Origin of the sequence: Sulfitobacter guttiformis (assembly GCF_003610455.1) — a bacterium.
GTDB classification, from domain to species: Bacteria; Pseudomonadota; Alphaproteobacteria; order Rhodobacterales; family Rhodobacteraceae; genus Sulfitobacter; species Sulfitobacter guttiformis.
In genome coordinates this window covers 56910-114580 of the sequence record NZ_RAQK01000003.1, presented here as the reverse complement: position 1 = coordinate 114580, position 57671 = coordinate 56910, and the positions used below count along the sequence as shown (strand labels likewise).

Genomic DNA, 57671 nt, shown 5'->3' with positions numbered 1-57671 from the left:
TTGCCGACATTGAAAACCGTGAGCGTGAGGACATCAGCGATTATGAGCGCGCAATAGATTACGCCGATGCGATCGCGAGGTATTACGGCGGCAAGCAAAAGGCGATGGCGGAACGACTGGAGGTGAGTCAGCCGTGGCTTTCGCGCTATCTCGCGTTGGCATCATTGCCCGCGCAAATTGTCGGCGCCTTCCCGTCAATCCGCGATCTGAAGGAGCGGCATGCCCGCGATCTCAAGCCACTTCTTGCGCGGCCCGCGACAGCGGATCCGGTATTGGCTCAAGCGGCCCGTATTGAGGCGCAGCAGCAGTCAGCGCGAAATGGGCGTGGCCCGTTTGTGGACCCCATGGATGTGGTCAAGCAGTTGCGTCGTGCCGCCGAGGAACCAAAGGCAAAACCAGCCCGCAAAACTGATGAGGTGACATTTCGTCGTTCTGCCGGTGAGAAGGGGATCGTTACCCGCAAAAAGGGCCGTAAATTTCTGATCGAATTCGAGGACAGTATGTCGGAGGCAAGTCTGCGCGGCGCACTTGATGCCTTTCTAAAGGCCAGATTTTCCAAATGAGAATTGCCCGAGGGCAATAATCGTCTAAAATATTGAAAAGTATGGAAAATGCGCCTTAGTCGGGCGCATTTTTTGCAAGATACCCCAAAATCAATGCCGCGACCTCCTCAGGCGCTTCTTCATGGGCAAGATGGCCAAGACCAAGAAGCTCAGCATATTCGAGACCTGCAATTTTCTCCGATAGGTTTCTTGATGTTTCTGCAGGTACAGCACGATCGGCTGCGCCGGCTATCAGAAGCCCCTTTAGCCCGCTCTGAGGTAAACGCTTCAGCAACGGCCGAAGATCCCATTGTGCCATCATCTGTAGTGTCGCATTCACATGGTCGCGGTCACTCACCAAGGCGCCGTAATATCGAAGATCTTCGGGTGGCAGCGTCGAACCTGTGCCGTCAATCAAGCGCTGGATAGATCGTGGGTTGCTGTTGGAAGCAGTGAAGATGGCCGCTACTCCGGGCATAACCGCTAGAGCCTTTGCCATGAGAGGAAACATCAGGCCTGCCACACCTTTGAAGTGCGAGAGCGCAGCGTTGATACCAATGATCCGTGGGGTAGGGGCGGGCAGGCGTGGCGCGAGGTCAAAGGCAACTGCTGCGCCCGCAGAGTGACCTATAATGGCTTGTGGTTGCCAGCCTTGGGACATGCATAGCTTTGCGATATCTTCGGCCATATACTCGAGGCCACAGCGCGCTTGAGCGCCCAGTCGGGTGAATCCTTGACCTGGGAGATCCACCGCGACCACACGGTAGGCTTTGCTAAGCAAGGGGATCAAGTGGCGAAAGCTTTGGGTGGCGCCGCCTGCGCCATGCAGCAACAACAGCATGGGGCCTGCGCCGACTTCCTGAACGTGCCATTTATGTGGCTTAGAAAGTATGAAACGGGATGTACCGGCATGCGGCCAGTCTTTTTTGTGACGCTCCCAATCCATTGCTAATCCTCCAGTTGGCGGGTCACCGCATCGGACAGACTACGCGCGTCAGCGCGGGGCAGGGCGATGTAAGGCCCACCCAGAATTCCCGCAAGTGCGGCGAGGCTTTGCTCGGGCCTGCGTCCAGTGTCGATGACAATACAATCGACACCCGCAGCCCGTAGCGCCTGGGCAGCGGTACGGGCATCACTGGTTGCTTGCGCGCGATTTGGGGTGCCATCAAGCGCCATGTTGGCGCGCCCGTCTGTCAGGGTGATGACGGTCGGGCTAAGGCCCTTGCGCCGCGCCTGCATTGCCATGTTTTGTGCGGCCATCAGACCGGCAGCCAGCGGCGTCGCACCACCGCCGGGAAGCGCAGCAAGCTTGCGTTTTGTTTGTACGAGCGAGCGTGTGGGATCAAGCAGTACATCCGCGCCGGCTCCGCGAAACGCGATCAGCGCAACGTGGTCGCGGCGTGCATAAGCTTCGGCAAGTAAAAGCTCTATTGCGCCCTTTGCTTCACCAAGACGGGCCATCGCAGCCGATCCAGAGGCATCAACCGAAAAAATGAGGAGCCGATCAGAGTGCTCAACATACCGTTTGCGCCGCAAATCGCTGGGGCGGATGATCGGGCCGGCGCGGTCAGGAGTGTTCTGCCTGCGCAAGGTTTGCCATGGAATAGCAGCACGCAGGGTCGCGATCAAATCAACACGGCCCTGTGCCGCCCCACCGTCGCGCGCGGGCAGGGGCCGACCACGGCGGTTGCCTATTTTCTTTTTCCCCGCACCGCTTCCTGTGGCACCTCGGGTAGTGCCACCAGTGTTCAGCTTTGCGAGCAGATCAGGTGGAAGGGACGCAAGCACAGCGTCTAGAAGTATATCTTGCGGCAGGCTGGTTTGCGGCTCTGGCTGGGTATTGGGGTCATCGTTTGGTGGGGTATCATCAGGTATTTCCTGAGGGTCGTCCTCTGCAGGGAGTTGCGTGGCACGATGGGCAAAGACCAAGGCTACTGCGGCGGCGATATCTTCTTCTTCAGTCTCTGTTCGACCATGTAGAGACGCATGCGCCTTTGTGGTGCGTAGGGCAAACCCAACAGCGCGGAGGCTTGTGATACCCAGGCGGACGGCCAATAGGACAAGCGTCTCAACGGTGTCGGGGGGCGTTTTAACCGCAACCTGTCTCCGGGCATGAGGCCAGACAGGCGTCCCGATGATTTCACTAATTGCGCAATGTCCCAGATCTACATGAAAGGCGAGGCGATCCGAGAGGGCAGGGGGTAGCTGTTCTTCGTCAATCCCCTCATCCAGCGCAATCAGGTACTGCCCATTTTGTGCATCAAGTGTCGCAGCAAGACGCGCGGCGATATAAGGTTCTGTCCGCTCGGCCATAGCCAATACAAAAACGCCCTGACGTACCAAAAGGCCCTTTGTTAGGGTCAAAGTTCCTGAATTCAGTGTCGCTGACACATCAATTCCGCCATCCAGCGCATCCGCACTCAGGGCTGGGTGCAGGCGGGTATGGTCAGGCAATATGTTCGTTACCGCATCGCGCACCGCCCCGCTACGCGCCCGCAGGACGAGACCGCCAAGAGACGGATCAATCGCCAGCAGGGCAAGTGCGGTATGGGCGCGCGTAAGGGGCGTCATCAGGCGCCTAATGTTTCTTCGACGATACGTGCAACACGGGTACCTGATCCCGCGTCATCCAACGGATCGCGTCGCATGCGGTGGCGCAATGCCAGTGCGGCAACATCGCGAATATGCACCCGTGTCAGGGCCGTATCATCACGAAACGCAGCATAGGCGCGGGCGGCCTTGAGGAGGGTTAATTCCCCGCGCAACCCGTCGGAGCCGAGGGCGATGCAAAGTTCAGCCACATCGCGCAGACTTTGCTCGGGCGTGGTCAGTTTCTTGAGTGCGACACGGGCGGCAGTTATCTGACTGCGCAGCATCCCGTCCTCCGCCTGCCAGCGCACCATAAAGGCCGCATGATCATTGTCATAGGCATCACGGCGTTTGATGACCTCGATCCGCTGTTCGATATCTGTGGGGGAGGCAACGTCGACTGAAAGTCCGAAGCGGTCTAGCAGTTGGGGCCGCAACTCTCCTTCTTCGGGGTTGCCGGACCCCACAAGAACAAAGCGGGCAGCATGGCGGATAGATAGCCCTTCGCGCTCGACTACGTTCTGGCCCGATTGGGCCACATCAAGAAGGAGATCTACGATGTGATCTTCTAGAAGGTTCACCTCGTCGATATAAAGATATCCGCGATTGGCTTTTGCCAAAAGGCCGGGCTGAAATGCCTTTTCCCCGTTTGTTAGAGCCTTTTCGATGTCCAGGGCGCCGGTCACGCGGTCTTCTGATGCGCCAAGGGGCAGGTCAACAACAGGCGTCGGGATCTCATGCAAAGTTTCAGTCTCTAATCCAGCCCAATCGGGGCATTCCGACAACCGCGCAGCGTTCACCGGACAGCCCTGCACCGCGGTTATGGGAGGGAGCAAGGCAGCAAGGGCGCGCACGGCGGTTGATTTTCCCGTGCCACGATCACCGAACACCAGCACCCCTCCGATAGTGGGGTCAATCGCAGTCAGGATCATGGCGCGTTTCATGTCTTCCTGACCCACGATGGCGGAAAAAGGGAAGGGTTGTTTCATATTGGTTCTTTCGGGTCACTAATCGTCATGAGGGGAGAGGCACCGCCCCATGTGCCACGGTCGGACACAAGGGCAAATCGGGCGTAGAGCTCTTCGGAAAACCAGTCATCGGCGCGAACAGCTTTTATCGCTTCGGCGTGCGGGCCGGTGCGGGCGAAATTATTCATTGCGGTAGCATCGGGCCAGATCGAAAATGTGACCTGTTGCAGCCACGGCTTTTCCCCGATCCCGAGTTTGAACAGGACGGATGGGTCAGCGCCAATCACTGCAGAGATGTTCGGTACGCGCCCCCAAAAACTGCGTAGCAAGCCGGTTTTCACCTTGGCCCGCGTGAGTGCGGCAATGGGTCCGGTACTGCTCGTGTTTTGGGCAATGAAGGGTTGCACCCCCGCCCATTCACCGCGTGTCGATGTTGGTGACATAAATACTGTCCAGTCCTCGAGCGATTTCACAGCATAGCGGGCAAATATACCCCTCGCGGTTTCTCGCAGTGCCGTCGCCTCATCAGGCCAGGTCGCAAGAATCGCATAGACACCAAAGTTGGGCCTCGGTGTGAAACCCTCACCCGTGCCCGAGCCGCATAGCTTCCAAAAGCCGATACCCGAAGTGCGTGCCATCGCTCGTCGGGCAAGGCCCATCATGGCAAAGGCCCACACGCGGCTGCCCAAACTCCCGAAGCGATAAAAGCTGAGGCTCACCACCTGTTGCAAATGTAAAAATCTCCAATGTGTCTATTTTAGTTTACACATTTGGTGTAAACATGGAAGAGTGTTCCGTGAAGCCGCAAATCCCAAGAGACAGTATAAAAAGCCCCCCATGACAGACAAACATGCCACTTCTGACAAGCGCGCTCTTGTAATCGGGGCGGGCCTTGGCGGCCTTGCTGCGGCAATGCGCCTTGGGGCAAAGGGCTATGCCGTCACGGTGCTCGACCGGTTGGACCGCTCGGGCGGGCGCGGCTCGTCGATTACGCAGGACGGCCACCGGTTTGATTTGGGACCGACAATTGTAACCGTGCCGCAGATATTCGAATCACTCTGGGCTGATTGCGGCCGTGATTTCAGAGCTGACGTTGATTTGCGCCCTCTTGATCCGTTCTATGAAGTTCGCTGGCCTGATGGCACAAAGTTTGCGGCTTGCGGTGATGACGACCGGATGTTTGCTGAAGTGTCAAAAATTTCGCCGCATGATCTTAAGGGGTACAAGCGGTTCCTCAAGGACAGTCATGCCCGCTATGTTGTCGGGTTCGAGGGAATGGTTGCAAAACCGATGCACCGCATTTGGGAGACAATAAAGGTGCTGCCGAAGTTTGCCATTCTGCGTGCCGACCGCTCGATTTATGCCCATGCGGCGGCGCGGGTTAAAGACGAAAGACTGCGCATGGCGCTGTCCTTCCACCCGCTGTTTATTGGCGGTGATCCTATGCATGTGACATCTATCTATGCGCTGGTCGGGCATTTGGAAAAAACATACGGGGTGCATTATGCTATGGGCGGAGTGCAGGCGATTGCCGATGCCATGGCCGATGTGATTCGCGCACAGGGGGGCGTGATTCTTCACGGTGCCGAGGCGGATGAGATTATTGTCCAGAACGGCAAGGCTCGTGCGGTAACTCTTACAAACGGGGATAGGCTAGAGGCGCCCTTGATTGTGAGTAATGCGGATGCGGGCCACACCTATGCCCACCTGCTGCGGAATCATAAAAAGCGTCGCTGGACAGCGCCCAAACTACGGCGCAAGCGGTGGTCCATGGGTCTTTATGTCTGGTATTTCGGGACCAAAGGGACGGCACAGGATTGGCCGGATCTGGGCCATCATACGATCGTCAACGGTCCGCGCTTCAAAGGGCTGCTGAACGATATCTTCATGAAGGGTAAATTGTCCGATGACATGAGCCTGTATATCCACCGCCCCTCTGTCACCGATCCAACTGCCGCGCCACAGGGGGATGATACTTTTTATGTTTTGTCGCCGGTGCCGCATCTTGGCTGGAAAAATGCTGTGAACTGGAAAACAGAGGAGCCGGTCTATCGCGAAAAGGTTGCGGCCGAATTGGAAAAACAGATGCCGGGCTTCCGTGAAAAAATCACGACCGAACTGGTGTTCACCCCAGAGGACTTTCGCGACCGTTATCTGTCGCCTCACGGTGCCGGTTTCTCCCTTGAGCCGCGCATCCTGCAAAGCGCTTGGTTCCGCCCCCATAACGTCAGCGAAGAGGCTGAAGGCCTGTTCCTTGTCGGTGCAGGCACGCACCCGGGTGCCGGGTTACCCGGTGTTGTCTCCAGTGCCGAGGTCCTCGCAAAGCTGGTCCCTGATATGCCCGTAATTACGCAGAAGCAAAGACTGGCAGCCGAATGATTGCTCCCGCAGACCTTGAGCACTGCCGCGATGTGATCCGCACAGGATCACTGTCGTTTCATGCAGCCTCCAAATTGCTGCCTGCCTCCGTTCGTGATCCCGCGCTTGCGCTCTATGCTTTTTGCCGCCTCGCCGACGACGAGGTTGATGAGGGTTTCGAGAAGGGCCGCGCTGTGATCGAATTGCAAGAGCGTCTTGACCTTGCCTATGCGGGGACGCCGAAAAACGCCCCCGAGGACCGCGCCTTTGCAGCGATTATTGCGGAATTCGACATGCCCCGCGCTCTGCCCGAAGCCTTGTTAGAAGGGTTGGCGTGGGACGCGGTTGAACGGCGGTATCATACACTCTCTGACGTGCGGATGTATTCCTCCCGCGTCGCCTCGGCTGTGGGGGCGATGATGTGCGTGCTGATGCGCGTGCGTGAACCGCATGCCTTGGCACGCGCTTGTGATCTGGGTGTGGCGATGCAACTTACAAATATTGCCCGCGATGTGGGTGAGGATGCCCGCGCTGGCCGCATCTATCTCCCGCTTGACTGGTTGGAGGAGGAAGGAATTGCCCTTGATGCTTTCTTTGCCGCGCCGGAGGCATCGCCCGAAATTCGCCGCATGGTTCGCCGTCTGCTGTCCGAAGCGCGCAGGCTTTATATCCGCTCGGAGGCGGGCATTGGCGCGCTTCCGGTAAGTGCGCGCACCGGAATTTTTGCAGCGCGGTACATTTACGAGGGTATTGGTGGTGCCCTGCGCCGCAACAACCATGATTCGATCAGTTTCCGCGCGCGCACCACCAAAGCGCAAAAAATAAAATTGATTGGTAAGGCGGGCTTGCGGGCTGCTGCCTCCATCGCCCTTCCGCGCTCTCCGGTAATTTTCGCCAAGCCATTGCCAGAGGTTGCTTTTTTGGTTGATGCAACAGCCAGTCGAAACCCTGTCATGCCCACTCGGATGGAAGGATTGATGGAAGTCATGGCAGTGCTGCGCGCGCGCGAGCTTGCAAATGGTCGCACTCAAGGGGTGGCGGCGGAGTAAACAACCGCTATCTAGAGCAGATGGATATATCTCTCTTTGCAATCTTCCTTCTGGCCTGCTGTGCTGCCGGTGCCACCGGCGCGGTATTTAAGCCGGGTGCGTGGTATAAATCCCTCGAAAAACCTTGGTTTACACCGCCAGATTGGGTGTTTCCTGTGGCTTGGACCAGTATTTATCTGTTGATCTCCTTTGCCGGTGCGCGCCTCGCTGTGATCGAGGGCAATGCCTACGCGATGGCTTTCTGGGCCGCGCAGGCCGCACTTTCCACCCTATGGACACCCTTGTTTTTTGGATTGCGCCGGATAAAGGGTGCGTTGCTGGCCATGGGTCCGCTCTGGATCAGTGTAGCGGGCTGCACCTATACTGCGTTCGCATTGGATTTTTGGGCGGGCCTTGCTTTTGTGCCCTATCTGATCTGGGTTACCGTTGCCGCCGCGCTCAACGTCGAGATGTGGCGCCTCAACCCTGATGTATCGCCTCTGAGCACGGACTGAAGCAGGGCTTTCAGCGTTTACCATTTCTCCTGCTGAGCTGAATTGTGGAAGAACCGCGCGCGCGGCTGCTTAAAAATTCCAGACTTTGCGCCGTGGCACCCGCACCGCCAACATCGGCTTGAGTAGTGGCTGTTTGTAGCGGTCCAGATCCAACGCTTCGTGGACGCCCTGAACTTTTTCGCCATTCACGACCGTTTCTACGACCGAACGGGAATAAAAAGGCGCGTCCAGCATCGCCTTGATTTGGTGTGGTTTGGTCCCCGCATCTGCACGCGTTTCGCGGCGCAGCGCCCAGAGGGTGCGTTTGAACGGTGTGCGCGGTGGACCGTCAATCAGCTTTGCCTCTCCATTCCGGTTAAAGGCGATGGCAGCATCAAGGGCTGAACCATCGCGGCGGTCGGCATCATAGAAACAGGTGGCTCCGTCCCGTGTTGGATAACGGCCCCACGTCCAATATCTGAAATCCTGTTCAAGCGGCCGCGTGCCAAAATTCGCATCGAAATAGCCATGCCCGGTCCACTGCCAATTTTTCGCTTCCAGATCCACCTTGATCCGAGACGTTGGCGCGAAGGGCCGCCAGACGTGTGCGCCGTCAGGGGTCAGAGGTAGCTCGACTGTAGTGATGGCTTCGGGTGAAATCGTGATGCGGCCGCGTACACGGCTGACCAGAGGCAGCGATGATACCTCATTGATGTCGATGACCAGATCGGTCCCGTTCCAATGCATTGAGGAGGGTCCGACGCGCAGTGTATCGGGGCTGGCCTGCAATGCGGTTTCACCGCGGTCTGTCATGGTGAACCGTCCACCCGCACCATAGGTTGCCACGTTGATGCAGCAATGATCGGCTGGATTCCCGCGCCCGGACCAGTGATACCAAGGCGAGAATACCGAGCCGATGAAGCCGATTACCGACACGGCCATTGTCCCGCAGTCGCTTACGCCGTCGACGTACCACCAAGCGTAGCCGCCTGCGGGGACGTCGAGGTTAAACATAGGTCTGCGCTCATCGCTGCGGCCGCATGCGCGGCGGAGAGCGTGGCCATCGGCACCCCCGCGCCCGGATGCGCGCCGCCCCCCGTGAGGTACAGGCCCGCCATTTTCGTCCTTGCCGTCGGGCGTGCAAATGCTGCCATCATTCCCGCTGGGGATCGCCCGTAAAGAGATCCGTTCGACCCCGGAAACAGAGCGGCGAAGCTGTGTGGTCCCGTCAGTGTCGAGACCATTGGGGGCGGGCTGAACGTGAGGCCGAAGGCTGCCAATCTGTTGAAGATCAGGTTTTGGCATTGGTCGCTCTCCTGTGAGGATATCGTTGAATGATCGCGGACGGGAGGTGCGTTGAGAATAATCTCGAAACGCTCGGGGCCATCCGGTGTAGCGCTGCCAAAGCGATCCTGCGCGCAGACATATAGGGTAGGGTCGGATTGCAGAGCGTCGCGGGCGAGGGGCGTATACTCCTCGGCGCCATCGTCCGCAAAAAACACGTTATGAGCCGCAAGGGGAAAGGCATTTTCTACCGTTGCGGCAAAAGCTTGTACCTGTGCAGACAAGCTGCGGGGTTCAATAGCGAGGGGCGGCACGACAGTTTCCAGATCGGGGCCGAGCATCCCCATATTTAATGCGCGGGGGTCGCCGTTAAATAAAACCGCATTGACAGGGGTGCGCCCGCTCTCGGTGTGAACTGCGCAGGGGCGCCCCTCGTCGGTTTCGATCCACGACACGTGATCATTATATCGAAACTGCGCACCTTTTTTGCGCGCAAGTGCTTCGATGGCCACTGCAAGCCGGTGCATCCCGCCCTCGACATGCCAGACACCGCGCCGCTCTGCCTCCCAGATAAGCGACAAGATTGCGGGGCAGTCATCGGGCAGGCCGCCGACATAGGTGGCATAGCGAGAAAACAATTGTACCAGCTTTGGTTCGGAAAAATTATTGCGGAGCATTTTGGCAAGGGAATTATGCGGTGCCATCGCAGGGATGATTGCGGGTTTGCGCAGGACGGTGCGGGTCATCGCGCTCAGATCGGGGGTGGGAGACTGCATCATTGGCGCGTCGAATGTATCAAACAGGGCGGCTGCACGTTTTCCGAACTGTGTAAAATCGCGCGCTGCCTGCGTGCCAAAGATGTCGGCAACATTCTGCCGGCTGTGTACAGGATCGGCCATTAGATCAAGGGTGGTGCCGTCGCGCCAGAAATGCCGCGCCAACAGCGGCTCGGCGGTGAGGGTCACGTGGTCCTCCAGCCTGGCACCGACGTCAGCGAATAAATCGTCGAACACATGCTTAAGGGTGAGGACAGTGGGGCCGGCATCGACAGGTCCTGCATCCGAAGGCAAGGTGCGCATTTTGCCACCCGGTTTTGCGTGTCGCTCGAACACGGTGACTTTTGCGCCGGTATGGATCAGGCGCAGAGCTGCCGCTAATCCACCGATGCCCGCACCGATAACAGCGATATGGGGGGTATTTTCTGGAATGTTACTCTCCAAGGCAGTGATTGACATTTCTCGCGAATGTGTCCAGTTTAGTTTACAGTTGTGATGTCAGCAACAGTTTACATTTTTCCACGGATGGCCGGAGAAGAGCAATATGTCATTTGCCAAAAGAATAGACAGCGCGATTATGAAGGCGATCGCGGAAGGGCAGACAGCGCCCAGCCCCGCCAAGCTTGCGGAGGCATTGCATTATGCTGTTACGCCCGGTGGCGCGCGTATTAGGCCGACAATTTTGATGAGCATCGCAGCGGCTTGCGGGGACAAGCATCCTAGGTTGGCGGATGCAGCGGCAACAGCGTTGGAGCTGGTGCATTGCGCCTCTCTCGTGCATGACGATCTGCCTTGTTTTGATGATGCAGACACGCGGCGGGGCAAGCCGTCGGTACACAAGGTATTTGGTGAAGCGCTGGCTGTGCTGGTGGGTGACAGCCTGATCATTATGGCCTTCGAGGTGCTCGCGAAAGCTGCCGTTGATGCACCCGAGCGCGCAATTGCGTGTATGCGTGTGTTGGCGGCGCGCAGCGGAATGCCAAATGGCATTTGTGCAGGTCAGGGTTGGGAAAACGAAACTCAGATTGATCTGAGTGCCTATCACGCCGCCAAAACGGGCGCATTGTTTATGGCGGCCACCCAGATGGGCGCGATAGCCGGCGGCCAAGAGGGTGAGCAATGGGAAGAGTTGGGTGCGCGAATCGGTGAGGCCTTTCAGGTGGCTGACGATCTGCGGGACGCGTTGTACGATGAGGATACGCTGGGCAAGCCTGTGGGGCAGGATGATTTGCACGGACGGCCCAATGCTGTGACGCAGTTGGGAGTCGATGGTGCGATCCAGCGGATGCGCGATATTTTAGGGGGCGCAATTGCGTCGATCCCGAAATGCCCCGGTGAGGCGATGCTGGCCGCAATGGTCACCGCACAAGCCGAGGTTTTGACTCCGATCAAATGGCGCGCTGATCAGGCCGCGAAGATTGCGGGCGAGTGACTTTTTTTACCGACCCTGTATTGCGCGCTGATAAACCCGGCGCAGGGGGCTGGTTTAACCGATTGATGGCTGCTCGCGGGTTCCAGAAATGGGCCGCGAAATTCCCCCTGACCCGCCGCATTGTCCGCCGTGAGGGCGAGGCGATGTTCGATTTGCTGGCTGGGTTTTGTCACAGTCAGGTTCTCTCGGCGCTGGTACAACTGGAGATCCCTCAAAAGCTAATGCGCGGTCCGCTGGAGGCTACAGTGCTGGCACATCACGCAGATATGCCGTTGGAACGGATGCAGATATTGCTGCGTGCCGGTGTTGCGCTTGGTGTACTCAGATCCCGTAGGGCAGGGCGGTTCGGCCTAAGCCGCACAGGGGCCGCCCTTGTAGGGGTTCCGGGGCTGAGTCAGATGATTGCCCATCACGATGTGCTTTACCGTGATCTGTCCGATCCGGTTGCGTTTTTTCGGGGTGAGGTCCAGACCGAGCTGGCGGATTTCTGGCCCTATGTCTTTGGTGGCAACATGGATCCCGAAGTGGCCGCGACCTACTCCGATTTGATGGCGCAAAGCCAGGTTTTGGTGGCCGATGATACGCTCGCCGCGATAGACCTGTCAGGTGTTAGCGCACTTATGGACATCGGTGGGGGATCGGGCGCATTTCTGACGGCTGTCGGAGAAGTATACTCTGATCTTGATCTGATGCTTTTCGATTTACCCGAAGTGGCCCCGTCTGCCGCGCAGCGGTTTAGCGCGGCGGGAGTGACAGAACGAACGCGAATCACGGGTGGTTCGTTCCGCGAGGATCCTCTCCCGCAGGGGGCGGATGCGATTAGCCTTATTCGTGTTTTGTATGATCATAGCGATGATACGGTGAAGGCGTTGTTGGCGAAGTGCTATGCTGCGCTGCCATCGGGCGGCCGGATTATCATCTCCGAGCCGATGACGGGGGGGGTAAAACCCACTCGTGCTGGGGATGCCTATTTTGCACTCTATACGCTGGCGATGCGCACAGGGCGCACACGCTCAGCCTGCGAGATCAGATCCTTGTGCCACGCTGCCGGTTTCGTGAATGTTAAAGCGCCCGCTGCCCGGCGTCCGTTTGTTACGTCCTGCATCGAGGCGCGCAAACCTTAGACATCTTTAAAATTACAAAGTGTCTAATTTAGTTGACACTCTTGTGTGTCTAGTTAGTATTACAGATAGAGCAAGCGACCCAAGTGAGTCCCTCAATGTGAGGGTGCCGGGCCGATTGATACCGGGGAGGCTGAATTGCAAACCACTGCTGTCATCTTGAGCGAGCCAAAGGCGATCCGGCTTGATGTGTTGGACGTTACCACGCCCGACCAGGATGATATTGTGGTGCAGGTCAGCCATTCGGGCATCTCCACCGGAACCGAAAAGCTGTTTTGGAGCGGTGCTATGCCGCCGTTCCCCGGCATGGGTTATCCGTTGGTTCCCGGTTACGAGGCTGCTGGCGAAGTTGTCGAAGCTGGATCGAATACAAATTTCAAAGTAGGCGACCGCGTGTTTGTGCCGGGCGCCAACTGTTTCGACGGGGCGTTTGGATTGTTTGGTGGTGCTTCAAGCCTGCTGGTCAGTAATGCCGAACGCGCAACAAAGATTGATGCAGGTCTCGGGGCTGAGGGCGCATTGCTTGCCCTTGCGGCGACTGCGCGCCATGCGATGGCTGGTCCGCACAAAGCAGTGCCTGACCTGATTGTCGGACATGGTGTTTTGGGTCGTCTTCTGGCGCGCCTGACGGTTGCGGCCGGTGCACCTGCGCCGACCGTCTGGGAAACCAATCCCGCCCGTCATGCCGGCGCTGTTGGTTATGATGTCGTTCATCCCGACGATGATCCGCGCAAAGATTACATGTCCGTCTATGATGCCTCTGGCAGTGACGGCATTTTGGGGCAGCTGTTCGGGCGTATTGCCCGCGGCGGCGAGATTGTTCTGGCGGGGTTCTACCCTGCTCCAATCAGCTTTGCCTTCCCGCCTGCGTTCATGAAAGAGGCGCGGTTCCGCATCGCTGCTGAATGGACGCGCGACGATCTTACCGCCACGCGAGCGTTGGTCGAATCCGGCGCGCTGAGCCTTGGCGGACTTATCACACATACATCACCGGCAGGTGCTGCGGCGGACGCTTATGACACAGCGTTCAGCGATGCCTCCTGCCTGAAAATGATACTCGACTGGAAAGGTCACGCATGACACTTGATATCCCTAATCTCAAAGATGGCGGCACCATTTCCGATTTTGACCAGCGTTTGCGCGACGAGGCGAACGAAGACTTCGCCGATATCGTACAAGACGAGCCGACTTCCAAAACGCAGATCATTGCGATCTATGGCAAAGGCGGGATTGGTAAATCATTCACACTCGCGAATCTCAGCCACATGATGGCCGAGCAGGGCAAGCGCGTTTTGCTGATCGGGTGCGACCCGAAATCCGACACCACCTCACTGTTGTTCGGGGGCAAAGCTTGCCCGACTATTATCGAGACCTCGACCCGCAAAAAGCTGGCCGGTGAAGAAGTGAAAATTGGCGACGTTTGTTTCAAACGTGGCGGTGTTTTTGCGATGGAACTTGGCGGGCCAGAAGTTGGTCGCGGCTGTGGCGGGCGTGGGATCATCCACGGGTTTGAGTTGCTCGAGAAACTGGGGTTTCACGATTGGGACTTTGACTACGTCCTGCTTGATTTCCTCGGCGACGTTGTTTGTGGCGGCTTTGGTCTGCCTATCGCCCGCGACATGGCGCAAAAAGTTATCCTTGTCGCATCCAATGACTTACAGTCGCTTTATGTGGCAAACAATGTTTGCTCGGCGGTTGAGTACTTCCGCAAGCTGGGCGGCAACGTCGGCGTAGCGGGCTTGGTCATTAATAAGGATGACGGATCGGGCGAGGCAGCCGCATTTGCCAAAGCGGTCAAGATACCTGTGCTGGCATCGATCCCGCAGGACGATGATCTGCGCAAGAAATCCGCGAACTACCAGATCGTCGGTACCTTTGAGAGCCAGTGGGGCCCACTGTTTGCTGCCCTTGGGGACGAAGTTGCAGTAGCTCCGCCGGTTCGGCCAACGCCGTTGGATCAGGACGGTTTGCTGGACTTATTCGATGCTTCCCAGACAGGTGGGGATTTTGTGCTGGAACCTGCGACCGACATGGATATGCGCGGCAAAAATGCAGCGCCTGCAGAGAGCCTCGAGGTGATCTATGACACCGTATAAAGAGCGCATTTTCAGCCAGATCGAAAAGGTCTTATCTCAAGCGGAGCCCGCGCAAATCGAGAAATTGCTAAGTGATATCGCAAGCGGCCAGTTCTGCCAAACTGCACAAACACGTGCGGGGGACAATGATAACCACAGCAATGTAACAAATATAAATTGCATTCGTACCCCACAAAGGGCGCCCCGTGATGTGCCAAGCGGGAGGTATTTCTCGTGAGTGGTGAAACAAGATACGATGCCACCGACGTTGTCGATGTTGACACCGGAACCGAGTTGGAAGGTCGCGATGTGCCTCTGACACAGGATGGTCTGGGCTGTCATTCTGGTAACGAGATGGAAAAGGCGGCCCGTTTGGCCGGCAATTCGGAAATGCTCGATAAATTTGCGGCGGACTATCCGAAAGGTCCGCATGACCAACCGCAAAGCATGTGCCCTGCGTTCGGATCGTTGCGTGTCGGTCTGCGGATGAAGCGCGTGTCCACAATCTTGTCCGGCTCTGCCTGCTGTGTGTACGGTCTGACGTTTGTGAGCCACTTTTACGGAGCGCGCCGGTCGGTCGGGTATGTGCCGTTCAATTCGGAATCTCTGGTGACGGGTAAGCTGTTCGAAGATATCCGCGAAGCTGTGCATGATGTGGCCGATCCTGAGAAGAACGACGCGATTATCGTGACGAATCTTTGTGTGCCCACGGCCTCCGGTGTGCCGCTGCGTCTGTTGCCACGCGAGATCAATGGCGTACGGATCATTGGCATTGATGTGCCCGGATTTGGTATTCCAACCCACGCTGAGGCCAAGGACGTGCTGGCCGGTGCGATGCTGAAATACGCCCGCGAAGAGATCAAGGCGGGCCCCGTGCCGATGCCTGCGAGCGGTAAATCCGACCGCCCGACCGTGACGTTGTTGGGTGAGATGTTTCCCGCTGATCCGATGATGATTGGTCAGATGCTGGCCCCTTTGGGTCTGGCGGTTGGTCCCGTGGTTCCCTGCCGCGAATGGCGCGAGCTTTATGGTGCGCTTGATTGCGGTGCTGTTGCTGCGATCCACCCGTTCTACACCTCGGCCGTGCGTGAGTTTCAGGCTGCGGGCCGTCCGGTTCTGGGCTCTGCGCCTATCGGTCTTGATGGCACTGCTGATTGGCTCAAGGGCATTGGCGATATCTTTGGCCTGTCCGCTGAGAAAGTTGGCGAGGCGCAAAATATGTTCCTGCCTGCGATCAAAGCTGCACTTGCTGCGACCCCGATCAACGGAACGATCACGCTGTCGGGCTATGAAGGCTCCGAGCTGTTGGTCGCACGTCTGCTGATCGAGAGTGGCGCGAATGTTCCTTATGTTGGGACTGCTTGTGCCAAGTCTGAATGGTCTGCGGCTGATGCGGCATGGCTGGAAGCTAAAGGCGTGAAAGTGAAATTCCGCGCGTCATTGGAAGATGATTGCGGTGCGATGGAAGCGATCCAGCCTGATCTGGCCATTGGCACAACGCCTGTTGTGCAAAAAGGCAAAGAGATGGGGATCCCGTCCCTATACTTCACCAACCTGATTTCTGCGCGCCCCCTGATGGGTGTCGCCGGTGCGGGATCGTTGCAGGAAGTCGTGAACGCGGCCATGGGCAACAAGGAGCGCATGGGCAAGATGAAAGCATTCTTCGAGGGTGTGGGACATGGTGACACGGCCGGCGTTTGGGAAAAGTCCCCGAACCTGAAACCCGAATTCCGTGCGCTCAACGCCAAGAAGCTGGAGCGGGCCGCCAAGGCCGCAAAAGCGGCGGAGATGATCTGATGCTGGTTCAGGATCACGATAGAGCAGGCGGATATTGGGGCGCGGTCTATGCATTTTGTGCCGTCAAAGGCCTGCAATGTGTAATCGACGGTCCTGTGGGTTGTGAGAACCTACCCGTGACTTCCGTACTTCACTACACCGATGCACTACCTCCGCATGAGTTGCCGATTGTCGTCACAGGTCTGGGCGAAGGCGAAATGGGATCCGGTACCGAAGAAGCGATGAAGCGCGCCTGGGGGACATTGGATCCTGCGCTGCCAGCTGTTGTTGTGACGGGTTCCATTGCCGAGATGATCGGTGGCGGTGTGACGCCTGCGGGCACGAACATCCAACGCTTTTTGCCGCGAACCATCGACGAGGATCAATGGGAAGCTGCTGACCGTGCAATGACCTGGATTTTTACCGAGTTTGGCATGACCAAGGGCCGTATGCCCAAGGAAGTAAAGCGCGAGGAGGACTCTGCTCCGCGCGTCAATATCCTAGGACCGATGTACGGCACGTTCAACATGCCCTCCGATTTGGCCGAAATTCGCCGTCTGATCGAAGGCATTGGCGCCGAAATCAACATGGTCATGCCTTTGGGCGCGCACGTTGGCGAGATGCGTAACCTTGTGAATTCGGACGTCAATGTCACGATGTACCGCGAGTTTGGCCGCGGCCTTTGCGAAGTTCTGGGCAAGCCTTATTTGCAAGCGCCGGTAGGAATTGATTCAACAACAAAATTCCTGCGTAAGTTAGGCGAGATGCTGGAACTCGACCCTGAACCGTTTATCGAGCAGGAGAAGCATTCGACCATCAAGCCAGTCTGGGACTTGTGGCGCTCGGTCACGCAAGACTTCTTTGCAACGGCTTCTTTCGGGATTGTAGCGAACGAGACTTATGCGCGCGGCATTCGCGGATTCCTCGAAGATGATTTGGGACTCCCATGCGCATTCGCCGTTGCGCGGACACGCGGCAAAAAGACCAATAACGACGAGGTGCGCAACCTCATCCATACCAAGCGACCACTGATCGTAATGGGGAGTATCAACGAGAAGATGTACCTCGCCGAGATGAAGTCCGGTTTTGGTCCTGCGCCCACATTCATTCCTGCCAGCTTTCCAGGTGCTGCGATCCGCCGTGCTACGGGGACGCCCTTCATGGGTTACGCTGGTGCTACCTATTTGTTGCAAGAGGTCTGTAATGGCCTGTTTGATGCGCTGTTTCATATTTTGCCTTTGGGCACGGATATGGATGCCGCTCCGGCAACACTCACTCCTTTGCGCCGTGACTTCCCCTGGGATGCCGACGCACAGGCCCGCCTCGATGAAATCGTGGCACAACATCCGATCCTGACCCGCATCTCTGCGGCCAAAACACTGCGTGACGAAGCTGAAAAGCGCGCGCTGGACAGTGGCGCCGAGCGGGTGGTTCTGGAAACGGTGAATGGTCTTCAACCCAGTTCGGGAGGAACGAAATGACTGATTTTACCAACGATACAAGCATGCCGCGCAAGCGCCATATGACCGCAAGCCAGCGGGAATATTACGCATATTTCGCGATCATTTTTGTCGCCACGCTGCCGCTGGCGGTCCTGACATGGACCCTGACGGCCGTGCGTCAACTGGCCCTGCCATCGCGCGGGCCTGTGAAATCTGCGTGGAGCCAAGCGCAGATTATCACGCCAAGGATCTTCTCGGCCTAAGGCCGGATTATCCGCACCAGAGTTTTTGCTTCTGAGGGACCAGGGCATATAGAAATTCGTCATTCCTGCGAAGGTTTGGTGAATTGAAGCAGGGGGTTAGCTCCTGTTGTGACCCGGCCGCGGGGGATGCGCGGCGTCGGTACTATTTTTTTCTAGGAGAAAAAACATGGCTGATAAAAATGACCTGTCCTTCACAGGTTTGACAGACGAGCAAGCGCAGGAATTGCACTCGGTCTACATGAGCGGCTTCATGATCTTCACGATCGTGGCATCTGTTGCTCACTTGCTGACCTATTTCAAACTGCCTTGGTTCGCCTGGTAACCGGAAGGAATATTTAACATGGCACAGTTTTATAAAATCTGGCTGATCTTCGACCCACGTCGCGTTTTCGTGGCGCAGGGCGTGTTCCTGTTTTTGCTGGCTGCGATGATTCACCTCGTCCTGCTTAGCAATCCAGAGACCAACTGGTTCACCCGCGCCTTCGGTGCGGCAGAAGCCGGCGAATAAGCTCAGTTGCACGACAGCGCTGTGGGCGGCGCCGGTAAATCCTTCGCCGCCCACGGCAAACCCCGTTCAATTACAACGCGCAAGTCTGCCCCTTAACAGGGTAGGGGGCGCTAGAGGAGACGATCGATGGCACAGCTCAGCTTCGAGAAAAAATACCGTGTCCGAGGTGGGACACTGGTAGGCGGAGACTTGTTCGACTTCTGGGTGGGCCCTTTTTATGTCGGCTTTTTTGGCGTTACGACATTCTTTTTTGCGGCACTCGGAACAATTTTAATATTTTACGGTGCATCACTTGGCGATACGTGGAACCCTTGGCTGATCTCGATTGATCCGCCATCGCTGGACGTGGGCCTCGGGGTTGCACCGCTTGCAGAGGGCGGTTTGTGGCAGGTCATTACGATCTGTGCGACATTCGCGTTTATCTCATGGGCCATGCGCGAGGTAGAGATCTGCCGCAAGCTGGGCATGGGATATCACGTGCCCGTCGCGTTTGGGGTGGCGATCCTAGCCTATGTTACATTGGTGATCATTCGCCCGCTGTTGATGGGCGCATGGGGCCATGGTTTTCCCTACGGGATCTTCAGTCACCTCGATTGGGTGAATAACGTCGGCTACGCCTACGGCAACTTCCACTATAACCCTGCGCATATGGTCGCGATTACGTTCTTCTTTACAACGTGTCTGGCTCTTGCGCTGCACGGCTCGCTGGTTCTGTCCGCGGTCAACCCCGGTAAGGGTAAAACCATCGGCACGCCGGACCACGAAGATACCTATTTCCGCGATCTGATCGGCTATTCGATTGGGCCCTTGGGTATTCACCGTCTGGGTTTGCTGCTTGCGCTCAACGCCGGTTTGTGGAGCGCCATCTGTATCGTCATCTCCGGCACGATCTGGTTCGACCAGTGGAGCGCATGGTGGGACTGGTATGCATTGTTGCCCTGGTGGGCGGATCTTTAAGGAGGACTTGAGAAATGGCTGAATATCAAAACATCTTCACCCAGGTTCAGGTCCAAGGACCGGCCGAAATGGGAGTGGACCCTGCGGGAACACTCTCGAGGGAACGTACAAACGGGACCAGCTTCAGTAAGCTAGCTGGCCTTTTCGGGAACGCACAGCTTGGCCCGATCTATCTAGGGACCTTCGGTTTGATCTCGCTTGTTACGGGGTTTGCCTGGTTCTTTATGGTGGGCCTTTCATTCTGGGATCAGGTTGACTACAGCCCTGCGCTCTTCCTGCGCGAGCTGTTCTGGCTGGCGCTTGAGCCACCGGCCGAGGAATATGGTCTGAGCATTCCGCCAATGGCTGAAGGGGGATATTTCCTTCTGGCATCGTTCTTCCTGCTGATCAGTGTGATTTGCTGGTGGGTGCGGACGTATCTGCGTGCAGAAGAGCTTGGCATGGGCAAACATGTTGCATGGGCATTCGCCTCCGCGATCTGGTTGTTTCTTGTGCTGGGTCTGTTCCGTCCCATTCTGATGGGCTCGTGGTCCGAGATGGTTCCCTACGGTATCTTTCCGCACCTTGACTGGACCAATCTCTTCTCGCTGACTTATGGCAACCTTTTCTACAACCCGTTCCACGCGCTCAGCATTGTGTTTCTCTATGGATCTGCCCTGCTGTTTGCGATGCACGGTGCAACCATTCTTGCGGTGAGCCGTTACGGCGGCGAGCGCGAGATCGAGCAGATTGTTGACCGTGGCACTGCCTCTGAACGTGCGGCGCTCTTCTGGCGCTGGACCATGGGCTTTAACGCGACGATGGAAGGGATCCACCGCTGGGCCTGGTGGTTCGCAGTTCTCACAACCCTCACGGGTGGTATCGGGATCCTGCTGACCGGCACTGTTGTCGATAACTGGTTCATCTGGGCACAAGACCACGGCTACGCGCCGCTCAACTAAGGAGACATAAAGATGAGTGACAATCACGATTATCTTGGAACATCCAACAACGCTACCTTCCGCCTGCGCGCAGATGTACTGACGCTGATGCTGAAGGGCGCCGGATATGCCGCAGTCTTCTGTCTGGTAGTCGGCGCATTTCTGGCCGTGACGATTTGGATTGGAGGGCTTTTGCCGGCCGAATCCAAGGAAGCGCCGGATCCGACACCCCTGTCGTTTGTGCTGCCTGCGGAAATCACCGTACACGCCTGAGCAATTTGACGAGGGGCGCGCGACAGCCGCGCCCGCGTCACACAAAATCGGGTAGCTCTGTCCCTAGGGCTATCTGGTACTGTCAGGGGCCTCGACCCCCTGACGCCTCCTGTTGGCTACGGGAGACAGAGGGTGACCATGTTACCCTCTGTTCCCCGGCCAACGGGCATTAGGCCAATATGTTCGAGAGATATTTCAGTCGAGAAAGGGAGACCGCCATGCGCAGTCCCACGCCGCAGCTGGACCGAGTGTCCGCCCCCTCAGATATGAAAGCACTGACCGACGCGGAGTTACGCATTCTTGCGGACGAATTGCGGGAGGAAGTGATTGAAACAGTTGCCACAACGGGCGGTCATCTGGGATCATCACTGGGTGTTGTGGAGCTGACTGTGGCGCTGCACGCGGTTTTTGACACGCCGCGCGACAAGGTGATCTGGGACGTGGGCCATCAGTGCTATCCACATAAAATTCTCACCGGACGCCGCCATAAAATGCACACCTTGCGGCAGGAGGGGGGCCTGTCAGGCTTCACCAAACGCTCGGAGAGTGAATTTGATCCCTTTGGTGCAGCACATTCGTCGACTTCGATTTCTGCCGCACTGGGTTTTACCGTCGCGCGCGATATGGGCGAAGCTACTGGTGATGCGATTGCCGTGATCGGTGATGGTTCGATCTCTGCGGGCATGGCCTATGAGGCGATGAACAACGCTGGCGCCATGGGCCGCCGCATGTTTGTAATTCTGAACGACAACGAAATGAGCATTGCCCCGCCTGTTGGTGCGATGTCGCGATACATGTCGGGATTGACCGAGTTTGCCAATGGGACGCTTGCGGCACTTCCCGGCCCCCTGCGCGACCACGCGCGCCGTGCGCGGCAGTTGGTTACAGGTGCCGTAGAAGAGCAAAGCACTCTGTTTGAGAACCTTGGGTTTCAATACATCGGACCAATTGACGGCCATGACATGGGGCAACTGCTGGGCGTTTTGCGCGCTGCGCGCACGCGTGCGACCGGCCCGGTACTGATCCATTGTTGTACCGTGAAGGGCAAAGGATACGCACCTGCCGAGGCCGCAAGCGACAGCTATCACGGTGTGGGAAAGTTTGACCCCGTTACCGGCATTCAGGCCAAATCCAAACCCAACGCCCCGTCCTACACAGAGATTTTTGGGAAGGCCCTCACAGAGGAGGCACGGCGCGACCCAAAGATCGTGGCAATTACCGCGGCTATGCCAGGCGGTACTGGTCTGGATATTTTTGCCAAGACACATCCGAACAGAATGTTCGACGTGGGCATTGCAGAGCAGCACGGTGTGACCTTTGCTGCGGGTGTGGCAGCGGGTGGTTTGAAGCCATTTGTCGCGATCTATTCTAGCTTCCTTCAGCGGGGGTATGACCAAATCGTGCATGATGTCGCGTTGCAAAATCTTCCTGTCCGGTTTGCGATTGACCGTGCCGGTTTGGTGGGGGCAGACGGTGCCACGCATGCCGGTGCATTCGACATCGGCTACCTTGTTGCGTTGCCTAATATGGTCGTGATGGCTGCATCGGACGAGGCAGAGCTGGTGCATATGGTCGCTACTGCAGCCGCCTATGATGATGGGCCGATTGCGTTTCGCTATCCACGCGGTGAGGGTGAAGGGGTGACCCTGCCGGAGCGCGGTGTGCCGCTTGAAATCGGGAAAGGGGTGATCGTGCGTCAAGGATTTGATGTGGCGATCCTGTCGTTTGGCGCACATTTGGGCGAGAGCCAGCGCGCTGCCGATCTGATCGAAGCGCAAGGCCTGACCGTAACAGTTGCGGATGCGCGGTTTGCCAAACCTCTGGATAAGGCGCTGATCAATCAATTGGCGCGAAAGCACCGTGTATTGATCACGGTCGAGCAGGGATCGCGGGGCGGATTTGGCTCTATGGTCTTGGACCATCTGGCAAACGAGGGCTGGCTGGACAAGACATTGGCCGTGCGAACCGTCAATTTGCCGGACCGGTTTATTGATCAAGCTGCGCCCGATGCAATGTATGCAGATGCGGGCATGACAGCGGGTGATATTGCAGCAACTGCATTGCAGGCCGCACAGCTCCAGCGAGTCAAGGTGACAGATTTTAAGGACTAGCGATCGCGCTTTGAAAAAGCTCAGATCACCGGCCCTTTCGGGGCCGGTGTCCGGAAGGCGGGCTAAGATGAAAACTGCACTAATGTCGCGAGCGGTCTAGGACTGTTAACCGAAGATAAGTTTGCTGTGCTGATCCATATAAATCCTCAGCCACGGGGTGAACACTTCGGGTGTCGAGGCAAGCTCATTGCGCAGCTCGCTTATGGTAATCCACCGCGTATCCATGACTTCGTCCGGATTGAGCGCCAGCGGTAGATCCTGAGTGCTTTGCACCACAAACACCTCCACCAGCTCATGCTCGATCAAGCCGCCCCCGACGTCGGCGCGGTATTCGACCTGACCACGGTGTGTGACCCGGACATCTGCAATCCCGAGCTCTTCGGCAAGGCGGCGATGCGCGCAAGCTGAGTCCGGCTCATCCCATTCGGGATGGGTGCAGCAGGTGTTCGCCCACAAACCGGGGGTATGGTATTTGCCCATAGCACGACGCTGGATAAGCATTGTATCGCCAGACATGATGAACACTGACACCGCCTTGTGGCGAAGCCCGCGCAAATGCGCATCGAGCTTTTCGACAGGTTGCAACGTGCCGTCGACCCATGCGGGTATCATGATATCTGTCATCAGCTCTCCGTAGCGCATCGGGCTAGGCTTTTTTCATGTCCGCGTTTCCGACACGAGTCCAGTCAGGTGCGCAATATTTTTAATTCCGATTTTCAAATGTGCCAAGGGGCGTGCAGCAACCAGCTTTTTGTTCATATAGGCTTCGAAAGTAAGTTTCTGCACATCCACATCATGGCACAGCGAGACAAAGCGTTCGCGACGCATATCGGATTTGTAATAGGCGTTTTGCATCGCACCCAAAACGCGGAAGACTTGGCCATGCTCGCCCATGAACATCTTGCGGCTAAGTTTAAGGTCAGAAGGCATGTTGGTGCGCAAGCGGCGCGCGGTAGCGAGGGCTGCGGATGTTCCGCAAGCCATCGCATAATATATGCCTTCACCGGATGAGGGCGCAACCACGCCCGCGGCATCACCCGCCAGCAGCACGTCGCTGCCATTGTCCCAACGGTCCAGCGGTTTGAGTGGGATCGGCGCGCCTTCGCGGCGGATGGTTTTACAATCCGTTAGACCTGCATTAGCGCGCAGATCCGCTGTGGCTTTTTTAAGGTCCACACCGTCGATGCAGGTGCCCATCCCTACGCTGGCGGATTTACCGTGCGGGAAAACCCAGCCGTAGAAGTCAGGGCTGATTCTACCATCATAGATCACATCACACCGCTGCGGGTTGTAGTGTTCTGTAGTTACGGTCGGTGCCTCGATGATCTCGTGATAGGCGATCACATAAGGAATTTTAGCACCACCCGGCACTTCGGTCTTGGCAATGTTAGAGCGCGCACCGTCTGCACCAATCACCATGCGGCAGGTCATGGCACGGTTCTCTCCGGTTTCTTTATGGCGGTAGTGCACGTGCGTGCCCTCCGCATCGCGTGTGATTTTTGTATAGGTGCCCGTTATGCGCAATGCGCCTGCGGTGGCTGCCCGCACGCGGAGGTATTCGTCGAAATGTTCGCGGTCGACCATCCCAACGTACCCGTTTTCGATCGGGATATCGACATGGCGCTGCGTCGGGGAAATCATTCGTGCGGTGCGGATCTTTGCGACGATCTGGCTGTCTGGAATGTCGTAATCCTCAATCATGCGCGGTGGGACTGCGCCGCCGCATGGCTTGATGCGACCATCACGGTCGAGGAGGGCCACGCTGTAGCCGCGCTTGGCCAGATCGGTGGCGGCGGTAGCCCCGCAAGGACCGCCTCCCACAACCACAACATCGAACTTTTGCTCTGACGTAGTCATATCCAGCATTAATTATTCTCCGGGTACAAGCGCGGGCATGCCCTGCGCGGTGGTGCGATCAAGAATGCGCAAGGCCATGATGGCCGCTGCGACAAACAGGAACGCTTCGAATGTGAAAACAGCGCCAAAAGCGGCGCCATCTGGTAGTGTGATGCGTAGAATATCGACGGCGCCAGCGCCGAGAAGGCCACCGAACCCGGCGGCCACAGCTTGGGCTGCACCCCAGAGGCCCATGCGCGTCCCTTCGCGGCGTTCACGTCCGTCAGACGCAAGCGCCATCATTGACCCGATAGCTGCTACTGCGAACATGCCGTTGAAAAAGCCAAGGGCGGTCACGAGAGGAGTGAGTGGCGCAAAGGCGATGCCAGCGCCGTTGAGTGCAATCAGTCCAAGTATGCCGGCAGAGCCGAGGCAACCGGCGGTGACCCACGCGCGTAAGCTGCCGCGTTTGAGGCCTGTTGCCATAATGCCGACAGTTAGCATTCCGAGGAAAACACCGCCATTTTGTGCGCCACTGAGTTGGGTCGACTGGCCCGCGCTAAAGTCAAAGACGAGCCCCGCGTAGGGTTCGAGGATAAGTTCCTGCATGAAGTAGGCGTTCATCGACAGAAATACAAAGAGGGTGAAATTACGCGCACGCGGCTCTGCCCAAATATCCCGCAGGCCTTCCAAGAAGGGGGTTGGCGGCTCTTGGGCCGCTACGATCAGGCCTCGTTCTATCCGCCCAACGGCCACAACGGTGAGCAGCATTGCGATACTGACCACCACAGCTACGACACCCATCAGGCGGGCGGGGGAATAGGGGTCAAGAAAGCCGCCCGAGAGGCCAGCAGTGAAGGCGATGCCGAATATCATCATAAGCCATGTGATCGTCGCGGCGGCAGCGCGACGGTGTGGCGCTGTCGTGGTCGCAAGGAGTGCCAGCAAAGAAGTGCCTGATGCACCAACCCCAAGCCCGATAGCGGCATAAGCGATGAGCGACAGCCCAAGCGCCAGCGTATGGCTGGCAGCAAAGAGCGTTACGGCGTAGGCGGCCAGCAGACCACCGAGTGCCAGCAGAGCCATGCCGCCGATGATCCACGCGGTGCGGTTGCCCCCTTTGTCCGAGATAAATCCCCAGCGCGGGCGCGACAGTTGTATGCCATAGTGCAGGCCTACCAATGCGCCCGGTAGCACGGCGGGAAGGGCGAACTCGACCACCATCAGGCGGTTCAGTGTCGAGGTCGTCAGGACAACAATCGCGCCAAGTGCCATTTGCACCAATCCGAGGCGGAAAATCTGTATCCATGTCAGGTGCATTTCAAAGGCCTCTCAACGCAAAGGCGGCGATCATCATGCCACTGATATAAAATAGAATTCCCATGCCTTGATACCATGGCGTTTTACCCTCGGGGTCGCGCAATAGGACGCGCATAGCGGCAAGCTGCACGGCGAGCATCGCAGCAACGCCCAAGGCATGTAGTGGCTTGTCCCACATCAGTAGGATCGCAATCACCATCGCCTGAGGGGCCGCCATGATCAGACATGCAAGACTGGCGGCGCGGTCGGGGCCTAGTGTCACGGGAAGCGAGCGCAGGCCGGTTGCACGGTCACCTTCGATCGCTTTGAAGTCATTGAGTGTCATGATTCCGTGAGCACCGATGCCGTAAAGCACAGCGATGCCAATAATCTCGAGGCTGGGCGCCCCGGCAGAAAGGACTGCCGCGCCGGTCACCCAAGGGAGTGTTTCATAGGCCAGTCCGCAAAGGCCCGGCCCCCACCAGCCTGAGCGTTTTGCCCGAACAGGTTCTGCGGAGTATGCCCATGCAGCGGCAACGCCGAGGAGTGTGGCGGCAAATCCCCAAGGGCCAAGCTGGTAGCCGACAACCAGCGAAAGAGCCGTCATGGCAACGGCAATCCACAGGCCCCAGCGGCCCGGGATACGGCCGGAAGGGATTGGACGTTCAGGCTCGTTTATTGCGTCAACGTGGCGGTCGCACCAGTCATTGGCGGCCTGCGACATACCGCACACGACCGGACCCGCAAGGATCACGCCCAGCAGAACCATGCCCCATTGTCCGGAGGGGGAGACCCCCGAAGACACAGCGCCGCATAGATAAGCCCACATGGGAGGGAACCATGTCACAGGCTTGATCAACTGCAAGGCGGCAGCGGGCTCCGGCAGGCGGCGCAGGGTGTGGGCGGTGGTTAGACTCATACTGTCAGAATAGTCTGACAGTATGCTTTGGAGCAAGTGTAAACTTTGATTGACACATGGGCGGGTCGCTATGCGGATTTGCTGGTACCCAAGCTGTGTATTGGACTTAGGGAAATTCTGTGCATAGACTGGTATCCAGACCTTTACGTCAGGCACAAACGGGCTAGGTCTATGGTGCAAGTATAGGAGAACTACCTTGAAAATTATCGCAGCAACAGCATTGGGCCTCGCCCTCATGAGCGCGCCCGCATTCGCAGATGGTCATGCCACTGGCGATGCAACGGCCGGCGAGTCCGTGTTCAACAAGTGTAAAGCGTGCCACATGATTTCGGACGCCGATGGCAACGATATCGTGAAGGGCGGCCGCACAGGTCCGAACCTCTACGGTTTGTACACACGCGTCGCAGGCTCCACCGATTTCAGATATGGTGATTCCATCGTACAGGCTGGTGAAGCCGGTCTGGAATGGAACGAAGAAGATTTCGTTGCTTACGTCGCGGATCCAAAGAAGTTTTTGGCCGAATATAACGACGACAAACGCGCAAAATCCAAAATGGCATTCAAACTCGGTGACGAGGAAGATGCGGCCAATGTTTGGGCCTATCTGGTATCGGTAGGTCCAGAAGTCGAAGCAAAGGCAGACTGAAGCCCAATATTGGTTGAAACAAAAATGGCGGTCCTTTGGGGCCGCCATTTTTTATGTGCATTTTGTATCTGGGTTTAAAACGCCGGTCTAATTCAGCTTACTTGCGCCTGATCGTCCGTGCGCGCCCAGATCGCTTGTGCCTGTTCTATTGCATCATCCATGCTGACCGGTAGGATATCGATGCCCAGTGATTTTACCGCATCGTACGATGTGCCAAGGATCGCACCACTGACCATTATCGCCGCGTCCGGAACGCTTATGCGTAGACCAACAACAAGGCGCGCAAGCGGTATGAGGGCGTGCTCGCCACCGGCGGACAGGCCAATGAGAGCGACGCCTGAGGTGGCAGCGTATTGAACAATCCCGTCGTGATCCAATTCCCGCTTGAGGGCGATATCCCAGCCTTGTTTACGGAAGAGATCAGCGGCCATGGACACACCCAGAAGATGGGTCTCGCCGGGGATCGCGGTAAAAAAGGCGTTTGGTTGTGTTCGGATCGTAGCACTGGCGCGGAACATCGGCTTTAGCCCGCGCATCACAGCGTAAATATGGCCAGTCGCGGCGGTGACTTCCGCGAAACTTACCAGATCATCCTCCCACCATTCGCCAAGTGTCTTTGCGGCTTCGGCAAGATAGGCAATATAGACAGTTTCAACGGATGCGCCCTGTGCCCGAACCCGTTCTATAAATTCGATACCTGGCTCAGCGCCCGGTTCAATCAACGCGCGCGCAAGCTCGTCGATTTTTGCATCGCTGGGGAATGAAACGGACCCCGACGCAGCAACAGGGTGATCGGATAGTCGCCTGATCACCTCACGGGCCAAAGCTGCGAAAGCATCCTGTGGCAGTTTCTCTTTTAAAGTCCCTATTTCCCTGACGGCCTCACGATAGAGATCATCATGGAACAAGGTATGACCGCTATCACGATCTGTCATTGTTTCCCCCCCTGACACAGCGTGGCTAGCGCTGATTAGGACAAAGGTAGCGCAAGCTACGATTCTTGCAAGAAACTTCGGTATGGGAGCGTTATAGTGCAGAGATCCGCAAAGTTCGGGCTTGCAAGTGATATACTGAGAGAGCGGGCAGTAAGCGCCTGATTTCGGGTTAAGCGCCTGATAATCAGACTTAACTGCGCAGTTCCTGCAACTTTTTTGTTCGGGCTTCTTTGATTTCGGGCGTTTTGGACCCGGACGCGTCAAGATCTGCGAGCTCCGCCGCACGGTATGCATCCGGATCGAACGGACCTTTAACAAATCCGTGCTTTTTCAATTTTTGATAAACGGGCAGCGGATCGCGGTAGATTGCAAGGCCACCAGGCGAGGAGGTAGACCCGAACCTGTCCGGCAGGGTTTCGATATTTTCTCCGTTGGTCATCAAGAAGAACGGGGCGCGTTGTGAGATAGCTTTGCCGAAGCTCTCGTTGTTGGCGCGGCGGGGCAACATGCAAAATTCTGTGGAAACTTTAGAAAGAACTTGAGTCGGATGTGCGGCGCTCCCTTCGTCGAAGAGGATCGAGCTGGCTCCGATCAGATGGGCGAGTTGGTCTGCGAGAGAAAGCTTTTCGGGCAGCGAACAATGCACGCCGGCCTCTCTCACCCGCGCTTCGAAATAGCTGCATCCCAGAATACCGCCTTTGTTCAACAAATGACTCCTACCCATATAGATCTTTTCTGGCGCCGTTCTGATCTGCGGGGCCAGTTTGTCTGTCAGAATTTCCTGATACAGGTCGAGATAGGGGCGGTAGAATGGCTCGATCTCACAGCGGGGGGCTGTGCCGGGTTCGGGCACGTCGAGGTGTTCGAACACAGCAATGTCACGCACGAAAATTACCGGCACATCCGGCATGTCCAGAAGGGTCATGAGATCGGCCAGAAACTTTGGCGGTGCGGCATTCGCGAGATGTTCGGGGGTCTGAATATTCTGTAATCCCTGTACAGCGAGGAAAACTACACCGTCATAGGACTCGCCGTTTTGCTTTAGCGCCCAAAGGCGATGGATACAGTCTACGAAGAAATGGCCAAAGTGGTTCCACACCGGGCCGCCAAACAGATACCTGCCCTTGAGCGCCTTATGGTTGGAGGGGCGGCCGAAAAATGAAACTTTCTTACGGATTATGTCGTGAGGTTCGTCGCGCAGGGCAGGACCGCGTTTCATGCGTCCTTCTGGGGGGCAAACAGCAGCATCAATGCCCCCGCGAAACAAGGGCCTCTTGTATATGAAAGGGGCAACTGCGGTATCGCGCAACTGGACGATATTGGGTTGGGGCGCGTTTGTCACAATTGCTCCGATGCTGATCTAGAGATGCAGGTTGAGGCGCATCATCAGGTCGAGATCTGCCTGCGCAAATGTCTCAAGGCGCCCGGTGCTGGAAGATTTCTCAAACAGTTTTGTAAGGTCAGACCAGCGGTTTGCCGTTGTGGCATCCGGTCCTGCATTCACGTAGTTGCCCTGAATGTTGATCGCTGCGCCCAGCACCTCGTGAATATCGGTTTCGAGTTGTTGTAGATTGCTTAGCGAGTAAACTTTCTGCAGTGCGCCTGCGCCTGTCACGGCACGGTCGACCAGCGACTGATGGTCGAGGTTTGCTACATCTCTCCAGCCACGTATTTTGCGGGTGATTAAGTAGTTGCAGTAGAAATTGTTATAGTGGTCCTTGATGAAACGCTGCCACGCCTGATCGCCTCCAAAGAAATATTCATCAGGCGTCATCGTGGAGATCATTCGCATGTTTGTGCGTTCTTTTGAGGCCAGCTCTTTGGGGGATAGTTTTGCCGCCTCGCGCAGCAGATAAAAGTAAAACGAGGCTATACGTTCTCGCGGGTCACGCAGGATGGTAAAAGCAAACCTGTTTTCAGGCAGTGTCTCGAGGTCGATCCAATCGATGTGACCGGCATAGAGTTTATAGCCTTCGGGCATCTGGGCATCTTGCGGAGCCATGGAGTGCGTTCGTATCGGTGAGAATTTATTGGCAGGCATCAGCCGCCTGAGCTCTTTCACAACGGTCTGGCCAGCCGTTTTGGGAATGTGGGGAAAGACGATAACCGGCCCGTCATTTGCAATCCGCCGAGCGCCGGGAACATTGTTCAGAAAGGGAATTTTTGCTTTAATCCCGGTGAGGATTTTGGACTTTTCTGCCCCTTTTGCGCGAGGTGCGTCAGCGAGCTTACGCCAGCTGTCTGGTACATCTTTACCAAATCGTGCCCGAACTGCCGCGTATTGAGGCGCCAGTCCCTGCGCCATTTGTTGCGCCATATCCTCTGGTAACACGGATGTCCGGCCAAGATTGACCCGTGTCTTTCCCTCGACTTTTAGCGGATCAATGCCCAGAAATTTACACACCCCGTCGACAGCGGCCTGCGTAAACAAATTCTCGTAAAACACATAGTGGATAGAATCTGCAGGAATTGCAGCCTCAAGCGCTTCGATTGTGCGCATATAGTCGGCACGCAGTATTGTGGACAGGTCGCGGTCTGCGCACATCTCGCGGGCGCGCTCAAGACAGGCTGCGTCGTACTGCGCATCGGTAAGGCGCGGACTGCTGGCACTGATCGACATGCGGATCTGTGACCACAGGCGCTTTACCGGATCTCGCATGATAAAGATGAATTTGGCAGGTCCGACACTCTTCATTTGGGCAAAGCCGTCTGCATCTAGGGTGCAATAGGACGGGGTGAAGTCACAAATGATCTTCTGACCCTTATAGCCCTTTTTCAGATAGTCAGCGTAGGGGCCGTGAGAGTCGGGGGTGGTCGCGTGGATCGAAAGCCTCTCTGTCAAAAGCTCGATAGTTGCCAGCCGCTTTTTATTTTCAGGATCCATGCCGGGGGTTATGGTTTTCACGGCGCGGTTAAGCTGTTCCAGACGCGTTTGCAGGTGTGTGCTCTCGCTTTTGACATACATAGCGTCAAAATAATGCAGCTCTTTGGTCGCACCGGTGTGGCATTGCGCGCTTTTGGCGAGCTGCTCGTAAAGCCAGCTTGTTCCCGCTTTTTGCGCCCCGATACCGTAGGCCAGTGTCGCGTTTGGTGGTAAGAGGTTTTTTTGTGCTGCCTGCGCCGGTTTCGAGGGTGATGTTGCTGCGACCTTTACCTGTTCACGTGCGGGTTCCACGGGCAGTTCGAGAAACTGGCGGATCGCTCTGCTAACTGTTGCGGCATGTGCATTGCGGTTGAAAAATCCGTGGTCAGCGTTCGGGAAAAGGTTAACCGTAACACGGCCCTCGGGCCACAATCTGCTAAAGCGTTTTGAGGCAGCAATCGGAACGACCTCGTCTTTGCCGCCATGGGCGATATAGCAACGAAGCTTAGAGAGTAGGGGATGCCCTTTGAGCCGTGCGAAGGGCGACAGGGACGCGAAAGTGTCAGCGGGAACAACGCGATTATGCCAGCCGGCTTGGGTGCCGATGTTCGTGACGGCGTTTAAAAGGATCACGCCCGCCACGCGGTCCTGAACATCGGGAGAGGCCTCCAGCAACGCATCGAGTGCAAGGAGCCCTCCGAAGGATGCACCCAAAAGAAAGAGTTTTGCATCATCGGGTAGATGCGCAGTGGCCCACGTCAGTGCATTGGCGGCATCGGCGCGCATATCCTCGAAAGAGGCCGCATCGCGGTTCAGTGTCCTGTAGCGCGGTACGACAACGGCCAATCCGCCACCTGTCACCAATTGCTTGATAAAGGGCGTGAGCATGGCAGGTTCACCATCAACGCCGCCGCCTCCGTGAAACGCGAGAACTGCGATCTTGTCGGTTTCTGCGCCGGCGAACAAAAGCGCTTCGCCGCTTGTATTGATATCGACTGTAACAGGTTCTGTCATTTTGGGCCTCACACGCCGCACTACATTTGTTGGTGGCAGCGCTTCGGGTTGTCTTATCACCGGAACCATACGCGGAAAAGAACCGAACGGGGAAATTCGCGAAAAACGCCCATGGCACGGTTGGGCATTTGTCTCCATGTTGCCAGGAAGGCGCCGTATTGGGCTACTTGCTCCAAATGGGCAGGTGCGGTAAGCACGGCGTTATATGGGCGAAGGAAAAACGACATGAAGATTGCTGTTGTCGGCCTTGGCTATGTTGGCCTCTCGAACGCGATCCTTTTGTCGCAATGCCATACAGTTGTTGCGGTGGATATCGCCGAAGACCGCGTAAACATGATTAACGCGAAAAAAAGCCCGATCGCTGACCCTGATATCGAGGAATACCTCCGCACCAAAAAACTGGATCTGGTGGCCACCCTAGACCGCGATGCCGCGTTCCGAGATGCCGAATTTATTATTGTTGCGACCCCGACAAATTATGACACCGACACCAACTATTTTGATACTTCAAGTGTCGAGGCGGTGATAAAGCAGGCTATTTCGGTCAATCCGGAGGCAACAGTTGTTGTCAAATCCACCATTCCGGTGGGTTTCGTTCTGCGGGTGCGGCGCGAAATGAACAGCGAAAACATCATGTTTGCGCCGGAGTTTTTGCGTGAGGGCCGCGCCTTGTACGATAACCTCTATCCCAGCCGTATTATTGTGGGCGCGCAAACCGAGGCCGCACGCCGTTTTGCAGCGCTGCTGGTCGAGGGGGCAACTTCAAAGGATATGACCCTCCAGTTTACCGACCCCTCCGAAGCAGAGGCGATCAAACTGTTTGCGAATACCTATCTTGCGATGCGCGTTGCCTTTTTTAACGAACTCGACAGCTATGCGATGTCACGCGATATGGACAGTCGCCAGATCATAACCGGCGTTGGCCTAGATCCACGCATTGGTGACCATTATAATAATCCGTCCTTCGGGTATGGTGGATATTGTTTGCCAAAAGATACCAAACAGCTTCTCTCGAACTACTCGGTTGTGCCGCAAAACCTTATTCGTGCGATTGTCGACGCCAACCGCACGCGGAAGGATTTTCTGGCTGAAGAGATTGTCCGCAAAAAGCCTCGGATTGTCGGGGTACATCGGTTGGTAATGAAAGCGGGTTCGGATAACTTCCGGCAGTCTTCAATTCAAGGGATCATGAAGCGTATCAAGGCCAAGGGGATCGAGGTTGTCGTGTATGAACCTGCCCTGAACGCGCCTGATTTCTTCAACTCTCGTGTGATCACCGATCTGGAGCAGTTCAAGCAGATGTCGGATGTGATCGTCGCCAACCGCATGTCCAGCGAGCTGGATGATGTGATGGACAAAGTATTTTCACGCGATCTATTTGGAAACGATTGATCAATTTACGCTGCCCGGATCAAAGCAAGGATCCGTGATCCTCAGCTTCGGGCGCAACATAACAACAAGGTAATCCCATGAAAAAACCAAACGCTACCGTCACCCAGAATACTTGGGAATTCTTGCGCGATCCGATGATCACGCCGACAGGCTTCCGCGAGTATGACGCTCGTTGGAAATACCCCGATGCGATTAACCTGCCGGGGATAACCGCACTGGGAATGGGTCTGGGGACGCAGATGCATATGCGCGGGATCGAGCCTGTGATTGCGGTTGGCAATGACTACCGCGAATACTCGCTCTCAATCAAAAACGCGCTGATGTTGGGCCTGATGCAGGCGGGCATCCATGTTAAGGACATCGGACCAGCTCTGTCTCCCATGGCATATTTCGCGCAGTTCCATCTGGATGCGCCTGCGGTAGCGATGGTTACGGCCTCGCACAACCCAAACGGATGGACAGGCGTAAAAATGGGGTTCGAGCGTCCACTCACTCATGGCCCTGACGAAATGAACGAGCTGCGCGATATTGTTCTGGGTGGTAAATCTGTAGCCCGAGAGGGCGGTAAATACGAATATGTAGATGGCGTGCGCGAGGCTTACCTCGATGATTTGGTGGGCGATTTCAAGATGACCCGCAAGCTCAAAGTCGTCTGTGCGACGGGCAATGGAACGGCCTCCGCCTTTGCACCCGAGCTGTTTCGCCGTCTGGGCGTCGAGGTGGTAGAGAGCCACAACACGCTTGATTATACCTTCCCGCACTACAACCCCAACCCTGAAGCGATGGAAATGCTGCACGATATGAGTGCGAGTGTGAAAGCTTCGGGTGCGGATTTTGCCCTTGGTTTTGACGGAGACGGTGATCGCTGCGGCGTAGTGGACGACGAAGGCGAGGAGATTTTTGCGGATAAGGTCGGCGTGATCATGGCGCGGGATTTATCCAAGATCTATCCGAACAGCACTTTTGTTGCGGATGTGAAGTCAACCGGCCTGTATGCTTCCGACCCAGAGCTCATCGCAAATGGTGCCAAGGCAGATTACTGGAAAACCGGCCATAGCCATATGAAACGGCGTGTCAAAGAGCTGGGCGCGCTGGCGGGTTTTGAGAAATCCGGCCATTATTTCCTCGCGGAGCCCATTGGCCGTGGATATGATTGCGGCATGCGTGTCGCCGTTGAAATCTGCAAACTGATGGACCGTAACCCTGATATGTCCATGTCGGATCTGCGCCGTGCCCTGCCCGTGACTTATGCAACGCCGACGATGTCCCCCTATGCCGCTGACGAGGAAAAATACGACATCCTCGAGCGGATCGTCAAAAAACTTGAACCGTTGACCGAACTGGCAGGCCGCAAGGTTGCAACCGTTGTTACGGTGAACGGTGCGCGCGTGATCCTTGATAACGGAAGTTGGGGACTGGTACGTGCCTCCTCCAACACACCAAATCTGGTGGTTGTTTGCGAAAGCGCTGAATCCGAGGCGGAGTTGCGCGCGATCTTCAAAGATATCGATGCGATTATCCGTACCGAGCCCAATGTCGGGGACTATGATCAGACTTTCTAAGGACTGCAGACATGAATAATGCTGTTTTGGTGGTAGGTGGTGCGGGCTATATCGGCTCGCACACCGTTCTTGCGCTCAAGGATGCGGGATTTTTGCCCGTGGTTTATGACAATTTTTCGAGCGGCCACCGCGATGCGTGTTTCGGGGATCATCTGGTCGAGGGTGATCTGACGGATACGGCCAAACTGGTGCATACGATGCAGCAGTTTGGTATTGGCAGTGTTATTCATTTCGCGGCGCTTATCGAGGCAGGACAATCCGTTGTAACCCCGTTGCCGTTTTTCCAGAATAATGTGGCAGGTACGCTCTCGTTGCTGGAGGCGATGAACACGGCAGGGGTGCCGCGGCTTGTATTTTCGTCAACGGCAGCGGTGTATGGCAATCTCACAGATGTGGCCCTGCTGTCCGAGGAATTACCGCGCGCGCCGATCAATCCTTATGGCGACAGTAAGGCGATGGTCGAGACGGTGCTGGAGTCCTGCGTCTCCGCGTATGGATTGCAAGCGATAGCACTGCGTTATTTCAACGCTTCGGGTGCCGATGCGCAGGGGCGCAGCGGAGAGCGACACGATCCCGAAACACATCTAATCCCGCTGGTCATTCAGGCCGCACAGGGACGGCGGGATCGGATAAAGGTATATGGCGCGGATTATGATACGCCCGATGGCACCTGTATCCGCGATTATATCCATGTCAGCGATCTGGCATCAGGGCATGTTGCGGCGCTGCGGCACCTGTTGGGCCGTGATGCACCGGGTGTGATGCCCGTAAACCTCGGAACCGGCCAGGGACAAAGCGTGCGGCAGGTGATTGATGCAGTGCGCCGCGTATCGGGGCGCGACTTCATTGTTGAAGAGACGCCGCGCCGTGCGGGTGACCCTGCCACATTAGTCGCAGATGTCCGACGTGCTGCCGATCTGTTGGGGTGGGCTGCAGTGCACAGCGATCTGGATACTATTGCGCGCGATGCCTGGGCCTATGCCCAAGCATCGGGTTAGCCATTATTTCAGCAGGCCGGCGAGATATGTGCCGTAGTCGTTTTTGCCAAACATCTTTGACCGCGCCTCCAGCTCTTCGCGGGTGATCCATTTCTGCCCGAATGCGATCTCGTCAGGGCTTCCGGTTTGCATGCCTTGCCGCTGCTCAAGAGTGCGCACGAAATTACCAGCATCCAACAGACTACCGTGCGTACCCGTGTCGAGCCACGCATAGCCGCGGCCCATCCGCTGTACATTCAACAGCCCGTCATTGAGGTAACTTTCGAGGAGCGTGGTGATTTCAAGTTCGCCGCGGGGCGATGGTGTCACTTTACGAGCGCGGGCCGGGGCCTCTGCATCCAGAAAATAAAGCCCGGTTACGGCATAGTTTGACGGTGGCACTTCGGGTTTTTCGATGATTTGGCTGGCGCGACCTTCGGCATCGAATGCGACGACGCCGTACCGCTCCGGGTCTGCAACACGGTAGCCAAACACAGTTCCGCCTTTGGTTTGCTTGCCTGCATCGGCGAGCATTTCGGGCAGGCCGTGTCCGAAAAAGATGTTGTCGCCAAGAACCATGGCCGATGGTGCACCATCAAGGAAATCCTCGGCCAGCAAATATGCCTGCGCCAGCCCGTCGGGACTTGGTTGTTCGATGAACGTCAGGCTCACACCCCACTGGCTGCCATCGCCCAAAGCACGCTCAAACTGGGCACGGTCCTGCGGCGTGGTGATCACGGCAATCTCACGGATACCGGCCAGCATCAGAACTGACAGAGGGTAATAGATCATCGGTTTGTCATAAACCGGCAGCAACTGTTTCGAGACGCTGACTGTGATGGGGTAAAGACGTGTGCCCGACCCGCCTGCGAGGATGATGCCCTTACGGCCTTTTGTCTGCGTCATATCAATCAGCTCGCGTTTTGTTGGGGGGTGAGTTGGGTCAGGATCGCATCAAGGCTGGCCCGCCAGTCGGGGCGGGGAACGCCGAATGTTGCAGTTGTGGCACTGCAATCCATTCTAGAGTTCAGGGGGCGCGTTGCGGGCGTTGGATAGTCACTCGAAGGAATATCGGTCACCGCGCAAGTGATCCCTGCCTTGTCGAATATAGTGCGGGCGAAATCAGCCCAGCTGGTGTCGGGAGCGCCCGCAAAGTGATAGATACCAGCGCAGGTTTTGTCAGTCGCCAGTTTTTGCGCGATCACAACGCAAGCCTTTGCAATTTCGGCGGCGCCTGTTGGCCCACCTATCTGGTCGGCTACAATTGTAAGCGCGTCACGCTCGGCACCCAACCGCAGCATTGTTTTCACAAAATTGTTGCCATGGGAGGAGACCACCCATGAGGTCCGCAAGATTGCGTATGAGCCGCCAGCGAGGGCGACAGCCTGCTCTCCAGCAAGTTTTGTGCGGCCATAAGCGCCTTGTGGTGCCGTCATGTCCGCAGGGGTCCAAGGGGTGCTTCCATCGCCGGAAAAGACGTAATCGGTCGAAATGGTGACAAAAGGAATGCCCTGCACAGCACAGGCCTGTGCGATGGCGGCGGGAGCATCGGCATTTATGAGATGGGCGATCTTTTCCTCAGTCTCTGCACGGTCAACGGCGGTGTAAGCGGCAGCGTTGATCACCGCGTCAGGGGCATGTTCAGCTACTGCCGCGGCGCAAGCGGCGGGATCGGTGAGATCGGCGGCCGCGCGGTCCAGTGCCGTGATACGCAAAGTGTCAGACGCAAGAGCACGCAGTTCCGTGGCGACCTGTCCGCTGTGTCCGAATACGAGAATGTGCATTGTCAGCCCCCCCATTATGCCTTGGTGCCAAGGCGTTGGCCTACGCCTTCGCGGTTTTGAAGGGCGCGCCACCAGTCCTCGTTCTCGAGGTACCAGTCAACGGTTTTCGCCAGTCCCTCCTCGACGGTAACAGATGGCTTCCAGCCCATTTCGGTGTTCATGCGCGTGGGATCGATGGCGTAGCGCATGTCATGGCCGGGACGGTCGGTGACGAACGTAATCAACTGCGCGTGGGGCGCGCCTTGCGGGTGGCGATCATCCAGAATTGCGCAAATCATCTTGACCAGATCAAGGTTCGTGACTTCATTTTCCCCACCGATATTATAGCTGCGCCCGATTTTTCCGTCGGCCATCACCTTGAGCAGGGCGTCGGCGTGATCCTCGACGTACAGCCAGTCGCGGATGTTATCGCCCTTGCCATAGACAGGGATAGGCTCTCCGGCGAGGGCGCGCAGGATGACCACCGGAACCAGTTTTTCCGGAAAGTGGAACGGACCATAGTTGTTGGAACAATTGGTCAGAACGATGGGCAAACCGTAGGTTTCGCCCCATGCGCGAACCAGATGGTCGCTGGCCGCTTTGGACGCCGAGTAGGGGCTGCGTGGATCATAGGGGGTATCTTCGGTGAATTGACCCTCGGGACCGAGTGAGCCGAAAACCTCGTCTGTCGAAATATGGTGAAAACGAAAACCGGCAAAGCGCTCGCGCCCTTGCCAATAGGCGCGGGCGGCTTCGAGCAGGGTATAGGTGCCAGTCACATTGGTCTGGATAAAAGCACCAGGCCCGTCAATCGAGCGGTCAACATGGGATTCAGCGGCGAGGTGCATGACAGCGTCCGGCTGGTGTTTGGCGAACACATCGGCAAGCGCGGGCATGTCGCATATATCGACCTGCTCGAAGGCATATAGGGGGCTGTCCGAAACGCTGGCGACATTATCGAGACAGGCAGCATAGGTCAGCACATCAACGTTCACGACGCTGTGGCCGCGCTCAATAGCCTGCCGCACAACAGCCGAGCCGATAAAACCAGCGCCGCCAGTGATCAGTATTTTCATGGTTCAGCCCTCAAATTTGAATGGGGTATCAAGATCTGCAAGGGTTCCTGCAACTGCGTCTTTATCAGACAGCAGGGGGGTCACACCGTCGGGCAGCGCCCAGTCTATGCCAATCTCCGGATCATCCCAGCGGATCGCGCCCTCGGTCTCGCGGGCGTAGTAGTCAGAGCATTTGTAGATAATTTCAGTATCGGGCGTGCGGGTGGCAAAACCGTGCGCGAAACCTGCCGGTACCAGCAACTGGCGCCCGTTCTCGAAGCTCAGCTCGGTGCCGAACCATTGGCCATATGTGGGAGAGCCGCGACGAATATCGACGGCCACATCAAACAAAGAGCCTTTGCCGCAGCGCACCAGCTTATCCTGTGCATGGGGCGGAGCCTGAAAATGCAGACCACGAATTGTTCCGATGGCTGAGGACAGCGAATGGTTATCCTGAACAAACGGAATGTCGATGCCGTGCTCCGACAAGACTTTGGCGCTGTAGCTTTCTGAAAAAAAGCCACGCGTGTCGCCGAAGCGGGCAGGCGTGAGGATAACAACCCCGGCGAGTGGTGTCTTTTCGATCTGGATCAAAATAACCTTTCGAGAAATTTATGGTTTTTATCTAACAAACGGATCGAGAAGTGTCCAAGGGTGTCGTCTACCCTTTGGCGCCCTGTCCGCGGGCATAGACGTCATCATATCTGACGATATCATCTTCTCCCAGATAGGCGCCGGTCTGTACTTCGATCAGGACCATAGGAACCTTGCCCTTATTTTCCATCCGGTGCACGGCCCCAAGGGGAATATAAACCGACTGGTTTTCTGTAACGAGTTTTACCTCATCGTTAATTGTGACCTGCGCTGTGCCCTCGACGACGATCCAGTGCTCTGAGCGGTGTTGATGACTTTGAAGGCTAAGGGCCGCACCCGGGCGCACAACGATGCGTTTTACCTGAAACCGGTTACCCACCGCGAGGCTTTCGAACCAGCCCCACGGGCGGTGATCTTTGGGAAAGGATTCGGCCTGAGGTGCGCCGCGTTGCTTGAGGACCTGCACGGCGCGTTTCACGTCCTGCGCGCGGCGCGCATCTGCGACGAGAACTGCATCGTTCATTGCCACGGCGATGATATTGTCCAGACCAATGCCAACCAGCTCTACACCTTCGCTGTCGGATCGCAGCAGGCTGTTTGTACATTCAATCGAGGTTGCGTTGCCAGACAGGGCCACGCCGTCGGCATCGCGCACGCTTTCGCGCCAGATGGCATCCCATCCGCCAAGATCTGACCACGCCCCGTTAAAGGGGACAACGCTGAGGTTATCCGAAGGCTCCATTACGGCGTAATCAATCGAAATGCTTTCGGCGTCTTTCCACGGTGCAGGTGCGAGGCGCAAAAAGCCCAGATCAATCTGTGCGCCCTCAACCGATTTTTGTACGGGGGTGATCATGGCAGGGCAGTGGGTCTTGAATGCCTCGATGATGGTACTGACCTTGAACAAAAATATGCCAGCGTTCCACATGTGCGTGCCAGAGGCGAGCAATTGCTCTGCGGTACCGGCGTCAGGTTTTTCCACAAACCTGCGCAAAGGAACCGGACCTCCGTCCGACGGCTCAGCGAGTTCGAGATAGCCATAACCGGTTTCGGGATATGTCGGATGAATACCGAATGTGACGATGCTCCCCTGCTCTGCTGCGGGAACTCCTTGGTCGACAGTATGGCGGAAGGCATCATTGTCGGGGATCAGATGATCCGAAGGGCACACAAGCATGAGAGTTTCGGGATCTTTGGCGTTAAGATAAAGTGCGGCGGCAAGAACCGCGGGCGCGGTATTGCGTGCTTCGGGTTCGATCAAAACAGCATCCGGATCAATGCCGAGTTCGGCGAGCTGCTCTACCACGATAAAGCGGAAGTCTGATCCGGTGATGACCAACGGTTTTGCGAAGGGCTGTAGCCTGCGAATAGAATCCTGAAACAGGGTCTGGCTTCCCATAAGCGGGACGAACTGCTTTGGAAAACTCTTGCGCGACAGTGGCCAAAGCCGCGTGCCGGAACCACCACAAAGAAGAACTGGCGTGATTGTCATTATCTCATCCTGTGTGCTGATGGTCGTCGCGGCATTTCTGCACACAGTGCGCTATACCACAAGAGACGGAGGTGGACCGTCGATTGGATTAAGGCAGGTTGATCCATATTCGCGACAGTTGTCTATTTGCCGATCGATTACACGTCGGAACGTGCGATCCCTTGCTGAGTTCGCATAGTTGGACAACCTACGAAAGGGTGTAGTTCATAGTCGGCTTGGATATGCCTGATGGAAAAGCAGATCAGTAAAGATAGTTGATTTCAGCGAATGTCATATCATTAAGAAGATCGTCGAAGGTGTTTACACCTCTTATTTCGAGAACATTCCCATTACCGAAATCACCGATTACATTCGCCTCCCCCTCTTCGAAAATTGAGCGTAGATCAGTAACTTCGAAGGTTGAGAGATCTAGCCCGAGACCTTCGATTAGGCGATTGTATATTTGACAAACCCACAGCTTGAGATAGGCTCGGATTCTACTCTGAAGGGATTCGAGATATGTCAGACGACGATATTTGCATCAACATCAGCGGCATCAGCCACCCTATTCTTTGCGGCACGTGCAAGGCTAAGGTAGCCTTCATTGGAGAAGCTAATGTGGATGGCGGCGATGTCGGATGTGTTGACTGCGGGAATATCGCTGACGTTCAACAGGTCGCTGCCATGGCTGTCGAGTACGCCAAAGACGAGGGGCAATTGATGCTCAACCGAATGGCTAGGGATACCGCTAAGAACAGCAAAATCATGACATTCAACGGCCAGACTTCGCACAATAAGGCCCACAGATTTGTTGTCGATATGAAGCTCTGATACATTCATGGTAGTATATTACCCCACACATATGGGGTAGTCAAATACCTCAATCGTTTTTCTTGGCGTCCGGCTTAGGCTTCACCAGCTTGCCTAGCTTTTTGTTGAACCGCGCTTCGTCGTCGTCCGTCTCTAACTCGCGGGCGGCTTCTTTGAAGCGGTCTAGCTGGGTTTTACTGGATGAGGAATTTGCCATTTGTACCCTCCAAAGACTTGTAGCTTATTAAGTCTGCTACGTTCGACATGAGCGCCTTGTCTTGCTGATCAAGCTCAACATCATACAATGCGTACTTATATATTCCCGGCTGGTTTGGTGTGTCAGAGAAAGCTAGATACTTGGCCGCAATTGAATTGTGGTGAGGTGTTACTGCATCAACTAAGGCTGTTTTTCCCCCAGAGAAAATAGCCAAGTCGAAAGAGTGAACCTTTCCACTACTTCCGGGGAATGGGAAATCAAGCTTGGTCTCTGGGTTCCATGCTGCACCATCAAAAATAGCTTTAGCTTTTTGGATTAGGCTTACCTCCGTAGAAACTCGCGCTTTCCCAACCGCTGCACGAGCTGCGTCCGATGATGCGTTCGCAACCGACGCAATCGCCGCCCACAACCAGTCAGACGATGGTGCTTCACATTGGATTTGCGCACCTTCCATCTTGCAGTCAAATGCGTTGGCAGAATGTGATGCCGTACGCTTGAATGATCGCTCATCAATCCCGTACATCCAAACCAGCCGAGCCGCTTCAGCATTGTCATGAACGATGAACCCATCCCCATAACCAACGACAAAAACATTAACCGCTTCAAAAGAGGGGTATAGGCAGTGGGTTGAGACCAGCAAACCATTTGCTGTCGGTTCACAAGAAGCAAACTCGCTCATTTTTGTATGTATCATATCACAATCTAGCATGACTGGCCCCATAGACCCACATTGGGTAGTGTGAGTGGCTTATTATGTCCTTGAATCCTAACATTTATATGGTCACAAAGCCAGAAAAACATATCTTCAATCCCTCTGATTTCATCACCTATTCCACGCCTCGCTTTTATGTCCCAGATGCCACTGGACCAGATGTGATCTCGATTATCGGACCACGTATGTATGTGAGGCCCACACACTTTTGCGGGCAATCCCCGCTTGAACGCGAAAAGTGGGTTTGCTTTACAAACGTTGATGCTGTCTTTGTCGAGCCGACAAACTATGCTTCCCTTAAAGAATAAGCTTATTGAGCAATACTCTGGGTGCTGGTCGGGAATTCTAAATTGAAGTCTAGATCTGGTGAAGCCCGTGTCTTCTTCCAGAATGGGCCAACTAATCTGATGGTCCTTGTATCCAGGTTGATAGGTCCAATGAGGCTGATAGTCATCCAGACACTTTGATGTATTTGCCAAGAAGCCATCAATGGCCTCCAAGCTGGAAAGATGAATTGTCAAATTATGCACCAGAATCAACTAAGGGTTACCCTGTACCTTCTTAGTTAACCCTTTGGTAAGTCAACCGCTTCCCGACTACGCTGCGGAGCGCAATCTGGCCGCGCTCAACGTCATCAACGCCATTTGCGACACGATTATTGTACCGGAAGTCAAACTCCGCTGCATAGCGGTGCAAGTGCTGCTTGCCACAGTGCTGATAGACACCTTTCATGCCGCGCTTGAAAATGCTATAGAAGCCCTCGACGGTGTTGGTGTGCATCTCGCGATCCTCAAGGTTTACATACCCGCCTGCGCTATGGTTGGTCCAACCGTGGGCGTCGAATACCTTGCCAGCGCCAATACCTTCGTACTGACGCGCTTCGTCGGTCATTACATAGGCTTCCTTGGCGATGTTGGCGCGCAGGATCGGGATAAGCGTTGTCTTCTTGAGGTCGTCCACAACGATGCTCTTGGCGCGCTTGGTGGTGCGATCTACCAGCGTGAGCATTTTCATCTTATGAGAGCCGCCGCGCGCCTTTGGGTGCTTGACGACACCCGGCTCTTTGCCGATGAATGTCTCGTCAACTTCAACAATGCCGCCATCTGTGCCGAAACCTGCAAGCGCGCCATCACGCATACACTCACGAATGCGGTGCGTCAGGAACCATGCGGATTTGTATGTGATGCCCAGAACGCGGTGCATCTGGTGGCTGCTGATACCCTTCTTGCTGGACACCATGAGGTGAATGGCTTGCAGCCACAGGTGCATGGCGATGTGGCTTTCCTCAAAGATTGTACCCTTGCGAACAGTGAACTGCTTGCGGCACTCGCGGCACTTCCAAAGGCCATGGCGCTCTTTGCCTTCGGGGTTCTTGGCGGATGGCTTAGTGCGAACGCCCACCAGAGGATATGCCGCATCTACAACGCCACAGTGCGCGCAGATCGGTGCGTCACCCCAAAGCATTGCCTCAACGTGCTTAAACGCTGCGGCTTCGTCGTGCATGTATGGGGCGGAAAGAACGGACATTGGAAAAACCTCTAACTTGTTGAGATTAATCTACGCTTTGCTGTTGGGTTTGTCAAATATATAATCGCCAAAATTTAACATGAATTAATTAAAGTACGTACTAATAAGATCTGTCAATCATTAGTTGATCGAGAGCCACGGATTAGTCTTGTATGCCCAAGTCATGAGCACTGCAGCTTTGGAGCTTTCGAGTAGGGCGACAAATGGAAACGCTGATTTTGTATTGAATATCAAAAGGGGCTGGCGCATTAAGTAACATAACTATGATTATCCACCTCAAGATACGTATTTTCTAGTGGAAACCTTTTGTAGCTGAGGCGCCGAGGAACTCATCTTACGAGCAATCCTCACTGTCAGCTAAAGTTACTGGTCAAGGCCGGGCAACTTAAAACACGGCAATCAAGATTCTAGAAAAACGGCAGAGGAACTCATGTATCTCTTAAGGTTTGGTTACTTCAGGGTTCAGCCACTTTAGATATCTTCAAGACAGGGACAGCCTAATGCGGGAGCCACTTTCAAAGCCAAAGGACCCCTCCCATGAGCCAGAATACCCCTCGTTTGAACCTGCCGTTGATCCAGCCCGCGCAGGCGCAAAAACATATGACCCACAACAGCGCAATAGAGGCCCTTGATCTGATTACGCAGTTGACTGTTGTAGCGCGGGACGCCGAGACGCCGCCTTCTGCACCGGTTGACGGCGATTGCTATGCTCTTGGCTTGACCCCGAATAGCGACTGGACAGGACAACCTGATATGCTGGCGATCAGAACAAGCACTGGTTGGCTGTTTGTTGCGCCGCAGGATGGTTGGCGGTTGTGGGATGCGGGCAGTTCGGTGCTTTGTGTGCGCACTAACGGCGCCTGGACCCCTGCGACAGCCGATTTGCAAAACACTGACGGGGTCGGTATCGGCACGACTTCCGATCAGAATAACCGCCTTGCCGTCTCCTCTCCCGCAACTTTGTTAACACACGATGCAGGGTCGGGAGGGCATCAATTGAAAGTGAACAAAGCGACTAACTCAGATACAGCCAGCCTTCTCTTTCAGACGGGTTATTCCGGCCGTGCAGAAATGGGAACGACGGGGTCGGATGATTTTACGATCAAGGTTTCACCTGATGGCGCCATATTTCACGAGGCTGTCGTCGTGGATAAGAACACAGGTATTGCCAACTTTCCTGCTAAGCCGCGGTTCTCTGCTATCACCAATGTTGCAGGGTGGATGAATGTGAGTGGTCCCAACACAAATCTGCAGTTCGTCACGGCGACAACGAATGTGGGCGGACATTTCAATCCGGGAACCAGCGCATTTACGGCGCCCGTTGCCGGCTTCTATTGCTTCTTGTTGAACGGCTTCCTCAGCTCGCAAACAAATGGACGCATCGCATTCGGGATTAACGGGACCACTGTTGACGACCAGATGCAGGTTCTCGTCGGGGAAATGCCGCTTTCGTTCACAGCCGTATTCACCTTAGCCGCCGGTGATGTCGTAACCTGTCGGACAGGAAACGTGAGCAGCTTCATCCGCTACTACCAAGGTCACACGACATTCTCCGGCTGGTTGATTTGATGTCAAAAAGCTTGACGCATACCTAGATTGATTTCTCTTTCAGGATCTTGCGGTATGATACCGCGAGATCTTCGGCCTGGTTTTGGGATGTGCGTTGCTGGCCGGTTTTCTTTGGCGCTGTCAGGTAAAGCTCATGGTTGTTGTCGACTTGAATTAACGCGTCCATGAGTCCTTGATAGGTCGCAGTTTCAACCACATGACCGTTCACACCTTCGATGATATCAGCACCGATTGCACCTTGATCCCCTGCGATGACCCATGTCTCCATCGCTGTGGCTTCGCGGGTAACAAGGCCGTAGCTTTCTGGCCAGATGGATGGTGCAAGGAGAATATCTATGCGCCCATACAGCGAAGCAATTTCAGATTGGCCCACCTTTCCCTGAATAGTAACCGGTGTATTGCCCCAGATTTCATAACGGACGGTTTCGGGCGACAGAGCATGGTCGATCAATAACAATTCCAGATTAGCAAAATTATAAGCGCTCAAGGCATTGCGCACATGATGGATACCCTTGTGCCGCGATGCTCCACCAATGTGCGCCAAGCGCACGCGACCGGATGATGACCTCGTGTGAACGGGTTCTGGCAAGTTCGATACGCCATTCTCAATCACTGATACATTTTTCAGGCCACAGGCCTCGTGCAGCAACCCAAAACTCTCGGAGACTGCCAAGAGTTGTCTTGCGCCCAAGAGAGACCGGCGCAGAGCCTGAGCGCGCGATGGCAACATATGGCTTTTTTCGGCGTTATAGTCATAATACTCGGGCTGTCCATCATCACCCAATATGAATTGGTTTGGCGAAATCCACCAACCATCGTGGAGCGTGATAACGTACGGAATATTGCGGTGACGAGCGACATCAGTCACAGCGGCGGTCAACCGTTGGATACAATGGAAATGGATCAGCTCCGGATCCAGATGTGCGACCAGTTTTTCGAATACATCATAGACGCTATTGTTATGCGCTGCCATGTCGCCCTCAACGTTATGAGGTGCTGTGATCGTCCATACTCGAATTCCGTCTTGCGCATAGGAGTTAACCTCAAGCGGCTGTGCCCCGCCTTCCAATGTACAGATGACATCTATTTCAAATTCATCGCCATACATCTTATGCAGTTGGGTGACGTTGTCATGCACCACACGTGTTGCGCCGCCGATCGCTTGGGGTGGATAAAAAACGTTCACAATAACAATACGCTTTTTGGGCGTAACAGGGGGACGGATATCCTGAAAAATAGAGCATAAATTTTCGCCCATATCCGCAAGTCCGTATGTGGACACAACAGTATTATGAGCGGCCAGACCCACGCGCGTCCGTAATTCATCATCGCGGATAAGAGCATCGATAAATGTTATAAAGTCGCTGGTATTATTCGCCAAAAAGCCGGTCACACCATGCTCGATAACGTCGCGATGAGAAGTTGTATCAGATACAACAGAGGGCGTTTTGAACAGCCCTGCTTCCATCCACTTAATTTCAGACTTTGCATCGGTCAAAAGGGATGGAGCAAGAACTGAAAGATTTATGTCCGCGTTCGCGACATGTGACATGAATTCTTCGAAATCCCACACAGGCTCCATTACAGTTACAGGATCGGCTTCCATATCCAAATATTTGAAATCGCCAAAATGCCCAATGAGACGTATTTCGATTTTTTCAGGAAACCGCTTCACCATTTCTGCGAGCGCTGGCTCAAGGATCTCGTGAAAGTCTTCTTTGTGAGCGCGCGTACCGGACCCATAGAATATGACCAGCGGCGCATCGTTGGGTTTCATTATTTGCGCCGCACTTCGTTCAGCAAGCAGGTGAAGGCGCCCTAATGCATTATGGTGCTCAAATACGCGGCCAGTGCGCACTTTGTCCTTCATCAAAGTTGCTATCGTAGATGTTGATGCAATCCCGTAATCGCACAACTTCATCGCATGCTCGAATAATGGCACTCCACATGCCATACTGTTGTATTGGTCCTCACTGATCTGACCAGCATACGTTTCAAATGCAGGAGGGAAATGATCGGTATCAAAAACAATATCGTCAATTTCGTAAATCGTCGCCAGACCTCGTTGGCTTGCTTTACTAATTGCTTCTATCATAGGGGGGAACGCGGCAACGCGAAAAAAGATCGCGGCATCAAATTGATCTAACCGTGCGCAAAAATAGTTAAGCTGGCTATTGGGTGCAAATATCTCAACTTTGAACCCGGCGCTACGCAGCTGTTCTGCTTTTTGGTCCACACGATACAGTTTACACTGATATAAATCTTGAGTTCCGACAAGTGCGATACTTTTGATTTCGTTAGTACGTACAGCTGTATTGAACGCCGGGGAACAAGCGGCAAGTACCTTGCGCAACCTATCCTGCGTTGCCTGAAGTCCAAATGCTTTAACCTGAAGCGGGGCGATGCTCCAAGATTTATCAAATAATCTATGAGCCAGTTCGCGGTACTTTGACTTTGCGCCCGCATCGGAACGCGCATTCGACGAGAATTTCGACAGAACATCTGCAGCAGTATCCATACGCCCGGCTTCAATACAATTCTCTGCCATGGCGAGATACTTCCATGGAGATTTATCCGCTTCGGAAACCCGCGAACGCATCCAGTACTCCGCCTCTGGTTGTCCGGTTCGTTGTAAAACATCTGCGAGGTGCCGGATCGCAGTATCGTAGGTTGGGTCGGATTGAAGCGCAGTCCAATACAATGACTGCGCCTGCGCATTGTCCCCTGCCCGCGCAAAACGATCTGCAAGGCTGACGAGAAACTGCATCATCTCCGGTATATCAAATTGAAGGTACGTGATCGCAGGGATAGGGCCGCTCAACAACCTTCTTAAGACAACCTCGGGGGACGAGTCATAAGGTAAACCTATAGCCTGTTTAGCAATCGGAAGTTGCTTGATCAATGCAGAGGGAACGTTGAGATCGAACTCCCTCTTTGCCAGAACGATTATATTAGAAGCAGCACCAGCTGTGATACCATAACTCAAAAAATGCCTGTAGAGAGTTTCATCCGGTATAGTTTCGTCAGATTTTGACCCGTGTCTGCGAAGTCGGGCAATCGATAATGCCGGCACGGAACGTGCATAAAAACCTGCGTCGAAATTAAAATTATCGTTAAGCGGCCGTAGCTCACCTATACCAAATTCAATAAAATGATCAATACAGGCGAGCCGGTCGAATGGAATAGAAGACTCGTTTTGACGGTGCACTATCGCGTGATAAAATTCATGATCAAATTCATTGACCAATGTTGCGCCTGAGAGATTGTTGAGTTGCCAGTGCTCTTCCTCGGTAAGTGCGGCTTGGAGAGGAGAAGCGCCTGTTTCAAATACCGCCTTTAATACTTCAACCACAGTCACCGCTGGATCCAGTTCCAGACCGTAACGAGCCTTAATATAGGTGGGTTCCCAAGCATCAGGCCTTCCGTCGCGACCTTCCTCAATGCCAATTTCCAAATAATGGAAAGCCGCCAAAACGGGATCATCAATTGAACCAGCGACATCGCGGTGCTGGCAAAGATATGCTGGCAATGTAAATCCGCCATACAACCAGCCCGCACGCGGATGCCGCGCAATGATATCTGCCACGTTATAGTCTACCCCGGATCGGCCAAGCGCTTTTTCAAACACGGAGATCCAGTTGTTCCGTTCGCTTTCTGACATCATACGACTGTCGGGATGATCAAGCCCTGTCCCGAGCGCCAATATAGTTCTAAGTTCTTTTGCGCCGTAATTAAGGTAATGCTCTTTTGCATCTAACCCTTCGATGGCTGCGACATCACCATTCAGCGCAAGGTACTGATCTGGGTCAAACCCAACCGGTAATTCACCTTGTGCAATCGCGGGCGTATCCGCAAACTGTTTGTCGGAAAGGATACTTGCAAAGGTCATTGGGCCACCTGACGCTCTAATTATAAAAGGCTTGAATAAAATATTATCTGGGGATGTTTCGACCCCTACTAACGGTTGGTTTCACCCTGCTCCGCCATGAGCAAAATTTCGTTTTTATCACTCGGTTGGAATACCCAGAGTGACCCTGTATCCTTCAGCAAGTCGTACTTCGCGCGCTGCCGAACCATGAAGTTTTGCGTAGCACAAGCAAGTGTTACATTGTGCTTGGTCGTATAAAATACGTAATGCACACCTTCATGCTCCATCCCGTCTTTGGGCTTTCCATTTCGTGCTGCAATTATGTTTAGCGACGATTGGTCTTGGAGATATATACCACAATAATCCAAAACTTCTTTCATCAAAGACAATACACTGTCGCTTGCCCTAAAAAACAAAAGGTCACAGTTCAGAGCAGCATGTGACTTTACCGCAGAAAAAGGCAACCCGGGGCCTTTGCCCGCAATGATGTCATAGGGTAGCGATTCAAAGTGGGTAATTGCGCCCTTATAGAAAAGAGAATCAATTCCGCACAAACAAACATTTACGCCACACTCAATAATGGCGTTGACCGCTTCAAAGCGCTTACGCCAAAGGTAGAAGCCAAAATCAGATGCGCCATTATATATGCTCTCGTTAACATGAATAACATCGAGATTGCCCCCCTCAAACCATCTCTTAGCGTCGTCATCCAGTGAAACGACAACGACTTGCCCTAAGAACGATTTATTATGAGCCCAGAATACTTTGAAGTACTCCAAATAAGCGCCACTACAAAATACAAGCGTGACCTGCTTTGCGCCCGCTGTTCGAATAGCGGCCTTCATTCCATCTGCAAAATCAGTATCGTGATGCAGCAACACTTCACCCTGGGGAACATCAAAGTTTGTCGCTATTGTTAGTTTCGGAGTTTCTTTAAATGTCTCATATAGTTCGACCAATTGCAAAATTAGTACTTTTATTTCACGGACCTCTTGCGGGTTTTTTGCATAGTGCATCGCAGTAAGCAGATTAGCTGCTTTTACGAACTCAGCTTCCTTGTCTCCCTCAATCAAGGTTTTTAAGGTTCTGCGCAGGCAACTATTTATTTCCTCAATAGGCACCTCAGCGATAGTCATTCGCAAAAGCTCCTGAATATGCGTATAGTAATCCAGAAGGAATGGATTTTTTTTAACATTCGTCGAACTAACTGCCAAATCAGTGTAGGCCAGCGCATCTTCAAGCCAGCCCTGTGTAAGACAAACTGTCAGTACTTTTTCAGTAAAATGTGTTATGTTTCGATTATTTATAATGTTCTCGTGAATAGCTGTACGCATTGCTTGAACATCTGTAGTCTCGGTTAAGTGGCGTCCATACTGGTTAATCAATCCGTTGATACGCGCCTGTACCATAAGTTTGTTTGATGGATGGCAGATCAATTCAAGACTTTCGCTCACACGCTGTTTTTGAATGAGGCTGCAAATAACCTCCCATATACGCTGATTAGGGAAAGCCTGTAGACTGTCGATATTGGATAAAATAAGACTCTCGCGCTCCGCTGGCGTCAGCTTGGGGTCATTGGCCTGTTCCCGAAGGGTATTATGCGTCGCGTCTGTCACTGATTTTCCTTTTCCATACCAATTCTAATCCGTCCGCCAATCCGATCTTGGGTGACCAGCCGGGCGGGGGGGGACCGTCGATCCATGCCGCTTTTAATCCGCCAACCCGTGCAGGGATCGCACCCCATGCGATTTCAAGGCGGGCGGGTGCCGCCGTGTGCGCCAAGAGCGCCGCTAAATCCCGAATGGAAGTATTCACGCCACTGTTGACATGAAAAACCTGATGCTGGCCCTGTGGCTGTAGTTCTCGCAAATAAACTGAAGTGGCCTCAAAAGCGGCGACCACATCACTGATGTGACAAAACGAGCTTTGCTGTCGGCCCTCGCTCATCTCTAAACGGGTGCCGTTCTCAATGGCATTGCAAAGGAGTGGGATGACCTTCGCGCGGGTATCGCCCTCGGCATATGTTTCTGACAGCTTCAATGTCGCGATATTGAGGCCGTATTTAGCCGCCATGAAATCCAGATAAGTCTGGAACGCCAGTTTCATTGCCGCATAGCTGTTGGGGGGCGCAATCTTGCCTGCTTCATCATGCTCCCAAAACGAGCCGATATTGATGAAGTCACGGATCCCCGCGAGGCGGCAGGCCTCGAACACCTGTACCGGAAATGCCAGATTACTTTGGGTCTCAACTGCAATGTCGTCGAGTGTTCCCGTTCGGCTTGTATAAGCGGCGCAATGAATAACAGTCGCGTCTTTGAATTTTTCCAATTCCGCCGTGAGGGCAGGGCCAGATTGAAACTTGATGAATTCTACGTTTTTGAGCGTTGCATCATCGGCGTTAAAATCATTGCGGACAATCGCACCGATGCGCAAACCTTTAGAGGAAAAGAACTCAACAAGGTGACGACCCAAAAATCCAGTTGCACCAGTCAGGAGTACGGCACTTGGCAAGGCCGTAACCACGGTCATAGCTTCGCGCAGTAGTCGTCAATCTGCGCAAGCGTATAGTCCGCCATGCCAGCGCCACTCGTCTCATAAAAGCGCGCGTACCATTTCATCGTCATATCAACGGCTTCGGGTACATCAAGGCGCGGCCGCCAATGCAGAAAACGTACGGCAGCTGTACTGTCGAGCAAGAGCGCATGCGCTTCCTCCCAATCCTGCCGATTTTGGGAAACTTCAACGCGCGCACCGGAACCCCATGCTCCGGCGGCGAATTCAGCAACTTTTTCGACAGAAGTGTCTACCGCAGGCACAGGTCCAAAGTTCCAAGCCTTTGGCAGTTTACGATCAGCCGCGAGTTTTTGAATGAGAGTCAGATAGCCCGATAAAGGCTCTAGGACATGCTGCCAAGGGCGCGTTGCCAACGGATTGCGTACCGTCAGAGCTTCCCCCTTCGAGAATGCGCGCGCCGCATCCGCAAGCAGACGGTTGGCCGACCAATCCCCACCACCGATCACATTGCCCGCCCTACCGGATGCGAGGACCGGCATTGAGAGATCATTGAAATAGCTATGCTGCCATGACGTAACGGCAACTTCGCATGCCCCTTTGGACGCACTATAAGGATCGTGTCCACCTAGCGGGTCCTGCTCCCGCAAAGGAACGCCGTCGTTGGGGTTATCGTAACATTTATCGGATGTTACGATCAAACACACGACATGCTCGGGCAATGCGCGTACGGCCTCCATGACGTTTATAGTGCCCATCACATTCGTCTCGAATGTCTGAACCGGATCATCAAAACCGGTCTTCACAATTGCCTGCGCTGCCAGGTGCATCACAACGTCCGGATTGGAATCAGTCAGCGCTTTTGACAAGGCTGGAACATCGCGAATATCGCCAAATGTCGATGTCTCGCAATAAGATGCAACATCAACAGTATCAAACAAATTTGGCTTGGTTTCGGGAGGCAGGGAATAGCCCACAACTTTGGCACCCATCCTGTGCAGCCAAAGCACTAACCAGCCACCCTTAAAACCTGTGTGGCCGGTTAGGAAAACCCGCTTTCCATTCCAGAAGGACGGATCAACCATGACATTATTCCCAAATTTTCCAAGGAGCCTTACCGCCAGCCCAAAGTTTTTCAAGCTGGGAACGATCACGGATCGTATCCATCGGCTGCCAGAACCCCAGGTGCTCGAAAGCTTCAAGCTCACCCTCTGCTGCAAGCTGCTGTAGCGGCGCATCTTCCCAGCTGGTCAGTGCATCAGCGACATAGCTAATAGCGCTTTTTTCCAGCACAAAATAACCGGCATTAATGCGGTACTGATCGCTGGAAATTTTTTCGCGAAAGCCTTTGACGTGTGTTCCGTCAATATCCAATACGCCGAAACGACCGGGAGGAGTCACTGCTGTCACGGTTGCTTTTTTGCCGTGTGCTTTGTGAAATGCAATTGATGCGGTTATATCGACATTACCTACACCATCACCGTAGGTCATACAAAACGGCTCACCGTCGTCGAGGTAGTCCGCAACAGCGGCCAAGCGCCCGCCCGTCATTGCATCAGCACCGGTGTCAACGATGGTGACTTTCCAATCCTCATCAGGCTTTTTGTGGAATGTACATTCGCCCGTTGCGGTCGAAACGGTCATGTCGCTCATGCGGGTCGAGTAATTATAAAAATAATCCTTGATCATCGACCCTTTGTAGCCGGCGCAGATTACAAAGTCGCGCACACCATGTTCACTGTACGTCTTCATAATATGCCAGAGAATGGGGAATCCCCCAATTTCGACCAGCGGCTTTGGCTTAACTGTGGTTTCCTCGGAAAGGCGCGTCCCGAATCCACCCGCAAGGATTACCGCCTTCATGGCAGCAGTTCTTTCGTAACCTTGGCAAGTGTATTTACCATATAATCAACGTGGGCTGGCCCAATACCCGGCCAAACACCAACCCAGAAAGAGTTTTCCATAACCAGATCGGTCACGGCGAGCGAACCGCTTACCCGGAAATCTGCATGCATAAAGGCAGGCTGTTTTGTCAGGTTACCGCCAAACAGCAGTCGTGTTCCAACCTTCAATTCTTCCAGACGCGCAGTGAGATCGCGGCGGGAAATTTTCACGTCCTCACGTATCGTTAACAAAAAGCCGAACCATGATGGTTCTGTTCCGGGTGTCGCCTCGGGCAGGTGATAATATTTGTCCAGACCAAGCGATTTGAGCCCCTGAGTCAGAAGGTCAAAGTTCTCGCGGCGCTTGTCGATAAACTGGTCCAGCTTCTTCAGCTGGCTCACACCCAAAGCAGCCTGCATATCGGACACTTTGAGGTTATACCCGATATGGCTGTAGGTATATTTATGATCGAAACCTGCGGGAAGGTCGCCCAACTGCCAGTCGAACCGCTTGTTACAAGTGTTGTCCTGACCTGGCTTGCAGTAACAATCACGGCCCCAGTCACGATAGGACTCGCAAATGCGCGCAAGGTTCATCTTGTCCATCAGGACAGCACCACCTTCACCCATGGTGATATGGTGCGCCGGATAAAAGCTGAGTGTAGCAATGTCGCCAAACGTACCCACACCGCGCCCGCCGATGGTCGCACCAAATGCGTCACAGCAGTCTTCAATTAGGTAAAGATCATGATCTTCGCAAATCTTCGCAATCGCAACGGCGTCAAACGGGTTGCCAAGGCTGTGCGCAATCATGATTGCGCGGGTCTTGTCCGTAATGGCGTCACGGATGGCCTGCACGTTCACATTGTGTGTGTCGAGGTCGATATCGACAAAAACGGGAATACATCCGTTTTGGATAATCGGAGCAACAGTCGTCGGGAAACCCGCCGCCACTGTTATAACCTCAGAGCCGGGCATGATGCGGCGCTCGCGAAGCTTCCAGGATGTCAGTGTGGTAAATGCAAGGAGGTTCGCAGCGGACCCAGATACTGTCAGCTTTGACAGCTTCTTGCCGAATTTTTTAGCAAGGCTCGTTTCAAATTCGTCGGCGTAGCGTCCGGCCGTCAACCACATATCAAGTGCGGAATCTATCAACGTTCCGCAGTCATCAGCATCGAGCACCTTGCCCGACGGAGGAATATAGGTTTCGCCCGCGACAAATGCCGGTGCTTTGTTTTCGCTGTGGTACTGGCGTGCCAGCTCAACAATTTTGTTTCTCAATTCAGTGTTCACAAAAGCCATCCCTCTTTCGACCCAAGCTGGCCAATAAACGAAAATAATGATCGGGTTGACAGCCCAGTTAGCGTTTTGGTTCAAGCCAATAGCTCTTCGAGCTGCGGGGGGCAAACAGTCGCACAAAGCAGCGCAATACGGGCGCAAATCAAAGCACTCTGACAGGCAAACTGCAGTTGCATTTACCCCCTAAAACGCCAGCACAGGACCGTTTGGCCTAGCGAAAGATTGGAAAAGTGGTATCTGTTGGTGAAATCAATTGTTTCCGGAACCTATAATGTCCCCTGTATCCCTTCTGTTTGTTGTCTGTGGCCTTGAACATACTGGCACCACACTAATTTCTGACCTGTTCCGACAGGTAGAGGGCATAGATTCCGGATTTGAGGGAGGCGTACTGCTCAGATCTTCCCCGAACGAGTTTCGCGACCTGCAACCCTTCGCCACAAACATGCTTAAAGGTTGGGGGATTACACAAGAGCAACTGGATCATTGTTGTGATGCAGATGATTTTGACACGTTCTACATGCGTCTTGCTGAAGCCTCTACTGTCATCAATGCAAACACCAACAGGATCTTTGACAAGACCCCTCGGTATCTGTCCGAGTTGTCCAAAGTTCTCGAGCGCTGCGACTGTCCCGTTCTAGTGAGTTATAAAGACCCGCGAGCAATCGTTTGTTCAGATTTCAAGCGCGCAAAAACCGATGATTTTGACACATGGTATGACAGCTACCGGGGACCGAAACTTAGATACATGACAAGCTGTTATGAACAGTTTGCAATGCACACCGGAACGGCGCGTGTAAAAGCGATCGGGCTGGAAAACCTCGCGATGAATGCGCGAAACTCGATGGAAGAAATGTTCGCCCATGTAGGTGAAACGTTCAAGATTGAGCACGCAATCATAGATTCACTGCGCTATAAAAACGTCCGCAACAAGACCGTCTCGGCAGACATCGTATTCGAGTACAAAGGCATTCTGTCACACCGCGATCAGGATCGTGTCCTGAACGACTTCGCCGTATGTGAACAATGGATTTACAAGTAACAGAGTGTCCCTAGCGAATTGGCGGGGCATATATCGGTCCTGCCTGCACGCTCGCTGCTGAATTAAGGAAAATCGAATGACAGATCACAAGAAACCCTATTGCTAACTGTTTAAAGGTGCCGTCTCAAACCAACCAAAAACTGTCATTTGTGATGGTGTTCCCCGGGGCGAGACTAGCATGGTTGCAGGTGCAATACACGGCTTAGGCATTTCCATGGGGAATGACCTGCCGGACAATATCGAAGATCCTGACTTCAACTTTGACCGAGCAATACGTAGCGGTCAGACGCGTGATGACTTTCTGGAGCAAATCAAGCAGACGGTGATTGCACGCACCGCGGTGGGTCGATCTCGGGGCTGGAAGTTCCCGCGCGTGAATGCTTATCTCCAAGACATAATTGCCAGTGTCAGGAACCCTCACCTTGTGATGGTGCTGCGAGATCCGGTCCCTGCCGGATTGCGTGCGGCCCGGCGTATCGAGCATGATGAAAAACATGGCCCTGCTGTACTGAAGCATCTCAACAATCAGCTAAGGTTGACAAGCCTCAACATGGCGATGATTGGTGCCCTTCGCGTACCCACATTGATTGTATCCTATGAGCAGGCGATGCGTGCGCCCGAAGCGTTTCTTAGTGAAATGGCGCCTTTTCTTGGTGTGGAATTGCCATCTGATCTAACACCCCTTTTAGAGTTCATGACACCGGGATCCTACAAGGCACCCCCGGCTTAGCCTGCCGTTGCTCTGGCCGCTGGAGCGCGTTGTTGGCGGTATTTTGCATTTGATGCTCCTTGATCGCCTAAGACATTCAAGAATATCTACTAAGTCATGAAGCAGGTGATCTGGGGGGCGGTACCAAAACCAGTTGCGGGCATAAGCCCAAAGAAAGAATGCATGGGCCCATGTTCCAGTTTGCATTTTCAGCGGCAGCAGAACCGCGCCACAAATAACCTATAGAATTGAGCTTCGCCAAACCGATTGCACTCCGAAAATAT

General features: G+C 54.7%; 52 protein-coding genes (1 of these 52 only partly in view). 24 read left to right on the top strand and 28 right to left on the bottom strand.

Annotated features, from left to right (window positions below; all coding sequences use genetic code 11):
• A protein-coding gene (locus C8N30_RS18935; RefSeq protein ID WP_015063197.1) for a ParB/RepB/Spo0J family partition protein crosses the window boundary here: on the top strand, positions 1–563 show its 3' portion. Its footprint begins 436 nt before the window's first position; the window shows 563 of its 999 coding nt (coding positions 437–999); its start codon lies off the left edge, out of view; its stop codon occupies positions 561–563.
• Between the two features lie 55 nt (positions 564–618).
• Here C8N30_RS18935 and bchO read toward each other — a convergent pair whose 3' ends face one another.
• The 4 genes from bchO to crtA are packed head-to-tail and all read right to left on the bottom strand — an operon-like array spanning position 619 to position 4830.
• Positions 619–1488 (bottom strand): alpha/beta fold hydrolase BchO, encoded by an 870-nt coding sequence (gene bchO, locus C8N30_RS18930; RefSeq protein WP_015063306.1) that lies wholly within the window; start codon positions 1486–1488, stop codon positions 619–621.
• Between the two features lie 2 nt (positions 1489–1490).
• Entirely contained in the window at positions 1491–3113 is a 1623-nt protein-coding gene (locus C8N30_RS18925; protein WP_015063305.1) for a magnesium chelatase subunit D, read from the bottom strand.
• Positions 3113–4120, bottom strand: a complete 1008-nt coding sequence (gene bchI / locus C8N30_RS18920; protein WP_015063304.1) for a magnesium chelatase ATPase subunit I — start codon at positions 4118–4120, stop codon at positions 3113–3115. Before bchI ends, C8N30_RS18925 begins: the two co-directional genes overlap by 1 nt.
• Positions 4117–4830: a spheroidene monooxygenase gene (crtA, locus tag C8N30_RS18915; RefSeq protein ID WP_015063303.1), complete on the bottom strand. Its 714-nt coding sequence runs from the start codon at positions 4828–4830 to the stop codon at positions 4117–4119. The genes bchI and crtA overlap by 4 nt, the downstream gene beginning before the upstream one ends.
• A gap of 106 nt (positions 4831–4936) precedes the next feature.
• Between crtA and C8N30_RS18910 the strand changes: the two genes are divergently transcribed.
• From C8N30_RS18910 to tspO, 3 genes are read left to right on the top strand one after another with little or no spacing between them, the layout of a single operon-like run.
• Positions 4937–6478, top strand: a complete 1542-nt coding sequence (locus C8N30_RS18910; RefSeq protein WP_015063302.1) for a phytoene desaturase — start codon at positions 4937–4939, stop codon at positions 6476–6478.
• The gene (gene crtB, locus C8N30_RS18905; RefSeq protein ID WP_015063301.1) at positions 6475–7506 is read left to right on the top strand and encodes a 15-cis-phytoene synthase; all 1032 of its coding nucleotides are present in this window, start codon (positions 6475–6477) and stop codon (positions 7504–7506) included. The genes C8N30_RS18910 and crtB overlap by 4 nt, the downstream gene beginning before the upstream one ends.
• 20 nt (positions 7507–7526) lie before the next feature.
• Positions 7527–8000 carry a tryptophan-rich sensory protein TspO gene (gene tspO, locus C8N30_RS18900; RefSeq protein WP_015063300.1) on the top strand — a complete coding sequence of 158 codons (474 nt, stop codon included), beginning with the start codon at positions 7527–7529 and terminating at the stop codon, positions 7998–8000.
• Positions 8001–8069: 69 nt separating this feature from the next.
• Here tspO and crtC read toward each other — a convergent pair whose 3' ends face one another.
• Together crtC and crtD are read right to left on the bottom strand one after the other, a co-directional pair.
• Positions 8070–8921 (bottom strand): carotenoid 1,2-hydratase, encoded by an 852-nt coding sequence (gene crtC, locus C8N30_RS18895; protein WP_015063299.1) that lies wholly within the window; start codon positions 8919–8921, stop codon positions 8070–8072.
• Between the two features lie 14 nt (positions 8922–8935).
• Positions 8936–10498 (bottom strand): 1-hydroxycarotenoid 3,4-desaturase CrtD, encoded by a 1563-nt coding sequence (gene crtD, locus C8N30_RS18890; RefSeq protein WP_015063298.1) that lies wholly within the window; start codon positions 10496–10498, stop codon positions 8936–8938.
• An 85-nt stretch (positions 10499–10583) separates the two neighbouring features.
• On the opposite strand from crtD, the gene C8N30_RS18885 reads away from it, so the two are divergent.
• The 13 genes from C8N30_RS18885 to dxs all read left to right on the top strand — a co-directional run bounded on the left by C8N30_RS18885 (position 10584) and on the right by dxs (position 22917).
• Complete coding sequence (locus tag C8N30_RS18885) at positions 10584–11471, top strand: polyprenyl synthetase family protein (protein WP_015063297.1); 888 nt, start codon at positions 10584–10586, stop codon at positions 11469–11471.
• A 65-nt stretch (positions 11472–11536) separates the two neighbouring features.
• The gene (locus C8N30_RS18880; protein WP_051567077.1) at positions 11537–12595 is read left to right on the top strand and encodes a methyltransferase; all 1059 of its coding nucleotides are present in this window, start codon (positions 11537–11539) and stop codon (positions 12593–12595) included.
• Between the two features lie 135 nt (positions 12596–12730).
• Positions 12731–13672, top strand: a complete 942-nt coding sequence (gene bchC / locus C8N30_RS18875) for a chlorophyll synthesis pathway protein BchC (protein WP_015063295.1) — start codon at positions 12731–12733, stop codon at positions 13670–13672.
• The gene (locus tag C8N30_RS18870; RefSeq protein ID WP_015063294.1) at positions 13669–14688 is read left to right on the top strand and encodes a chlorophyllide a reductase iron protein subunit X; all 1020 of its coding nucleotides are present in this window, start codon (positions 13669–13671) and stop codon (positions 14686–14688) included. The genes bchC and C8N30_RS18870 overlap by 4 nt, the downstream gene beginning before the upstream one ends.
• Before the next feature lie 213 nt (positions 14689–14901).
• On the top strand, positions 14902–16464 hold the full coding sequence (gene bchY, locus C8N30_RS18865; protein WP_015063293.1) for a chlorophyllide a reductase subunit Y: 1563 nt from the start codon (positions 14902–14904) through the stop codon (positions 16462–16464).
• Positions 16464–17924 carry a chlorophyllide a reductase subunit Z gene (gene bchZ, locus C8N30_RS18860; protein WP_015063292.1) on the top strand — a complete coding sequence of 487 codons (1461 nt, stop codon included), beginning with the start codon at positions 16464–16466 and terminating at the stop codon, positions 17922–17924. Before bchY ends, bchZ begins: the two co-directional genes overlap by 1 nt.
• Entirely contained in the window at positions 17921–18148 is a 228-nt protein-coding gene (gene pufQ / locus C8N30_RS18855) for a cytochrome PufQ (RefSeq protein WP_015063291.1), read from the top strand. Before bchZ ends, pufQ begins: the two co-directional genes overlap by 4 nt.
• Positions 18149–18314: 166 nt before the next feature.
• Positions 18315–18470, top strand: a complete 156-nt coding sequence (gene pufB, locus C8N30_RS18850; protein ID WP_015063290.1) for a light-harvesting antenna LH1, beta subunit — start codon at positions 18315–18317, stop codon at positions 18468–18470.
• An 18-nt stretch (positions 18471–18488) separates the two neighbouring features.
• On the top strand, positions 18489–18656 hold the full coding sequence (gene pufA / locus C8N30_RS18845) for a light-harvesting antenna LH1, alpha subunit (RefSeq protein WP_015063289.1): 168 nt from the start codon (positions 18489–18491) through the stop codon (positions 18654–18656).
• A gap of 126 nt (positions 18657–18782) precedes the next feature.
• Positions 18783–19613: a photosynthetic reaction center subunit L gene (gene pufL, locus C8N30_RS18840; RefSeq protein WP_015063288.1), complete on the top strand. Its 831-nt coding sequence runs from the start codon at positions 18783–18785 to the stop codon at positions 19611–19613.
• Positions 19614–19627: 14 nt separating this feature from the next.
• On the top strand, positions 19628–20554 hold the full coding sequence (gene pufM / locus C8N30_RS18835; RefSeq protein ID WP_015063287.1) for a photosynthetic reaction center subunit M: 927 nt from the start codon (positions 19628–19630) through the stop codon (positions 20552–20554).
• Between the two features lie 12 nt (positions 20555–20566).
• A complete protein-coding gene (pufX, locus tag C8N30_RS18830) occupies positions 20567–20806 on the top strand; it encodes an RC-LH1 core complex protein PufX (protein WP_015063286.1) in 240 nt (79 codons plus the stop codon).
• Positions 20807–21024: 218 nt separating this feature from the next.
• Positions 21025–22917: a 1-deoxy-D-xylulose-5-phosphate synthase gene (dxs, locus tag C8N30_RS18825; protein ID WP_015063285.1), complete on the top strand. Its 1893-nt coding sequence runs from the start codon at positions 21025–21027 to the stop codon at positions 22915–22917.
• A gap of 105 nt (positions 22918–23022) precedes the next feature.
• Here the strand turns inward: dxs and idi are convergent, their stop codons facing one another.
• The 4 genes from idi to chlG are packed head-to-tail and all read right to left on the bottom strand — an operon-like array spanning position 23023 to position 26971.
• A complete protein-coding gene (idi, locus tag C8N30_RS18820; protein WP_015063284.1) occupies positions 23023–23541 on the bottom strand; it encodes an isopentenyl-diphosphate Delta-isomerase in 519 nt (172 codons plus the stop codon).
• 33 nt (positions 23542–23574) lie between these two features.
• Positions 23575–24783, bottom strand: a complete 1209-nt coding sequence (locus C8N30_RS18815) for a geranylgeranyl diphosphate reductase (RefSeq protein WP_015063283.1) — start codon at positions 24781–24783, stop codon at positions 23575–23577.
• 3 nt (positions 24784–24786) lie between these two features.
• A complete protein-coding gene (locus tag C8N30_RS18810; RefSeq protein WP_015063282.1) occupies positions 24787–26073 on the bottom strand; it encodes a BCD family MFS transporter in 1287 nt (428 codons plus the stop codon).
• Position 26074: 1 nt separating this feature from the next.
• Positions 26075–26971, bottom strand: a complete 897-nt coding sequence (gene chlG / locus C8N30_RS18805; RefSeq protein WP_015063281.1) for a chlorophyll synthase ChlG — start codon at positions 26969–26971, stop codon at positions 26075–26077.
• A gap of 196 nt (positions 26972–27167) precedes the next feature.
• Here chlG and C8N30_RS18800 point away from each other — a divergent pair, with 196 nt between their 5' ends.
• Positions 27168–27617 (top strand): c-type cytochrome, encoded by a 450-nt coding sequence (locus tag C8N30_RS18800; RefSeq protein WP_015063280.1) that lies wholly within the window; start codon positions 27168–27170, stop codon positions 27615–27617.
• 92 nt (positions 27618–27709) lie between these two features.
• On the opposite strand, the gene C8N30_RS18795 is transcribed toward C8N30_RS18800, so the two are convergent.
• From C8N30_RS18795 to C8N30_RS18785, 3 genes are all read right to left on the bottom strand, one after another.
• Complete coding sequence (locus C8N30_RS18795) at positions 27710–28552, bottom strand: cobalamin B12-binding domain-containing protein (RefSeq protein WP_015063279.1); 843 nt, start codon at positions 28550–28552, stop codon at positions 27710–27712.
• 190 nt (positions 28553–28742) lie between these two features.
• Complete coding sequence (locus tag C8N30_RS18790) at positions 28743–29771, bottom strand: glycosyltransferase 61 family protein (RefSeq protein ID WP_015063278.1); 1029 nt, start codon at positions 29769–29771, stop codon at positions 28743–28745.
• Positions 29772–29912: 141 nt separating this feature from the next.
• Entirely contained in the window at positions 29913–32429 is a 2517-nt protein-coding gene (locus C8N30_RS18785) for a sulfotransferase (RefSeq protein ID WP_015063277.1), read from the bottom strand.
• Positions 32430–32654: 225 nt separating this feature from the next.
• Here C8N30_RS18785 and C8N30_RS18780 point away from each other — a divergent pair, with 225 nt between their 5' ends.
• From C8N30_RS18780 to galE, 3 genes are all read left to right on the top strand, one after another.
• Complete coding sequence (locus C8N30_RS18780) at positions 32655–33821, top strand: nucleotide sugar dehydrogenase (RefSeq protein ID WP_015063276.1); 1167 nt, start codon at positions 32655–32657, stop codon at positions 33819–33821.
• Positions 33822–33898: 77 nt separating this feature from the next.
• A complete protein-coding gene (locus C8N30_RS18775; protein WP_015063275.1) occupies positions 33899–35383 on the top strand; it encodes a phosphomannomutase/phosphoglucomutase in 1485 nt (494 codons plus the stop codon).
• Positions 35384–35394: 11 nt separating this feature from the next.
• Positions 35395–36381: a UDP-glucose 4-epimerase GalE gene (gene galE / locus C8N30_RS18770; RefSeq protein ID WP_015063274.1), complete on the top strand. Its 987-nt coding sequence runs from the start codon at positions 35395–35397 to the stop codon at positions 36379–36381.
• A gap of 3 nt (positions 36382–36384) precedes the next feature.
• Here the strand turns inward: galE and rfbA are convergent, their stop codons facing one another.
• The 9 genes from rfbA to C8N30_RS18725 all read right to left on the bottom strand — a co-directional run bounded on the left by rfbA (position 36385) and on the right by C8N30_RS18725 (position 44509).
• Entirely contained in the window at positions 36385–37266 is an 882-nt protein-coding gene (gene rfbA / locus C8N30_RS18765; protein WP_015063273.1) for a glucose-1-phosphate thymidylyltransferase RfbA, read from the bottom strand.
• A 5-nt stretch (positions 37267–37271) separates the two neighbouring features.
• Positions 37272–38144, bottom strand: coding sequence for a dTDP-4-dehydrorhamnose reductase (gene rfbD, locus C8N30_RS18760; protein ID WP_015063272.1), 873 nt, complete (start codon positions 38142–38144; stop codon positions 37272–37274).
• A 14-nt stretch (positions 38145–38158) separates the two neighbouring features.
• Entirely contained in the window at positions 38159–39199 is a 1041-nt protein-coding gene (gene rfbB, locus C8N30_RS18755; RefSeq protein ID WP_015063271.1) for a dTDP-glucose 4,6-dehydratase, read from the bottom strand.
• Between the two features lie 3 nt (positions 39200–39202).
• Positions 39203–39769 (bottom strand): dTDP-4-dehydrorhamnose 3,5-epimerase, encoded by a 567-nt coding sequence (rfbC, locus tag C8N30_RS18750; protein WP_025060871.1) that lies wholly within the window; start codon positions 39767–39769, stop codon positions 39203–39205.
• 70 nt (positions 39770–39839) lie between these two features.
• On the bottom strand, positions 39840–41264 hold the full coding sequence (locus tag C8N30_RS18745; RefSeq protein WP_015063269.1) for a mannose-1-phosphate guanylyltransferase/mannose-6-phosphate isomerase: 1425 nt from the start codon (positions 41262–41264) through the stop codon (positions 39840–39842).
• 501 nt (positions 41265–41765) lie between these two features.
• Positions 41766–42083 carry a hypothetical protein gene (locus tag C8N30_RS19225; RefSeq protein WP_015063268.1) on the bottom strand — a complete coding sequence of 106 codons (318 nt, stop codon included), beginning with the start codon at positions 42081–42083 and terminating at the stop codon, positions 41766–41768.
• A gap of 40 nt (positions 42084–42123) precedes the next feature.
• On the bottom strand, positions 42124–42270 hold the full coding sequence (locus C8N30_RS19460) for a hypothetical protein (protein WP_015063267.1): 147 nt from the start codon (positions 42268–42270) through the stop codon (positions 42124–42126).
• A complete protein-coding gene (locus C8N30_RS18735) occupies positions 42248–42964 on the bottom strand; it encodes a hypothetical protein (RefSeq protein ID WP_147419725.1) in 717 nt (238 codons plus the stop codon). Before C8N30_RS18735 ends, C8N30_RS19460 begins: the two co-directional genes overlap by 23 nt.
• A 579-nt stretch (positions 42965–43543) precedes the next feature.
• A complete protein-coding gene (locus C8N30_RS18725; protein ID WP_015063264.1) occupies positions 43544–44509 on the bottom strand; it encodes an IS1595 family transposase in 966 nt (321 codons plus the stop codon).
• A 537-nt stretch (positions 44510–45046) separates the two neighbouring features.
• Between C8N30_RS18725 and C8N30_RS18720 the strand changes: the two genes are divergently transcribed.
• Entirely contained in the window at positions 45047–46078 is a 1032-nt protein-coding gene (locus tag C8N30_RS18720; RefSeq protein ID WP_015063263.1) for a DUF2793 domain-containing protein, read from the top strand.
• Between the two features lie 22 nt (positions 46079–46100).
• Here the strand turns inward: C8N30_RS18720 and C8N30_RS18715 are convergent, their stop codons facing one another.
• The 6 genes from C8N30_RS18715 to rfbH all read right to left on the bottom strand — a co-directional run bounded on the left by C8N30_RS18715 (position 46101) and on the right by rfbH (position 55633).
• A complete protein-coding gene (locus C8N30_RS18715; protein ID WP_015063262.1) occupies positions 46101–49967 on the bottom strand; it encodes a glycosyltransferase in 3867 nt (1288 codons plus the stop codon).
• A gap of 68 nt (positions 49968–50035) precedes the next feature.
• The gene (locus C8N30_RS18710; RefSeq protein WP_015063261.1) at positions 50036–51562 is read right to left on the bottom strand and encodes a putative nucleotide-diphospho-sugar transferase; all 1527 of its coding nucleotides are present in this window, start codon (positions 51560–51562) and stop codon (positions 50036–50038) included.
• The gene (locus C8N30_RS18705; RefSeq protein WP_015063260.1) at positions 51543–52475 is read right to left on the bottom strand and encodes an NAD-dependent epimerase/dehydratase family protein; all 933 of its coding nucleotides are present in this window, start codon (positions 52473–52475) and stop codon (positions 51543–51545) included. Before C8N30_RS18705 ends, C8N30_RS18710 begins: the two co-directional genes overlap by 20 nt.
• Positions 52472–53542 (bottom strand): CDP-glucose 4,6-dehydratase, encoded by a 1071-nt coding sequence (gene rfbG, locus C8N30_RS18700; protein ID WP_015063259.1) that lies wholly within the window; start codon positions 53540–53542, stop codon positions 52472–52474. The genes C8N30_RS18705 and rfbG overlap by 4 nt, the downstream gene beginning before the upstream one ends.
• Positions 53543–53546: 4 nt before the next feature.
• Complete coding sequence (rfbF, locus tag C8N30_RS18695) at positions 53547–54320, bottom strand: glucose-1-phosphate cytidylyltransferase (protein ID WP_015063258.1); 774 nt, start codon at positions 54318–54320, stop codon at positions 53547–53549.
• Complete coding sequence (gene rfbH, locus C8N30_RS18690) at positions 54317–55633, bottom strand: lipopolysaccharide biosynthesis protein RfbH (RefSeq protein ID WP_232222771.1); 1317 nt, start codon at positions 55631–55633, stop codon at positions 54317–54319. The genes rfbF and rfbH overlap by 4 nt, the downstream gene beginning before the upstream one ends.
• A gap of 277 nt (positions 55634–55910) precedes the next feature.
• Here rfbH and C8N30_RS18685 point away from each other — a divergent pair, with 277 nt between their 5' ends.
• Both C8N30_RS18685 and C8N30_RS18680 read left to right on the top strand, forming a co-directional pair.
• On the top strand, positions 55911–56678 hold the full coding sequence (locus C8N30_RS18685) for a sulfotransferase (protein ID WP_025060865.1): 768 nt from the start codon (positions 55911–55913) through the stop codon (positions 56676–56678).
• 178 nt (positions 56679–56856) lie between these two features.
• Positions 56857–57408, top strand: a complete 552-nt coding sequence (locus C8N30_RS18680) for a hypothetical protein (RefSeq protein ID WP_015063255.1) — start codon at positions 56857–56859, stop codon at positions 57406–57408.
• The last annotated feature ends 263 nt before the right edge of the window (positions 57409–57671 follow it).

Coding starts and splice junctions, on each gene's coding strand:
- bchO (WP_015063306.1), bottom strand. CDS start 1,488: ATGGATTGGGAGCGTCACAAAAAAGACTGGCCGCATGCCGGTACATCC.
- C8N30_RS18925 (WP_015063305.1), bottom strand. CDS start 3,113: ATGACGCCCCTTACGCGCGCCCATACCGCACTTGCCCTGCTGGCGATT.
- bchI (WP_015063304.1), bottom strand. CDS start 4,120: ATGAAACAACCCTTCCCTTTTTCCGCCATCGTGGGTCAGGAAGACATG.
- C8N30_RS18910 (WP_015063302.1), top strand. CDS start 4,937: ATGACAGACAAACATGCCACTTCTGACAAGCGCGCTCTTGTAATCGGG.
- crtB (WP_015063301.1), top strand. CDS start 6,475: ATGATTGCTCCCGCAGACCTTGAGCACTGCCGCGATGTGATCCGCACA.
- tspO (WP_015063300.1), top strand. CDS start 7,527: ATGGATATATCTCTCTTTGCAATCTTCCTTCTGGCCTGCTGTGCTGCC.
- crtC (WP_015063299.1), bottom strand. CDS start 8,921: ATGGCCGTGTCGGTAATCGGCTTCATCGGCTCGGTATTCTCGCCTTGG.
- crtD (WP_015063298.1), bottom strand. CDS start 10,498: ATGTCAATCACTGCCTTGGAGAGTAACATTCCAGAAAATACCCCCCAT.
- C8N30_RS18885 (WP_015063297.1), top strand. CDS start 10,584: ATGTCATTTGCCAAAAGAATAGACAGCGCGATTATGAAGGCGATCGCG.
- C8N30_RS18880 (WP_051567077.1), top strand. CDS start 11,537: ATGGCTGCTCGCGGGTTCCAGAAATGGGCCGCGAAATTCCCCCTGACC.
- C8N30_RS18870 (WP_015063294.1), top strand. CDS start 13,669: ATGACACTTGATATCCCTAATCTCAAAGATGGCGGCACCATTTCCGAT.
- bchZ (WP_015063292.1), top strand. CDS start 16,464: ATGCTGGTTCAGGATCACGATAGAGCAGGCGGATATTGGGGCGCGGTC.
- pufQ (WP_015063291.1), top strand. CDS start 17,921: ATGACTGATTTTACCAACGATACAAGCATGCCGCGCAAGCGCCATATG.
- pufB (WP_015063290.1), top strand. CDS start 18,315: ATGGCTGATAAAAATGACCTGTCCTTCACAGGTTTGACAGACGAGCAA.
- pufA (WP_015063289.1), top strand. CDS start 18,489: ATGGCACAGTTTTATAAAATCTGGCTGATCTTCGACCCACGTCGCGTT.
- pufL (WP_015063288.1), top strand. CDS start 18,783: ATGGCACAGCTCAGCTTCGAGAAAAAATACCGTGTCCGAGGTGGGACA.
- pufM (WP_015063287.1), top strand. CDS start 19,628: ATGGCTGAATATCAAAACATCTTCACCCAGGTTCAGGTCCAAGGACCG.
- pufX (WP_015063286.1), top strand. CDS start 20,567: ATGAGTGACAATCACGATTATCTTGGAACATCCAACAACGCTACCTTC.
- dxs (WP_015063285.1), top strand. CDS start 21,025: ATGCGCAGTCCCACGCCGCAGCTGGACCGAGTGTCCGCCCCCTCAGAT.
- idi (WP_015063284.1), bottom strand. CDS start 23,541: ATGACAGATATCATGATACCCGCATGGGTCGACGGCACGTTGCAACCT.
- C8N30_RS18815 (WP_015063283.1), bottom strand. CDS start 24,783: ATGCTGGATATGACTACGTCAGAGCAAAAGTTCGATGTTGTGGTTGTG.
- C8N30_RS18810 (WP_015063282.1), bottom strand. CDS start 26,073: ATGCACCTGACATGGATACAGATTTTCCGCCTCGGATTGGTGCAAATG.
- chlG (WP_015063281.1), bottom strand. CDS start 26,971: ATGAGTCTAACCACCGCCCACACCCTGCGCCGCCTGCCGGAGCCCGCT.
- C8N30_RS18795 (WP_015063279.1), bottom strand. CDS start 28,552: ATGACAGATCGTGATAGCGGTCATACCTTGTTCCATGATGATCTCTAT.
- C8N30_RS18790 (WP_015063278.1), bottom strand. CDS start 29,771: ATGAAACGCGGTCCTGCCCTGCGCGACGAACCTCACGACATAATCCGT.
- C8N30_RS18785 (WP_015063277.1), bottom strand. CDS start 32,429: ATGACAGAACCTGTTACAGTCGATATCAATACAAGCGGCGAAGCGCTT.
- C8N30_RS18780 (WP_015063276.1), top strand. CDS start 32,655: ATGAAGATTGCTGTTGTCGGCCTTGGCTATGTTGGCCTCTCGAACGCG.
- C8N30_RS18775 (WP_015063275.1), top strand. CDS start 33,899: ATGAAAAAACCAAACGCTACCGTCACCCAGAATACTTGGGAATTCTTG.
- galE (WP_015063274.1), top strand. CDS start 35,395: ATGAATAATGCTGTTTTGGTGGTAGGTGGTGCGGGCTATATCGGCTCG.
- rfbA (WP_015063273.1), bottom strand. CDS start 37,266: ATGACGCAGACAAAAGGCCGTAAGGGCATCATCCTCGCAGGCGGGTCG.
- rfbD (WP_015063272.1), bottom strand. CDS start 38,144: ATGCACATTCTCGTATTCGGACACAGCGGACAGGTCGCCACGGAACTG.
- rfbB (WP_015063271.1), bottom strand. CDS start 39,199: ATGAAAATACTGATCACTGGCGGCGCTGGTTTTATCGGCTCGGCTGTT.
- C8N30_RS18745 (WP_015063269.1), bottom strand. CDS start 41,264: ATGACAATCACGCCAGTTCTTCTTTGTGGTGGTTCCGGCACGCGGCTT.
- C8N30_RS19225 (WP_015063268.1), bottom strand. CDS start 42,083: ATGAATGTATCAGAGCTTCATATCGACAACAAATCTGTGGGCCTTATT.
- C8N30_RS19460 (WP_015063267.1), bottom strand. CDS start 42,270: ATGGCAAATTCCTCATCCAGTAAAACCCAGCTAGACCGCTTCAAAGAA.
- C8N30_RS18735 (WP_147419725.1), bottom strand. CDS start 42,964: ATGATACATACAAAAATGAGCGAGTTTGCTTCTTGTGAACCGACAGCA.
- C8N30_RS18725 (WP_015063264.1), bottom strand. CDS start 44,509: ATGTCCGTTCTTTCCGCCCCATACATGCACGACGAAGCCGCAGCGTTT.
- C8N30_RS18720 (WP_015063263.1), top strand. CDS start 45,047: ATGAGCCAGAATACCCCTCGTTTGAACCTGCCGTTGATCCAGCCCGCG.
- C8N30_RS18715 (WP_015063262.1), bottom strand. CDS start 49,967: ATGACCTTTGCAAGTATCCTTTCCGACAAACAGTTTGCGGATACGCCC.
- C8N30_RS18705 (WP_015063260.1), bottom strand. CDS start 52,475: ATGACCGTGGTTACGGCCTTGCCAAGTGCCGTACTCCTGACTGGTGCA.
- rfbG (WP_015063259.1), bottom strand. CDS start 53,542: ATGGTTGATCCGTCCTTCTGGAATGGAAAGCGGGTTTTCCTAACCGGC.
- rfbF (WP_015063258.1), bottom strand. CDS start 54,320: ATGAAGGCGGTAATCCTTGCGGGTGGATTCGGGACGCGCCTTTCCGAG.
- C8N30_RS18685 (WP_025060865.1), top strand. CDS start 55,911: ATGTCCCCTGTATCCCTTCTGTTTGTTGTCTGTGGCCTTGAACATACT.
- C8N30_RS18680 (WP_015063255.1), top strand. CDS start 56,857: ATGGTTGCAGGTGCAATACACGGCTTAGGCATTTCCATGGGGAATGAC.